The following is a 57,671-nucleotide window of genomic DNA, read 5'->3' as shown; positions in this document are numbered from 1 at the left end:
CATAATTTCACCCTCCTATCTTCTCTTTTAAGTTTTTAGCAAATCCAGCATCCTGGATACCTAATGCAACACGATTATTTTTACCAACCGCTTTAGAAAGTTCATTAATATTACTAGCAATAACATAATCAATATTATAACTAGTACATTTATCAGTAAGTTTCTTTTTTGTATTATCGCTTGCATCAGTTGCAATAATAACAAAATATACTTCATTAGATCGAATTTTATTAATTAATGTTTCCCCAGTAACAATTTTGCGAGCACGACTAGCCAGACCAAGTGTATTTAAAAAATTATTCATTAGCAAATTTTTCCAATTCTTCAAAAATCTGGTCAGGAATCTCAACTTGCAAAGCACGAGCTAAAACTTTTTTCTTCTTTGCAATTTCAAATGCTTTCTTATCCCTTTTCAAATAAGCTCCCCGTCCATTCATCTTACCAGTTGGATCAACATGCACTTCGCCCTCTTTATTACGAACGACTCTAATCAGTTCCTTTTTTGGCAATTGTTCACCGGTAGCTAAACATTTCCTTAATGGTATTTTACGCAAGATCATCACTCCTTAATCAGCATCATAATATTTATCATATTCATCATAATCGATTTCTTCATCATATTTACTATATTCATCATCCAAATCTTCAAAATCTTCATATTCAATCACTTTTTTAACTGGTGCAGTTTCTACAACTTCTTCAATGATTTCTTCTTCGATAATTTCTTCTTCAGTATCATCAATAACTTCATCTGAAGTTTTTTCTAACATTTCTTGTGCAAATTCTTCTTCAAAATTAGAATCAACAGGCGAATTATCTTCTGGAATAGTTATATCTTCTAAAGTAATCAATCCAAGCTCTAAAGCTTCACTAACTGATTTGATATCAATTTTCCATCCCGTAAGTCTTACAGCTAAACGAGCATTTTGCCCACGTTTACCAATTGCTAAAGATAACTGGTCATCAGGTACCACAACTAACGCACTATGATCATTTTCATTAATTGCAACATGTTTAACTTCTGAAGGACTTAAAGCATTTGAAATAAATACAACTGGATCACTACTCCAAATAATAATATCAATCATTTCACCATTTAATTCATCAACTACATTTTTAACACGGCTGCCTTTAGGCCCCACGCAAGATCCAATTGGATCAACACTTTCATTACTTGTATAAACAGCTACTTTACTTCTTTCCCCTGGTTCACGAGAAACAGCTTTAATTTCAACTGTTCCATCATATACCTCAGGCACCTCTAATTCAAATAATCTTTTAACAAAGTTTGGCTCAGTTCTACTAACAACAATATGAGTACCTTTTGTTCCCCGATCAACATCACTAACATACACTTTTAAATGTTGTCCTTCTTTGATCCTTTCACCAGGAATTTGTTGGTTTATAGCTAAAAAGGCTCCAGTTTTACCAATATTAACGATTGCAAATTTATCTTCAACACGATCAACAATACCAGTAATGATATCATCTTTTTTATCTGCAAATTCATTATAAAGTGTTTCTTTTTCAGTTTCTCGAATTTTTTGTCTAAATAATTGCTTTGTCTGTATTGCTGCTAAACGACCAATATGTTCAACATCAGCTTCTGTTTCCACAACATCTCCAATTTTATGAAAAGGATTAATAGCTTGAGCTTCTTCTAACGATAATTCAATATCTTCATCATCAAGATCATCAACAACCGTTCTGATTTCAAATAATCTAAACTTCCCAGTTTTTTCATTAATTTCAACACGGACATTAGCATCAGGATTTAAATAATTTTTCTTATATGCTTTTGCAATAGACTCTTTTAACATTTCTAAGAAAACATCTTTTTCAATTCCTTTTTCTTCAATCAACAAATTTAATGCGTCCATGAATTTTTTACTTGCCACTTTTATATCCTCCTAAAATTTCACAGCTAGTCTAATAAATTTAATATTGTTATAATCGATTTCAATCTTTTTCTTAATATTCTTAACTAAATATTCAAATTCAATCGTTTCATCTTCAATTGTTTTAATAAAACCTTCAATTTCATCTAAACCTGCTACAGGATTATAGAATTTAGCATAAACATATTTTCCAAGAGAAGATTTGACTTGTTCAAATGTTTTCAATGGTTTCTCTACACCAGGCGAAGAAACTTCCAAATAATATTCTCCTTTAATCGGATCTTCCTCATCCATTTTTTGGCTAATTGCTTCACTTACTGCAACACAAGTATCCATATCTAAGAAACCATCATTTTTTTCAACAAAGATCCTAAGATACCATTCTCCATGATCTTGAACATACTCAAGATCATCAAGATAAACATTATTATTTTTTAAAATTGGTTCGATCATTATTTTAATTTTATCTAAAAGTTCCATTATTTCACCTCTATTCAATAATAAAGAGTGGGTTACCCCACTCGCTTCTCTATGAAACTACTTGTATAATAACACATCTCAATTATAATTGCAACCTTTTAAAAAAGTGATAACTGATTTCTTTCCTGCATACCATTAAAAACACCCATTTTAGTTAATGTTTTGATATGTGAATTATTCAATTTAGTTCGTTTAATTACATCCTCCTTTGATAAAAACGGTCCATCTTTACGAGCTTCCACTACAGTTGAAGCAACTGCCTCTCCTAAGGCATCAATTGCGCTAAATGGAGGAATTAATGCATATTCATCATTTGGATCTAAAATAAACTTACTTGATTGTGAATATTCTAAACTAATTGGACTAAAATGAAATCCACGTTCAATCATCTCCAAAGCAATTTCAAAAACATCCCACAATCCTTCATCTTTATTTGAAGAACTTCTCTCAGATCTAAGTTGGGTGATTTCCTCACGTCTTGCCATGATAGCATCTTTTCCTTGAATCAAAGTCTCAATTTCATAAAAATCACAACGAGTTGAAAAATAAACAGCATAATATTCACGTGGATAATAAACTTTCCACCATGCAACTCGAATAGCTGAAAGAACATAAGCTACAGCATGAGCTTTAGGGAACATATATTTAATTTTTTTACAAGAATCAATATACCATTGTGGTACATTATATTTTTTCATTAATTCTTCATATTTTTTTTCTGGGAAAACAGCAGGTGATTTCCCCTTACGAACACATTCCATAATATCAAATGCATCTTTGTTCGGTAAACCTTTCTCAATTAAATAAACCATGATATCATCACGACACCCAATTACCTCAGAAAGAGTACAAGTACCTGATTTAATCAAACTTTCAGCATTTCCTAAATAAACATCTGTACCATGAGATAACCCCGAAATAATAACCAAATCACTAAAGGATTTAGGTTTTGTCTGGTCTAGCATGCCTCGAACAAAGGTAGTACCAAATTCCGGTAGCCCTAAAGCACCATTTTTACACCCAATAAAATCCAAATTACATCCTAATGCCTCACTACTTGTAAAAAGTGACATGACTTTTTTATCATTAGTAGGAATTGTTTTAGGATCAATTCCCGTTAAATCTTGCAACGCTCTAGTAACAGTTGGATCTACATGTCCTAAAATATCAAATTTCAACACATTATCATGAATTGCATGGAAATCAAAATGGGTAGTTTTCCATGTTGCTGATAAATCATCAGCTGGATATTGATAAGGTGTAAAATCAAATACATCCATATCTCCAGGAATTACAATAATCCCCCCTGGATGTTGACCAGTAGTTCTTTTTACCCCACCACAACCAGCAGCAATTCTTTCTAACTCAGCACTCCTGATTGTCTGATCAATTCCCATTAATTCAGCATATCCTTTAGCGTAACCATAAGCTGTTTTTTCCGCTACAGTAGAAATAGTCCCCGCTCTAAAAACATGATCTTCACCAAAAATTTCCTTCGTAAAAGCATGTGCATTAGCTTGATACTCCCCAGAAAAGTTAAGATCGATATCTGGAACTTTATCGGCATTAAAACCCAAGAAAGTTTCAAATGGAATATTATGACCTTCTCCTTTCATTATTGCACCACATTTAGGACAAACCTTATCCTCCAAGTCATAACCATCAGCAATAACCCCTTCTTCTAAAAATTCACTATGTGAACATTTAAGACAAACATAATGAGGTGGCAAAGGATTAACCTCGGTTATCCCTGACATTGTCGCAACAAACGAAGAACCAACTGACCCTCGAGAACCAACCAAATAACCATCATCATTTGACTTTTTAACTAGTAAGTGAGAGATATAATAAATCACCCCGAAACCATGTTTAATAATATTACTTAATTCTTTTTCTAATCTCTTTTCAACAATTGTTGGTAATGGTTTCCCATAAGTTTTATAAGCTGTTTCATAACATAGATTTTTTAAATTATCATCAGCCCCTTCAATTTTAGGGGTAAAAAGTTTATCATGTACCGGCTTGATTTCTTCAACCATATCAGCAATTTTATTAGTGTTAGTAACTACATATTCAAAGACTTCCTCTTGAGGTAAATATGGATAACATTCTAACATTTCATTCGTAGTTCTTAAATATTGACAAGGATTTTTAGCTTTTGGATTACGACGATCACATAATGGATGGGCTTTATGACCAATTCCAATAGTTGGATTTGAGATAAAAACATCTCTAAATATTTTATCTTTCACATCAAGAAAATGAACATCACCAGTAGCTACAATCATCTTATTCAATTTCTTAGCACAATCAACGATCCGATGTAATGACTTGATCAATTCATCACGATCTTGTAATTTACCACGTTCAATTAAATGATAGTAATCTTCAATTGGCTGAATTTCAATATAATCATAAAACTTCATTGCTTGTTCAAGTTTTTCATCCGAAAGATTTAGTGCAGCTTCAAAAACATCACTATTATAACAACTGCTGCCATATAATAAACCCTCACGATAATATTCAAGCCGTTCTTTAGGAATACGTGTTCCTCCATGGAAATATTTTGTATTTGCCTCACTAACTAACTTAAACATATTTTTCAAACCTGTTTTATTTAAGGCCAGAGCAGTCATATGATAAGGATAAACAATTTTATAAATATCATCACCTGTCAACTCACATAAATCCAATAAACTATATTTGCCAGTTTGCATAATCTGATGAATCATTAAATTAAAAACTTCACCCAATACTTGGGCATCATAATCTGCCCGGTGGGCAACTTCATCATCATAATTAACCCGATATGTACGACAAACATTTCCTAAACGATATGACTTCATTGGTTTTAATATTGCCCTAGCTAAGGCAAGAGAATCGATTACAGGATTATTAATTTCTGGTAAGTTATTACGTTTTAAATTTTCATTTAAAAAACCAACATCAAAATTAGCATTATGAGCAACTAAAATACAGTCGCCAAAAAACTCCATTATTTCTGGTAAAACAACATCAATCGTTGGCTCATTTTTAACCATATCATTAGTAATACTAGTAAGATTTGTGATTCTAGAAGAAATTGTTTTACCAGGGTTAATAAATCGCTGCATTCTGTCAATCACTTCACCATTGCGAATCTTAACTGCACCAAATTCCGTTATTCCATCATGAATTACTGAAAGTCCAGTTGTTTCTAAGTCAAAAGAAACATAAGTAGCATGTTCAATCGATGTGTCAATCGGATTATATACGATATTTAAAACGGGGTCCACCATATTAAACTCAACTCCATAAATCATCTTAACCCCTGCTTTACCACTTGCCATTTGAGCTTCTGGAAAAGACTGAACATTTCCATGATCAGTTACAGCAATAGCCTTATGTCCCCATGAAGCTACAGCATTAATGTATTGAGAAATAGTACCAATTCCATCCATTGCAGACATTTTTGAATGTGTATGTAACTCAACTCTTTTAGCTTCACAAGTATCTTTTCTTGGTGCAGGACTTTTGATTACTTCAATTTCTCTTGCCATTAATACAGTTTCATGAGCAAAACTATCAAATCGTGCTTCACCACGTACCTTGATCCAAATATTTCCTTTGCCAATAACTTTCAATTCTTCAAGTGAATTATTTGAATTGTTTTCAAATCTTTTAACAATAATGGAATCAGTATAATCAGTAACCCAAAGACTTTGAATATGTTTTCCAGCCCTTGTTTTAATCATTTCTGTTTTAAAAACATATCCTTTAATAATAATATTGTTCTCCATTGTTTGATTTGTGATTTCTTCAATTTTCATATCAATAGCAGTCCCTTTAGAACGATAATTATTTTTATAATTATTTTCTTGTACTGGTGCTTTTTCTGGTTTTTGTAATAAAGACATATCAATTTCTACAGGCTCATAAGCCTCCATTTCTTCTTTAATATCTTTAAATACATCATTATTTTCATCAATATAAAAATCAATTGTTTTATTAATTCCGACACTATTAAATAATCCCTCAATTTGTAATCTTAGTTGTGACAATTGTTCTAATTGGATTTCATTACAAGTCTCGATCTTTATAATTGACCCAATTTTAAAATTATCTACAGTTAAAGTAGAACAGACAGGATAATCTAATTTTAATTTTTCTAAAAGATACCCAACATATGGTAATAATTCTTCAACATTAAAATTTGTTTCTTCATAATTAATTTGATACTTTACAGGATAGGGGAAATTTTCTCTACCTTGTAATAATAACTGATATTCAGCAAAAGGAATTAACTGTTTAAATGATAAATGAAATGTATAACTATCATCTTTTCCTACTACTACCTTAGTTATTTTTCCCTCATTTAAATTATGCACTTGTTCATTAATTTTTAAGTTCTTTAGTAATATTAATAATTTATCTTCCATTCTTTCACCCCACATTTAAACCTTAAATTCATGAATGCTATTATAGCACAAGAAAAGGGAATTTAATTCCCTTTAACCAAATATTTTAGAAATATCATTAATGGTAACGAAAATCATTAGACCAAATACCAATAACAATCCAATTACCTGAAGAGTATATTTTAATTTAGTCGGTAACTCACGACCAATTACCTTCTCTACTACAGCAAAAATCACCTGACATCCATCCAACCCAGGAATTGGTAATAAATTAAACATTCCAATATTAGTAGATAACAGTGATAATAAAATCAACAATTGACTAATCGAACCTGTCTGGGTTATTTCTGAAGTAACATTGTATATCCCTGCAGGTCCAGATAACTGACCGATTGTATTAGCAGAATCAGTAATTAATTTACCTAAAGTAGTAAATATCAATAATGCCATCGTTTTAAATTGATCTAGACCATAGTTTACTGCTTCAAAAAAACTTAAACGTCTTGTAGCTGCTTTAATCCCCATAACATAAGAATCACTGTCCTTATCATATTTAGCATTGACATTTTTAGTCATTGTTTTACCATCACGAACAATCTCAACTTTTAAAGTAAGCTGATCACTATTTAACTTCAAATTTGAATTATCTAATACTTCCTGAAGATCACTAAAAGAAGCAATAATATTCTCTTGACCATTATAAGTTACTTTAGAAATCGTATCACCTGCTTCTAACCCTGCCATCATCGCTGGACTATCATTACTAACAGTTCCAATTTCAGAAGTATTAGTCTGAACATTGATAAAACAATATACACTTATTAAAATGACTAGTGATAATATAAAATTCATAAAGACACCTGCTAAGAAAACAACACACTTTTTCCAACAACTAATTCCTTTTAACGTTCTTTCAACAGGAACATCCTTAAACTCTTCGATATCATTATCAGCTTCACCAGCCATACTGACAAAACCACCGATTGGTAATGCTCTAATTTCATATTCCGTTTCACCAATTTTCCGAGAAAATAATTTCGGACCCATTCCAATTGAAAATTCACTACAAAAAACCCCAAAAGATTTTGCTGTTAAAAAATGCCCTAACTCATGTACTAAAACAACAATTCCTAAGATTAAAATAAAAACTACTATATTTATTAATGTCTGCATTAATCTTCTCCTATCTCTTTTAACACAAAATTACGGGCCCAGGTATCAACTTCAATTAATTGCTGTAAAGTTGGGTCCTTGATAAATTGATGATTACAAAGAGCCTTTTCAACTAACTCTTCAATTTTTAAAAATTCTATCTAACCATTTCTAAATAATTCATTAGCCTGCTCGTTAGCAGCATTTAAGACACATGGTTTACTACCACCCTCACGTCCAGCTTGATAAGCTAATGATAAAGCCTTAAACCGATTAAAATCTGGTTTTTTAAAAGTTAAAGTTGCAATTTTAGCTAAATCTAAACTTTCTCCACCAAATAAAACATCACGTTGCGGATATGTCAAAGCATATTGAATTGGTAAGCGCATATCAGGATTTCCTAATTGACCAATAATTGAAGTATCAACAAACTCAACCATTGAATGAATAATACTCTCAGGATGAATTAAAACCTCTATTTGATCATAACTAACATCAAAAAGCCACTTTGCTTCAATAACTTCTAACCCTTTATTAAAAAGTGTTGCACTATCAATCGTAATTTTAGCTCCCATCGACCAATTAGGATGATTTAAAGCTTCCTGAACACTTACCCCAATAAGTTCTTCACGAGTCTTATCACGAAAACTGCCACCACTAGCTGTTAAAATAATTTTCTTTATTTGTTTTTTACTTTCGCCATTTAAAGATTGGAAAATAGCTGAATGTTCACTATCAACTGGCAAAAGAGCTACATCATATTCCTTTACAAGCTTAGTAATTATATGCCCTGCAACAACTAAAGTTTCCTTATTTGCCAAAGCAATATCTTTTTTAGCTTTAATAGCTTCAATTGTTGGTAATAAACCAGCAAATCCGACAATTGCATTTAATACGATCTCTACCTCATTCAATATTGCAATTTTAATTAGACCATCTGTTCCATGATAAATATATTTATCAGGATATTTAGCTTGCAAATAATCAGCATCTTCCTTCTTAACTACACAAATATATTTAACATCGATCATTTTTAAAATTTCTTCAACTTTATTTATATTATATCCAGCTGACATTGCAATAATTTTAAATTCATCAGGATGATTTTTAACAACATCAACAGTTTGCATTCCAATTGAACCAGTTACCCCTAATACTGTAATATTTTTCATTTTATAACCTCACCATTACTAAAAAGAAACTAAATACAATCGCATTAAATAATATACTATCAATTCGATCTAAAATACCACCGTGACCAGGTAATAAACCAGAATAATCTTTTACCCCAAAATGACGTTTTACAGCACTAAAAACCAAATCTCCAATTTGACTAGTAAAAGTTAAAACAAAACAAGCTACAATTAAAACAGGATTTGTTTCAACTAGTCCAAGATATCCTGCATAACTAACCGCCAAAATTGTACCCAAAACTATTCCACCAATAGATCCTTCAATTGTTTTTTTAGGTGAAAGTCTTGGAATCAACTTATGCTTTCCTAAAAATACTCCCGCAAAATACGCCCCTGTATCACTACCATAAGTAGCTAATGCCAGCAACAACAAATATTGAAATCCATATACATCACGAAGTGACATTAATGAATGTAAACCTGCACATACTAATACGCCCATAGTAAAAATATAACTCGTTCTTTCAATTGTTAGCGTTTCATCAAAAATTGTTGCTGCAAACAAAATAATCAAATAAACTAAAATCCCATATGAAGCCAAAAATAAATCATCTTGGTCAAATAAAAATCCATAGCTAAAAAACAAAAACACGATTGGGTAGATATAAAGTTTAATTTTAGGACGCGTACAAATATGCAACATCTCATAAACAGAAAGTGCTAAGATTACCCCAATTAGACCCTTAAAATAATATCCTCCTAAAATAACACAAGGTAAAGCTACCGCCATAAGTAAAAAAGCAGTAATAATTCTTTGTTTCATTATTTTAAACCTCCAAAGCGTCGATCACGATTTTGATACAGCCAAATTGCTTTATATAATTCCTCATCATTAAAATCCGGCCACAGTACGTCAGTAAATACAAATTCAGCATAAGCTAACTGCCATAATAAAAAATTTGATAAGCGTTGTTCCCCGCTTGTTCTCACCATCAAATCTACATCAGGAAGATCCTTAGTCATTAATTCACTACTAAATAATTGCTCATTAATATCTTCTTCTTTAATTAATCCCTCTTTTAATTTGATTGCAATATTTTTACTAGCATGAACAATTTCATCACGACCACCATATATAAAAGCAAAACATAATTTTAAACCCGTATTATTTTTAGTTTTTTCAATTGCTGTATTAATGATACTTTGGGTTTCCTGGGGAGCCATATCTAAATGACCAATCGTACAAATCTTAACATTATTTTCCATTAATTCTTTCATATATAACTCAAAAAAATCCTTTGGTAACTTAAAAATATACTGTACTTCTTTTTCAGGACGAGCAAAGTTTTCAGTTGAAAAAGCATATACGGTCATTGCTTCAACTTTTAACTCATTACATTTTAAAGCAATATCACGAATTGTTTTTGTTCCTTCATGATGACCATAAGTACGTGGCATTTTTCTTTTTTTAGCCCACCTTCCATTTCCATCCATAATAAAAGCTATGTGTTTAGGAATATTATCTAAATCAAGATCATGATAATCATTATCTTCTACTTTATCTTTTTTAAAAAACATTTGTTGACCTCCTGTTTAACTATTCGAGATTATACCATAAATTCCTCATAAAAAAAAGGCTTTCAAAATTTCTCTTATAAGCATTATAAAAAAAGATGCTAAATTTTACTTTAGCATCCCTATTATACTGTCATAATTTCTTTTTCTTTAACTTTAGCAATTTCATCAATTTCTTTAACAAATTTATCAGTTAATTTTTGCACTTTTTCTTGACCTGCTTTTATCTCATCTTCACTGCCATCAACTTTTTTAATTTCATCATTACTATCACGACGAATATTACGAATCGATACTTTTGCATTTTCAGCAAATTTCCAAACTTGTTTAGCAAACTCTTTACGTCGTTCTTCAGTTAAAGCAGGTACCATAATTCTAATAACTTCACCATCATTTTGTGGAGCCAATCCTAATTCAGCTTCATAAATACCATGTTCAATATCTTTAATACTAGATTTATCATATGGCTTAATAACTAATTGACGCCCTTCAACTACTGAAATACCAGCAATCTGATTAACTGGAGTTGGCGAACCATAATAATTGACCATCACCCGATCAAGCATTGATGGATTAGCACGACCTGTTCTAACAGTAGTTAAATCACGTTGAAAAGATTCAATCGTTTTATTCATTCTTTCAGTTGTATCTTCTAAAATCATATCTATCATTTTATTTTCCTCCTGTAATAGTTGTTCCGATTTTATCGCCATTACATGCTTTAGCAATATTTCCATCTTCAGACATATTAAATACACATAAATCAATATTATTATCTTTACATAAAGTAATAGCAGTTTGATCCATGATCTTTAAATCCTTTTGTAAAACATCAAAATATGAAATTTCTTCAAAACGTATTGCACTTGAATCTACTTTAGGATCTGCAGAATATACACCATCAACACCATTTTTTGCCATTAAGATTACATCTGCGTTTATTTCCGCTGCTCTTAGAGCGGCCGTTGTATCTGTTGTAAAAAAGGGACTTCCTGTACCAGCTCCAAATATTACGATTCTTCCTTTCTCTAAATGACGAATAGCTCTTCTTCTAATATAAGGTTCAGCTACCTGGCGCATTTCAATGGCCGAAAGAACTCGAGTAGGAACATCTATAGCTTCTAATGCATTTTGCACTGCCAAACCATTCATCACTGTCGCTAACATTCCCATATAATCGGCACTAGAACGATCCATTCCCATGTCAGCACCCGTTTTACCACGCCATAAGTTTCCACCACCACATACAATTGCAATCTCTACACCTAGATTTTTAGCATCTTTGATTTGTCGTGCAATATCAGCAACAGTTTGTGCGCTTATCCCCGTTTTATCTTCTCCAGCCAATGCCTCACCACTTAATTTCAATAATACCCGCTTGTACTTCATATTAATCTCCTTTTTATATTTTCTCAACAAAATTTATGCATATTTGTGCATTTATCATCAACAATAAAGATTACTTTTTCTCTAAAAAATTTATCATATTTTCTTCCTTTAGTCAAGGTACATTAATAGTTATGATAAATTCATTTTAATTTATTAAAACTAAAATTTCATCTTTAAAATTTTTATCTTTTTATTTAAAATTCAATATGATTCTAGTAGTAAATTCATGCTTGATTTTATCATAACGACACCTTACAGTTCCATCGTACTTATAAACTGTATTTTCAATACTTTTTAATCCATAACCACTTGAACGTAACGAAGTAAAAGAGTTAATTGGTAAAAAATCATTATCATTCTGTCTTGAGCCAATTAAATGAACCTCCTTACATGAATTTGTTAATTCAACCGCAAAAGTAGTACCAACAACTCCAATTTTTAAAATTAATTTCTTATTCTCAACTTCACGACATGATAAAATAGCATTTTCAAAACAGTTCCCTAACAAGATAGTCAAGTCTGGCGCATCAATAGGAACATCTCCACACTTTGCAATTACATTACATACAATATTTTCACTTTTCGCCCAATTAATATAATAGCAAAGTACTGTATTAATTGTAAAATTTTCACAATATTCTTGTTCATCAAAACTTTGAGTATTCTTAGTAATCTTATAAATATAGCCCAATGCCATATCACTATCTCCTTTTTCAATAAGAGTTTGTAATGTTCTCATATGATGACGTATATCATGTCGAGTTCGTTTGGCATTTTCAATTTCTTTATTAATTTTTTGATACTGAATTTCTTGAATCATCATTTGACTTTTAATCATACTTTCCTCACGAATCCTACGCATTTCATAGAATAACACCCATAAATTCAATGATAGCGCACAAATACAGATTAAAAACGAAACAGTAATTAAAATAGCAATATTATTGCCCCAAGGACCATTATATAAAATACTCATAATAATTATTAATAATCCAAAATAAAATAATGTGACAATAATTATAAATTTGAATTCCCGTTTCAAATCAAATATCGATGATTCGGCTAAGTGGGGTCTAACAATCTTTACCATAAGCAAATACGAAAACGGTAACATTATTATTGTTTCCAAAAAGAAAACCCAAAATGCAAACGGACCATACACTTCACTTACCATTAAATTAGCATTGTTTGAAACAATAGTAATTAAACAATTAGCTACAAAATATTGAATAGTTGCATAAAACAAAATAAAACATATTATTAATAATTTCTTAATCAATGCTTCATTAGAAACAAATTGAAATAAAATAAGCATGATTACTACCACAAATAACATATAAAAATTACCAAACAGTTCAGGTGTAATATTTAATTTAACTATATACTGCATTATATAAGGAAATAAAAGTGATAATATAATATTTATAAATAAGAAAAATAATATTATTCGCTTTCGACAAAAACGTAAATCATCTTCATTTAAAGATACCAAAAAGAGCAATATACATGGAAATAATTGAATAAAAAAGCCTCCACTATTTCTCAAAAAATCAATCATATTTATTTTCCTGCTGCTCTAAACATTTAAAAATATAATTTTCATAAATTTTCCGAATTATCCTTTTTTCCTTACGGCTCAGCATTATTTTCTCCCCATTTTGAAGTACACACTCTTTACTATCCATTCTGTCTATAAAACTCATATTAACAATTATCCCTCTTTGTATCCTAACAAAACATTCGTCTAATTCTTTTTCCAAGTCACTTATTTTTGAATAAACAGAAATACTTTTTGAACCTAATAAATTAATAATTGTCATATGGTTGTTACTTTGAAGATATGTAATCTGATCTAAAAACAGCAATTGATGATTACGCCCTACTTTAACTAAAATAACCGGTCTTTTCTTTTTTATTTTAGCATTATATCGTTGTAAAAGATCTTTTATCATTTCTTTTGTGACTGGTTTTACCAAATAATGAAGTGCATTTAATTCAAATGCCTTAATGGCGTGATCTAAACTTGTAGTAGTAAATACAATCTCTGCATTTGGGGATATCTCAAGTAGTTTTTTAGCAATATCTATACCACTTTCATTCTTCATGTATATATCTAAAAAAGCAATATCAAAGTTATTAGCTATTGCACTTAAAAGTAATTGTTCACCAGAGTTATAGCACTCCACTGCCCCAATTGGATTCCAGCCCTCCTTTAAAGCTAATAGCAGTTCAGCTAATTCATTTTTATCATCTTCTAACACTGCAATACGCACTTTTTTCCCTCCTTATAGAACACTTCTAATAAAAAATTATATCATTCAATTAAATTAAAATCTATGCATTTTACGTCGATAAATGATACTATTAATGTATTGTTATTACAAAATTGTAAAATCAGGTGCAATATTAGCACCTGATTTTATCTTTTTTTATTACTATAGATCTTTTTTTTATAATGAAAATTGCTAATGCTAAAACCATTAAACCAAAAACGATTAGATATAAACTATAATTTTGAACCAGCATAATAATGCTATATTGCATATCAACAGCTAAACTAGATGCTTTAGTTGCCCCATCGGCTGGTTTAAATGATTTAACATTCACTTTATCAATACCAGTAAACTCTAAATCAAAACCATCTCCTAAAACGCTACTATCATCAATATCATATTTGTTAAACATTGATGCTTTGATTATGCTAATTACATTCTTACCACCACGATCAGTTATCTTAATCTTTCCGTTTTGATAAGTTTTATATCCATCTTCTTTAATAAATGTTTTTAACTCATAAGTATCATTTCCATTACCAGAAATAATCTCTAAACCTTTTTTAGAACTATAAATTCTAAAAGAATTATTACCATTACCAGCATCGATCACTAATTTATGACTATTACCATAACTTAGATAACCTTCTGTTGTATCAGTTGCATTATCACTATTTTTAACAATAACACCTATTTTAAAAGTATCATTGCCATTTCCAGAATTGATAGTCGTTTTAGCAAAAGTATCAACAAAGATAAATTCATTTTTACCACCCTGATCAATAACTTTATAATTACTAATTTTATTAGCTTGAACTTTTCCTTCAAACTGTTCATTAGAAACACTCATCATTTTTCGATCAAAACGATAATTATCATTTTTACTGCCTAACATCATCATAACATCATGAAATGAATTAATATCAATTGCTGCTTTTCCTTTAGCATTAGCTAAATCAATTGCAACACTATCCTTACCACCTTGACTAGCAAATGACATTTTTCCTGTTATTTGATTAACTAGTACTTTAACAATATCATTACCTAATCCACCTTGGTAACTAAATAATTTTGATAGACTATTGATAATAATATTTGTATTACTATTATTATCTGGCATTTTTACAGTAACATTTCCCATCGTATCACTAATGATCAAATCATTTTCATTAGCACCATTCAAAGTAAAATCATTACTTATAATTTCACCATTAATAATAGCTTTTTCTTTACCAGTTAAGATAATTGTATTAGCCAAAAGAGCAGCTGGAATATTTAATGAATTAGCTGTTACATCAAGAAGATTATTACCTTGCAGCTTTCTATTAACATCTAAATCCCCATTAATTACTAATTTTAAATCTCCACCACTAGTAACACCATCTTTACTTTCAATAGTATCTATTTTTAAATTTTTACTATTATTGATTTCAATTCCAGTACTAGCTTGACCAGCTATTCTATTAACACTAGTATTTAAAACTGCCTGTCCTTGAATATCAAAAACCATACCATCTCCAGCAATTGCCTGTTTTGCACTATTAACATCACCAAAATTTGTTAAATCAATATTACTAGCCTGCATGCGATCAATCTGTAAACTTCCTTGATTAACTATTTTAAACTTACCACTAATAATAGCATCAAGTTTGTGAATTTTTGCTTTTAAATCAACTGAACCACAAACTAATTTAAGTGTATTAGCCACTAAATTTCCACTAAGACTTCCCGATTTAAGATCTAATAATGAATTGGCAATAAAGTTATTTGCATTAACTTTACCATTAACAACAAATGTACTATTACTAGTATTTCCACTAACTGTTAAACCTTTAAGATTATTCAATTTAACTACACTGGCATCTATTTTTAATGCATCAATATTTGTAACTAGATTCAAAACATTATTAGCTTTAATAATTAACACTGGTCCATTGATATTAGTTACACCATTTTGACCACTAACATCACCATGATTATTTAATTCAATAATACCATTAGTATTAATTATATTGATCAATAAATTACCTATGTTGGTTTGCTTTAAACTTTGTGCTGTAATTGTCTCACTTGTTAAAGAAGACTCAATGATTAAATTACTTCCTGTATAAACAAATAAATCATTACCACTAACTTTATTTAATTCTAAAACAGGAGAATTAATCTTAATATTCATAGCTGCTACGATCGTATCAATTTTGGAATCAGCACCCTGAATATCAACACTGCCAGCCTTGATATTAGCAATATTTAATATATTACCACCAATTTTAGCTTCATTACCAGCAATTATATCTCGTGCCTTAAGTTTATCACCAGTAAGTTTTAAGCTATTACCAGTCTTTAAATAATTTATAGTTGCATTTTTAAAATTAAATTTACTATCTTGACCAACTAACCATTTATTTATGGTGATATCTGTTGCTTGATCATTATTTATATAGGCATTTGCTGCAGCTAATGTAAGTTCTTCAACATCCATTTTCAATGGGGTTTTATCACTAGCAATATTACCAGCAATATCCGCTTTTAAGCTCTTAGTAGATAAATTATTAGTATTACTATTATTTACTTCAAGATTACCAGATAAGTTAAGAACAATTTGTTTGTTTCCAACCATCTTAGTTAAAATAAGATCATTACCATCTAATAATAAATTTGCTGTTTGTAAATTATAAATCTCTACATTTCCAACTACTAATTGAATTAACTCATTACTAATTATTTCTTTAATTAATAAATCAAGGTTCTTATCATTACTCAAACAAATTTCCTTATTAGCAATTACTTGCATTACTTTAACCGCTGAATTAACTACATTATCTTGTTCACCGATATTTTCACTAACTGTTAAATCAAGGATATCTGCTGTTAAATTAGCATCATCAACAGTGTTTACAATAAGATTTCCATTAATTTCCATTTTAGCAAGCTCTGCTATAATTTTAGTAAGAAGCATTTCTTTACTTACTAAATCTAGTTGTTTAGTTGTTAAACTTGTAATTTCCACATTTCCCATAACAACTGCCATTATTTCATTACTAGCTAAATTTTCAATTAATAAATCTAAAGTTACATCATTAGTTAAATAAACATTATCACCAGCTGTAATATTCATTATCTTAACAGCACCATAAAGTGGTAAATCAATTTCTGCAATATTTCCACTTGAACTGATTTCCAAACGATTAGCGATAATATTAAATTTATCACCAAGAATATTCTTTGAATCCAATTCTTGTCGAACTGTTAAATTACCAGATAATTGCATTCTCACTGTTTCTTTAACAATAATTTGATCAAGAATCAAATTATTTGCGCTCAATATTAAATCAGTAGTTTCTAAATTAACAATTTCCACATTTCCTGTAATTAAGACGATTAATTGATTACTGCTCATTTTTTCAACTAATAAATCAAGACCATCATCATTACTAAGATAAATATTATCCCCTGCAATCACATTCATTTCGCTAATCGAAGCTAATACAGGCACATCTTCACTACCCAGATTACCACTAAGCGTTAATTCTAATCGTTTAGCACTAAAATTATGATCATTTCCTGTAATTACTCCAATATCACCATCTACATCTAGTTTTGCTAATTCATTTATTTGCATCTCTTTGATTATTAGATCATTGCTTATTAAGTTGAGGTTATTTGTTGCCAAATAATTAATCGTTGCCTTACCAATAATCAAATCAATAATCTGATTACTTGTCATATTTTCAATTAATAAATCTTTTTCTAAATCATTGGTTATATAGATATTATCCCCTGCAATGATCGATAATTCATTTATCTGGAAACGAACCGGCATTTCCCCAGTTCCAAAGTCTCCCCCTACTCTTGCATCTACGCGATTGGCAGCCAAAGAATAGTCTTCATTATCAAGAGCACTAACATCTCCTGTGATCTCCAAGATAACCTGATCAAAAATTGTTAAACTTCCTAATACCAGACTTTCATTAGAAGTAATTCCTAAATTCCTTGAATATAAGTCAAGAATCTTAATCTCACCGCTGTTAATATCGATCCAGCCGTTTAAAGCTTCGGCTTTTTCAACTAATAAGTCACGTTTAATATTTTGATTTAAATAAATATTTTTATCAGCTTCAATTACTAATGTATCAATATCGGTATTAATGAAATGATCCTGTTTACCAAAATCTCCCTCTACATCAGCTACTAGTTTAGCTGTTTTAATATTAGTCTGATCATTTAAACCGGTAATATCGCCTGCTGCTGTTAGTTTAGCCACTGCTGCCTCTAAATAAGCAACTGCCATTGTTTTTGCTCTGATCTCTAAATCATCAGTGACTAGATTCATAACTGTTAAATTACCAGTTATCAACCTAATTTCTTGATTGCTTGTCATATTTTCAATTAATAAATCTTTTTCTAAATCATTGGTTATATAGATATTATCCCCTGCAATGATCGATAATTCATTTATCTGGAAACGAACCGGCATTTCCCCAGTTCCAAAGTCTCCCCCTACTCTTGCATCTACGCGATTGGCAGCCAAAGAATAGTCTTCATTATCAAGAGCACTAACATCTCCTGTGATCTCCAAGATAACCTGATCAAAAATTGTTAAACTTCCTAATACCAGACTTTCATTAGAAGTAATTCCTAAATTCCTTGAATATAAGTCAAGAATCTTAATCTCACCGCTGTTAATATCGATCCAGCCGTTTAAAGCTTCGGCTTTTTCAACTAATAAGTCACGTTTAATATTTTGATTTAAATAAATATTTTTATCAGCTTCAATTACTAATGTATCAATATCGGTATTAATGAAATGATCCTGTTTACCAAAATCTCCCTCTACATCAGCTACTAGTTTAGCTGTTTTAATATTAGTCTGATCATTTAAACCGGTAATATCGCCTGCTGCTGTTAGTTTAGCCACTGCTGCCTCTAAATAAGCAACTGCCATTGTTTTTGCTCTGATCTCTAAATCATCAGTGACTAGATTCATAACTGTTAAATTACCAGTTATCAACCCAATTTCTTGATTGCTTGTCATATTTTCAATTAATAAATCTTTTTCTGAATCATTGGTTATATAGATACTATCTCCTGCAATGATTAATAAAGTATTTACAGAGGTTTTCAACACCTCATCAAATTCTGCTACATCACCACTGATAATAATTTGCAAACGATTAGCAACTATATTAACTTCATCACTACTTGCGATAATATTTCCACTTACATTTAAATCAACATTACCATTAGCAGCTAACGAACCAATTGCAGCATTGCCTATAGTCATCACAACATCATTTCCAGCTATGATACTTTCTATTGTTAAATCTTTAGTTAGATCATTAACTAGATAAATATCATCTTGTACTGTTATCTTTATCTTTTCTACTAACATTTTGATTGGCGCTAAACTACTTGCAATACTTCCTGCTACATTCATTTCTAGACGTTTAGCTTCGATATTGTTTTGTCTATCATCGCTTACCTGGATATTTCCAGATGCCATAATAATTTCATTTCTAGCTATGATACTTTCTATTATTAAATCTTTAGTTAGATTATTGTTTAAATAAATCGATCCACTAACATTAAGCTTTATCTTATCAACATTTGTTTTAATGACTTTTTCTATCTTACCAAAATTACCAGAAATCTTAGCAATTAGATAATTTCCCGAAATTTCATTAATTCCTGTAAGATTACCTGCCATTAAACAAATTACATCATTAACATTCATTTTAATAACTTGTAAATCATTTTCTAAAGCATTACTAAAGTATGCATTAGAACTTGTTAAATCAATTGTTTCAATATCCAAACTAATTACTTGGAGCGCTGTTCCTAAATCCCCAGTAATATCAATAACTAAATTTTTACCAATAATTTTACCATTATCGATTTGACTAATATTACCCGTTCCTTTTAAGAAGACAGTATCTTTTGCAGTTATTTTTTTGATTATTAAATCACTTAAAATCTCAAGATAAACATCTTTTCCTGATATTAGATCAGCTGTTCCATCAATATCGATCACTAAGAAATTATCCGTATTACCTATCATATTTGCCTGAATCGTAATATTAATTGCTTTGACATTTGTTACATCACTCTTAGCTGTAAGCTTACCATTGACCTCTAAATCAAGATTGCCTGCAGTATAAATATGATTAACAACCAAATCTACATCCGTTACTAATATAATATCTTTTAAAGTATCAATACTTACATTTTTAATAGTTCCATTAACACTAACTTTATCAGTTGCATTAACAATCAGATAGTCAATACTGCTATTTTGTAAATTAACTGCTTTAGCAGTAATTTTAGCAGTTACACCATTAACAAGACCACTTAAATCTTTATTGTTAATGATATCAATACTATCAAATCCTCTTATTTCAATTTCATCAACACTCATAAATAACTTATTAATAACATTATTTCCCGTATTAATAATTGTTAATTTATCAGTTGTAATATCTACCCCTGAAGTCTTTGTTGTATTAATTACACCACCAATAATAATATTTACACCATCATTACTGTTTAAACTTCCTTCCATGAAAATCAAATTAGTATTTCCAGCCTTCAAATCAAAACTATTAACTACAATATTACCCTTAATATTTAAATTACTAACAACACTCATTGTTGTAATATCACTAGTACTGCTTGAAATAACTTCACGATAATCAATAATTACTTCAACTTCTTCAGTAACGATCTCATATTGATAATAAATATTTCCATCTTCATCAACAACATATAGTTCATTACCTTCTTCATCTTTAGCAATTATTTTATTACCATTAGCATCTAATACATATTCATAAAGAATATTACCTTCTTCATCAACTGTATATTTAGCTTTAATTTGTTTTTCATAAATCGGTTCTAAAGTAACATTAGTATTTATTGTCGCTTTATTAGTCGTAATAATTCCATCAGCTAATGATAATGATAAATTACCAGCAGCTACTAATTTATTGATTTCTAATACTAATTGCTTATTTTGATAATCAGCTAAATTTCCATCTACGACCTCTTCTAAGACAATTCTTAAATAAGCTTCTACAACACTCATTTCAAAAGTTGAATTAAAATCGCCACCACCAAAATAAACTAAGAAATAATTATCTTTAGTACCTAAATTAATTAATTTATTAATTTTTAAATTACCTATAAATAATTCACTTTTGCCAGTTGTATAACAACTTCCTGCAATATCCATTACTAACATAAATCCTGGTAGATAGAGATCTCCCGTTAAATAAACATTAGCCTTAGAATCTGTTGAAGTAATTGTGGCTTTCAATTCATCAATATTTTGACTATTTTTATAGGTTTCTGTGATTTTATAATTTGATGAACGAATTATATTGCCATTACTATCATAAAGATTATCCATACATTGAATAATATAATCAGCATCTTCAGCACTGTTATTTGATAAATCTAAAGTTCCAATATATAAATCATAACTTGAATTATTAGTGATCTTAATATCACTTAATAATGAATTACGAACTATTGTCATCGCTCCATGAAGAGTTCCTGTTGCTGAGACTATCTTACATGAACCTATTCCTAAACTTCCAAAGCTATCAATTATAATCTTATTGCCTTCACGATGCCATTTTGTTCCTGTTGGTGCTTGAACATTACCATTAGCATCAACAACAATCGTTAAACCAGCACTCATTCCATAATTGATCGTTCCATCAATTATAATTTTTGAAGAATTATAATCATCAAAATATCCATCAGTATCTTTTTTAACATCACTGCCTAAAATAACTTCAACAACTACATCAACTACCACTTCAATGAATTTAACAACCGTTTTAACGATCCATTTCACTAGTTTATTAAGTGGCCAAGGTAACCAGCCACAAATTTTTTCTGTAACTGTTTCAACAACTCTAAGAACTTTTTTTATTGTTTGATGAACATAATTAACTACTGTTTTAGCCTCACAATGAGCTTCTTGATTTTGAATCTTATCATCCTGAGTTGGTGTTTGGGCATAGATACTTACATCCTTACCCGTATAATCTCCATTACCTGTTAAAGTAATATTAGAGTCAATTCTAATATTTACATTAGAAGTAGCATAAACTTTACCAGTTACCCCGCCACCTATTTCAGCAAACGCATACGTATGACAACTTAGATCATCACTTGTTAAAACTTGAATTTCTAAAGTCTTACCTGCTTTTAAAGTTGCATTAGATCCATTGATTGCTAAAAGAATATTTTTCAAGTTAATATAAGATTTAGCATGTGAATAAGATCCTGCTGCATAAACTTTTGAATAAGCTTTAGCATATAAATCTAATTTTGTAATAATAACTCTTAAAGTAAGATCACCACTCGCTTGAATATTTGCTTGATTTGCTAAATCAATCTTACCATTAGTATAAACATTGATTGTCGTCGTTGCATAGTTAGCAGTTACTGCACTATATTTATCAGGAATTACAGTCTCTACATGAGCTGTAACATTACCAATATTGGCAATAATAGCAACATCACCATCACTGTTTATAACTAAATTATTTCCAAATGTTACATAAGCACCGGAATTGATTGTTAATGTTGATTTCGTTGTATCACCAGAAATAAGTGAGATAGGACAACCACCATAATTTAACACTTTAATCCCTTCAATATTAATAGTTGCTTCTATTGCTAGATCACCTGTTGTTTGAATTGTAACATTTGTACCAAAGTTATTTTTTGCATCACCAGCAAAAGTAATATCTAATTCACTTTTACCACTGCCAATAATCCCAGCTTGATTACAATCATTGGTTATATTAGCACTATTAAGAGCCCGAACTGCCTGAATAGCAACTGTTTGTCCTTTAATTACTACATTGTTTTCAAATTGATTTAAGATATTTGTAGTTTCTCTAAATTTCGTTTTTGTACTATCAATTCCAATAAGATTTCCTGATGAGGTCTTAGCTGTCAAAGTAATATCCCCGCTATAGAAAGCTTGAATACTTAAACTACGATAAGAATTGATTTCACTTTTATCTTTAAAAATATTACTAACATTGATAGTTGTACTATAGTCAATATTAGAAACTCCAACGTTAACCCCGGATAAAGATTTACCCTCAACAGTTCCCTGGATTTTCAAATATCCAAGAGCATAAATTGCAATTGCACCAGCATCAACAGTAGCATCAGTGAAATTTTGATTAATAATAAAATTACTAATGTTATTATTTGTTAACCATGATTGTAAACTTTCTTTATCTAAAGTCATCAATTTACCGCTGCTATCAAATTGGTTTTTAATATTAAACGTACCTGTAACATCAATTTCATTACCATTGCCACCTGCAATTCCAGCACTTGATTGAATTGTTGTAACCTTAATATCTCCACAATTAATAGCAAAGATAACGATGGCATGACTAATGATTTGAGCATTTTCATGAACTTCATTCAAGATAATTCCACTAACATCAACAGTAACTAAATTGGCACCTATTGAAATCAATGAAAGAGTCGCTGAATTATATTCACAATTAGCATCAAAAGCACCATAACTTGCAATCTTAACAGCATTTCCAGCATATACAACTCCATTAGCATTAATATGCGTATAAATTTTACTATTATGATTTAAATAAGTCTTGGTTCCATCACCACCAATTAAGCTGCCGCCATTTGATGAAGTAATGACTTTGATTCCCGTATTGGTTAGTGATGATAAATTATCACTAATAAATAACGGTTGAACATTGTACCAGTTATATAATTCAATTTTATCTTTAGCAAAAATACTAGCACCATTACCAACATTAATTGATATTGTAGGAGTGATCTTGGCATCAACGATCGTTGTATTGACCCCAATACCAGTAATACTAACCCCGGTAATTTCAATATCCTGATAAGTTCGAATTATATTATTTAAGGTTAAATTAGTTACTTTTAATAAACTCTTGTCTCCAATATTATTAGAAATATTTGCATCGGTAGTAACTGTTATGGTTTTTACTGCCCCACTAACTAATCCCGCACTAGCTCCGCTCATCGTTAGATAAATATCTAAACGTGCTCTAATAATTGAAGATACGTTATTTGCTTCAATATTTCCAATAATTGTATTGTTAATATTTGAAGACTCCTTGATTGTTGGAATCGCTCCTGCTACCCCAACTAAACTTCCTGAACCGGTTTTGGTACTAATTGTCATTTTAGCACTCTGATTATTATTATCATCAGTATTATAATAAGTTTTTAAATTAATATCCTGACTCGCTTTAATATTTCCATAAACAAAATTATTAATATTTGATTGGCTAGTAACATTAACGACCATCATTCCACCTTGATAAGCCCCATAATTATCAGTTCTTAAACTAATCGTAACAGGCTGCTGGACATTATTAATTGCATTAATCGTTTTAATTTGACAACTATTACCGCCTACATAGACAGTACTTGAGCCCTTAGCATTGACAAGTAAAACAATTGCATCACCGGAAATAATACCACCATTTGAAGCAATACCATTAATTACTGCTGAATTAATTAGTTTACTTGAAGCATTGATAGTTCCATTGACAGCATCAATTAACACTGTATTTGTTTTACCATCACCAATCATTGCTTTTAAAGCTGCTGTAAAATTCAATGTAACAACTGTTGTTCCTGCTGCCATTAAACCACCGGCTCTAATCGAACCAACATTTAATTTAATTAACTCACTATTTTTACTTTGATAATTTGCCTTAATATCTAACATCTCAAAATTCTTAAAACTTGCCATATTACCAGCTGCTGCATTAATAATGGTACTAATATTTACAATTCCAACATTGGCACCTAAACTAACAAAAATCGAACCTGAGCCAGCTACTGAAGTAATATCATAACTGTGTTCATCAGCTAAGGCATGAATCTTAATTGTATTAGTTGCATCAATATTACCATTGACTATTGCATTTACTTTATTACCAATTGTAATTACTGATACTGCAGCTCCAACTGAAGCAACTAAACCAGCTGTAGCAGCTCCTGTTAATACCGTTAAAGTTGTTTTATCATCAGCAATTATTTCCACATCATTAGCTTTAAGATATGCTCCTTGTTCAACGATGGCACTATTACTATCACTTACCTTAGCTGCATTAACTGCCTGGCCAAGATCAACTTCTAAATCACCACCAGCAACATTTTGAGCATTTGATAAATCTATTTTATTAATTGCATTTTGTATTTCTACAATCTGGTTCTGATTATTAATTTTAAGTGCTTCATTCATTTGAGAATCAACCACACTACCAATACTTAAAACAAGAACATTACCTGAAATACCAACACCGCCAACAGCTGCTGAAGCAGTTATGGCTTTAATATCCCGAGTTACTTTGGTTAAGACCTTTATTGACGTAGCATAATTGCCATTAATACCCGTAAGCAAAGCATCATGGCCAACTTGAGCATTAATTGTATTTTTAATTAATAATACATTGACTGCTGCTCCAGCTCCAATTGCTCCAACACCGGCACTACCAGCATTAGCTCCAATTATAATATCATCATCAGCTTCAACGATTATTGTATTCGCTTTGACATTTGCTTGTGCATTGATTTTAGCACTGACTATATTGTTTAAAATAATTACTAGCGCACTACCTGCTACAGCTACTCCACCAGCACTGCCGCCAATTGCCGCAATATTATCAAAATCCTCAATTCCCGCAGCCTTAACTACTAATGAATTAGCATTAACATGATTAACTGCTGCATCGATTGAACTATTCATCATAATGACGATCGTTTGTAAACCAACAGCTACTCCACCAGCATTAAAAGTTCCTGTTAAAATGCGATTTTTAACTTTATTTGCTGCTTGTACATCAACATTAACAGCGTTAATTGTACCACCATTAACATTAGATGCTACCGTATCATCGATCATTAAGACTAAAGCAATACCATTAACTGCTACTATTGAACCACCAGCACCAACTAAGATTCCCTCAAAATTACTTGAATCAAAACTATTGATATTAACATCAGCACCATTGATATCACTTAATAAATTAATTTTGCCACTCTTAGTTGAGTTAACATATAATACCCCTGGTACCACAGCAACAGTACCACTGATAGCTAAAGCCCCAATATAGGCTTTTAAATCTGTATTGTTTTCAACATTAATATTAACATCTTTGCTTGTCGTCAACGAACTCATTGCACCACTGTTAATACCAACCTTATTTTTGAGAATTAAAACAACTGCATTAGCATTTACAGCAACAGTACCTGAACCTGATGCCACTGCTAAATAAGTATAATATTCCTGATTAGCAAACGCCGAGATTTTAATTCCCGTAGCAATAATTCCATCATAGCTGGCATTTTTATTACCAGATAAATTAATAATAGTATTATCACCGATTTCGATATTGTCGTTAGAAGATACTACCATCGTAATAGCTGAAGCATTAATACCAACCGCACCAGCTCCAGCAATACCACCTAATTTTGCATCTAAATGCTGATTTTCACGAGCCATGATCAATAGACTGCCATCACCGCTAATATTACTATTCTTATTTATTTTAGCATTCACAACACTATCAAAAACAATCGTAATCACATTAGCCCCAACAGCTACTGAACCGCTTGCTGCAAAACCAACAACATAAATATCAAATTGATAATCGACATCACTAACTATTACAACATTTTCACTACCCTTAACAATAACATTTTCATCAATGATACAGCTAGCTTGACTAGATAAAGTAAGGGTTACAACACTTGCTCCAACTCCAACTGAACCAGCTGCTGATAAGGCTCCAGTACATGAAATATTGGTTATTTTATTACTTGCTAAAACACTTAAATCTCCAGCCAAATTTAATTGACTATCTTTACCAATTATAGCTAATACTTCACTATTTACTAATAATGTAAGAACAGCCCCTTCAGCAGCTACACTGCTAGCAGCCCCACCAGAGATCGAACCAACATTATAATCGTCTTCTTTAATTGCTTTAACACTAACTGATTTAGCATTAATATTACGACCGTTTAGATAAGCTTTTAATGACCCTGTAACTGTAATCGTTGTTACAGCTGCTCCAACAGCTACTTTTGAAGCATTAAGGGAACCCGCATATTCAACTAATGTTAAATTATGAAGCGTGTTAATCAATAAATCCTCACCAACTGTAATTTCTTCATCATCACCATCAAGTGATGCCTCAATTTCATTTTCAATTATCGTTACTGGTATTGAACCATTTAAGGCTACTGTTTTGCTGCCTCCAACTCCAATTACGATTGATAAAACATAGTCAGTACTATTACTACTAACTGATAGATTATACTTGGTATTGATTCGGCTAGCCCCGATTTTACTATAAATATGCTTTTTATAATTATTTGAATCACTAGCACCACCAACAGCTCCACCTTTACTAACAGTAATACCACCTAAAATACCAAGCATTCTAGTATTGCTGTCTGCATCTAAATTTAATTGTTTGACCTTTATATCACAATTATCACCAATTATGGCTTTAATTGTAGAATTAATATTTTTATAAGCAACAGTTCCCTCAACAGCAGCTGATGATGAATAACCACCACCAAAAATTACGGTCATGATATCTTCTTTAGCAACTGCTTTTACTGATAAACTGCCAGCAAAACTGTCAAGCTTATTAAATCCAGCAACTACAACACCATCTTTAATTCCTGCATAAGTATTTCCAGTAAAATCAATAAAAGAAACACTTGCTGCCATTCCAAATTTACCGCCAATAAATCCATTTAACATAATATTATCAGACTCAAATAAATTTTCAGCTAAAATTGTTAAATCTTCAACAATAAATAACTTACTATGTTCATCAACATAAGCATTTACTTGATTATTTGATAAAATCACATTTACCGCACCACCAATAGTAGCCTTTTCCGATTTACCTGCAGCAACTCCAACCATCAATGCCTCTTTATCATCTTTAGCACTGATATTTAAAGATCTAGCATTAATATTACAATTTTTACCAATAAAAGCTTCAACTATATTTTCATTTTCAACCATGATGCAATTCAATCCTACAGCTGTTGTTTCAGTAGTAGCTAATGCCCCTGTAATCATCATTAATGAAGTATCACAGTTAGCATTGATATTTAATTTCCCTATTAATTCAATAATAGCATTATCACTAATATAGCTGCGTAGTTTATCTTTAAAGAGAATTACGCCTGCTGCTCCAGAAGCATTAAAGCTGCCTTTAGAATCAGTACTACCACCTAAAACATCTACATAATAATTATGCATTGATAAAAATGCGGTTGCCTGTAGTAACTGTTCTTTTAATTTATCAATGATTTCGCTATCTAAATCAGTTAAATTTCCTAAATCAAGATCTGGAAACTCAATTTCAAATTTAAATTTATTTGAATCAACATCATATTTATTTGAAAGAATATCGAGATCACTTGCTTTAACATAAGCATTTTGATCAATATAACTTTCTAAAGCACTATTAATATTCAACATTGCAAAACCAAGGCCAATTCCATTACCTTTAGTTTCATTACTAGTACTATATGCTAAAGCTCTAATCGCATACTTAGAGAATTCTTGAGCATTTAAACTAATTTTATCTTGAGCGATAACCTTAGCACCATTACTAATATAGGCTGCTGTACGATCATTTACTTCTAAATAAACTCCAGCCCCTGCCAAAGTTAACGAACCACTATCTTCGCCTCCAATATCACTTTTAGCTTTTGCTTTATTGTAAACTGAAATAGTTAAATCATTTAAATATTTATCATCATAATTTACTCGATTAGTTGCATTAACATCGATAGTTCCATTACTTGTAACATCACCAATATATGCTGTTGTATTATTTTCACTAAAGACTACAGCAACTCCTAACGAAACAGCAGTTTTATTAGCTTTAGCATTTCCAACACTAACAATATGATAATTTGAATTATTTAAAGCTGTAACATTCAATTTACCAACCGTTAGACCACCAGTTGCAAAAGCTTTAACAGTATTTTCAAGCATCATCATTGATAAAGCTGCACTGATGGATACCTGATTCCCTTTTTGTTTTTCACCACCAGATTGATCTTTAGTGTCTGGTGTTGTTACATCTTTAGATGCTAACAGACCCGTTGATAGCGAAGTTCCTCCAGTTCCCCCAAATTTACCAGCAATTTTACTTGCCAGAGAAGATAAAGGTGTTGTTTTACCTTTAAACTGAGCTTTTAATTCAGCTTTAAAATCAATATTCAAAACTTGGGTATACTTACCAATCAATGCACCCTCAGCTGTTGCTTCAGCATACAAATCATTAAAGATATCAGCATTAGAAAGAATACTAGCTGTTTTACCCACTTTACCATCAGCATTTACACTAGCCTCTAAATCAGAACGAATCAATAAATATGAAACTGTTCCCCCATTGCTTTTACTACCGGCTGAAGCTTGAGCAGCTATTTTAGTATTCGTACTTCCAGTATAATTTGCATTTACATCTAAATCATTTGTTATATCTAAGTTAACATTATTAATTTTAGCATTAATAACTGGTTCAATTAAGTTGACTGCTACTGCCCCATCCATAGTAGATTTATTAGATGCCATTGAATTCGTTTCACCTATTTCTACTACTACTGTTGTATCAGTGGCATAGTCAGCTAATACTTTAATTCGATCAGCCTTGATAGTAACTTTTTTATTTTCATCTCCAACTATTGCTTTTACTTGTGTATCCACAAAATTAACACTGACCCCAATTCCAGTACCTTTAGATTTAGCTTTCCATCCAATCTTAACACCAAATTCAACATCAGGACTAGCTAAAGCACTAGTTAGAATTTTTTCATGAACACTGCTAATCACCTCAAATGCTCCTGATAAATCAACATTTCCAGTCACTTTAGCCTGATAATTTTGGCTAATATAAGCAACTACAACTGAACCACTCTTAGAACTATTTGCTCCACCAGTTCCAGAAACAGTTGATAAAATATACGTATTAGTATCATTGGTAGCAATTTTACTACTATCTAAATCAATAATTTTTTCAACTTCATCAGTAACTGATTTAACAGTTAGATTGGCAGCTACGATATCACCATTGACTAATGCATTATTTGCATATTTAACAATAATTCCCGCTACCGCTGCAGCTCCACCTGATTTTCCATCTTGACCTTCAACATTTGAATAAGCTAGACAGTATAAATTAACTGCTGCCTTTGCTAAAACATCTACATTGCCCTTAGCATTTACTTTAACATTTTCACCAATTATTGCATTAGCTTCACCAATTACTACATTGCCAACTACTGTTGAAGCTTTTGCTACTTCACCTTCAGTAGTATCATATTCAACTTTAAATAAGTTATCTAATAAATTAAAATCTTTGATTGAAGTTGTAATATTATCAATTGAATTACTAATTGACTTACGAACATTATCATAGATTTTTGAGGGTGCAAAATCCTTAATAGACAAATCATCTTCTTGATTAATTTCACCATCAGGTGATGCAATAACTACTAGATCACTACGAGTATTATATTTAGTCGAAATATTCAAGTTATCAATATTAACACTTCGTAATAATTTAGCATCTACTTTACCACTAATAATATTAATTCCTACCGAACTGCCTAAACCAGGCGTTCCTGCTAATAAATTACTTGTTAGATTTGAAGTTAGTGTTTTAACTGCTTCACCATAAATATTAATGTCTTTAGCATTAATAACATCCCCACTATCTAACAATACTTCTACTCTACTAACCAATACATTAACACCAAATGCTGGTGCCTTTGAAGTTCCTCCATTTCCTCCTGCCATAATATCATTTTTGATCATTGCATTAGAAACAGCTTCAATATTTAAATTACTAACTTTATTAAAAGTTATATTATTTTCTATAATACTTTTAACATTATCTAAATAAACTAATAATCCTATAGCACTGCCAAAGCTGCCACCATCACCATTAGCATCGCTAATGATTGTAATCGCTGTATCTTCCTTAGCTTTAACAACTACATCTTGTTCAAGGACTAAATTACTATCTTTACAAATGATAGCTTGATTATCAATTGTAATAAAATTACCATTAATAGCGCCACCACTACCAAATCCTTCTTTTACATAACCGCCTTTGACATTAATATCATATTTACTGTTTGCCAAACTGCTAATTGTCAGTGTATCAGCTAATGTCTTTACAGAATTTAATGAAGCTTTTTGATCAACTAAAATTATATTGAGTGTAAGAGCAACTCCAGCACCTGGTGTTTTTTGAAAATAACCAGTTTCTTTAATTGCACTACCATCAGCTACAATTGTAATAATATCATCGCGATTAGCCAAAATCTGAATATTTCCAACAATTTTTAGATTACCAGTTAGGTTTGCTTGATTAATAATATTCATATAATTAATTACCCCAGAACCTACTAGTTGTCCTAGTAATTGCATATTCAAATCACTGCTGCTACTATCTATTGAACTAATAATACTTAAAATATCAATTAAAGTATTTCTAACTAAATCTAATATCTTACTGTTACTAATTTTATCATCTACAAAATCTAAAATATCATTTAATGAATTCTTTAAACCTTCAAAATCAATATTACCATCACCAATTTTAACTTTAGTACTAAAATCAGCATGATTAGTAACATTACTTGTAATTGCAACATTACCTTTTGATCTAATATTGGCACCTATTTCACTAGATGCTTTAAGATTAATTGCTGAAATAACAACATATGCTCCACTTGATGCTTCACTTGATCCCGTTGCTTGATATTCACCATCACTAATCAACTTACCAGTAAAAATATTATCAGCACTAATAACTACATCTAAAGCACTGTCAATTTCACAATCATTTAATTGATTAATTGCCTGACTATTTAAGACTAAAGTAATTACTGATAAATTACTAGAGCCATTTCCAGTCTTAAGATCAATTATCACTTCACTATCAGACTTTAATTTGACTGCCCCAATTGTTGCAATCAATTTCATATTGTCCATAAACAATTCTACTGCATTAACAATATTTACATTAATCATTGATTTAACTTCCTGATCAACAATTTCAATCTTGTTATTTAAAGCAATATCAATATCATTAGCCTTAATCATTCCATTAGTTAATTTCAACTGACTAGATAAATCAATTCCTAATCCATATCCAGCAAGATTATCTAATGACAAGTGATGATCCATAATAACTTTGAATGCCCCACTAATTTCAAATCTAGCAAAATTAGCATTAAATTTTTTTGCAGTGCCATTAATAATTAATTCTTGAGCAGTTAATGATGTATCTTGATCAAAATTAGCATTGATCTCTTCAACATCAAATTCCAATTTAATCTTATCAGCTTGTAATTTCTTGATATCAAGGACATCATTTCCCCCATTACCAATAATTTTGATTTTACCATTTAAAAGGGTATTTACTGTTAAAATCCAATTACTATCTAAATCATTTCCATTAATGACTAAATTAAAATCATCATTTAAGATAACCGTTTCTATAATCTGACCTTCATTATCTTTAATAATTAAATTATTACCATCGATATCAATTATTCCTTTTGAAATATCTACCCTAAGATGATAATCTTTAGTTTTATCCGTGATAATACTAATATTATCACAATTCAATAAATTAACGATTCTACCATCAATTACATAGTTTCTATTTTGATTAATTCCATTTGATTCTTGATAACAAAATAATCCTGGACTACCAAAATAATCAACATCTAAGGCAACAGTAGTATTAATAACATGTAAATGCAGGTTATTTCCTGCAATTTTTATTTTATCAAGATTATTAATTACACTATCAATTGCTACTTTAACAATATTACCGTTAATTTGCATTTGCCTATCTCGATCAAAGTTTACCTTAAACATTAAACCATTTATTTTATCTATTAATTTAAGATAACCTTCATCATCTGCTACTTCAACATTAGCAATACTGATTGTCCGCGCAGATATTTCAACATTAGAAATATCTGCTAGTTTTAAAAGTACATTATTAAAATAAAGTTCATTTTTTGCAACTTTCAAACTATCACTTGAATCTTTTAGTACTAGTATTGCTTTTTTAACTGTCATTTGAGGATTAATTTGATTTAATTCAAATTTACTATTATCGTTATTTAAATTAAATGTAAGTTCTTGTCCATAACCACTTATATTACTTTTCCAAACTAAAGTTTTACTGCTGTTACCATTAAAACTATAAGCTTTTTGTTCTAGTAGATAACAAGCCTTACTTGTAGTTATATAAAGATTATTTTCATCATTACTAAATACTGCATCACTATTAATTTGTGATACGTTATTTAACTTAATCGTTTCAACATTATTAAAATAGGCATCATTTAAAACATCAATATTATCATCGATTATTCCATCATTTAAATAATTTACAAAATCATCACCACTACCTGTATCTAAATGAAAATTCTTACTTCCCTTAACGATATTAATTTTATCATCTTCATTACTTGTTACTAATGTTGATTGATTAATTGTCAGATCTGCATCAATTTTATTTTCTAAAATTATTTTACTACAATCAGATATCTGTAAACTTACTTTTTCCGGTAAATCCAAAGTTAATTCCTGAATAATCTTTGATAATACAATCACTTCACTAGCATCAGTAACTTTCAACTTTAAACCACTTGCATTATTAAGTTGTTGAATTTCTGCAACAGCATCTTCTAAAGTTATGAAGTCAAGTATTTGATTTTGTTCATTTTGAATATATGACAATTGGTATTTATAGTCTTCATTAGCCCATATACATGACATATTGGTTATCACTAATGTCAGCAGCAATGCAAATGCTACGATTTTCTTTTTCATCGTTACGCCTCCTTTCTTCTCTATTTATGAATACATAAAATATATACTCATATATATTATATAGTATATTTAAATAATCATTAAAACCACCTACGCTATAATAACTATCTTTTTACGTCATCAAAAAAACGAACTTAAAAATAAGCTCGTTTATGAAACATAATATCTTGATAAAATATCTTTTGCTTTTGTAATTAGATCTTGATCACTACTTATTGCAACTACCTTTAAAAAGCACTGTGTTGATTCTTTAAATTTAGACATATTCATATACGCTATTCCTTGATTATATTTAGAATAATCAGGTTTTATATTTAATTCATAACTATGTTCAAAATCGGTAACGGCATTTTGATACTGCTGTTTATTTAAATAAATTATTCCTCGATTATAATAACAGTTACCACTCTCTAGTTTATGATCAATTGATTTACTATAGTAAGTAATTGCTTCATCATAATTTTCGATTAAATTATAACAATTTGCTAATACAAAATACTGACTAGCATCATTTGTTTTTTCTAAATAAATTAATAAATATTTAATTGTTTGTAAATAATCATTCTGATTATAATATTCATATGCTAAATATTTGTAATAGTCATTAACAAAATTACCGTTTTCATCTAAAAATTTAGATTTAGCTAATTCTTCCCCTCTATTATTTAAATACTGATCACAACCATTAATCATTGCCAATACACTTTCATCTTGATTATTGCTTAATAATAAATACTCTTTTGCTTTTTGATAATCTTCATTTAAATAACTAGCATAGCCCATCAATAAATAAATCTCACTACTTTTTTCATTAATTAAATTATAATATTCCAAAGCCTTTGGATACTTACCCTTTTGATAATAACAATTAGCTACTATTGTTGCTAAAGCATCACTTGGTTTACTTTGATATGATTTTAAAGCATCCTTTAAAATTTCATCATATTTTTTGTTAAAGTAGCCAGCTTGTAGATAAAGTAAATAATTTTCTTCATTATTATTTAACTGATATAATTTTTGTGCCCATTGATAAGCTTTATCGTATTTTTCAATTTGCATATAAGTATTTTGTAATAATTTGATAATACTTTCTTGTTCTAATTTTAATTTTAATGAATTTTCAAAATCAGCTATCGCTTTTTCATAATTATTTTTTGATAAATATAAATTCCCCCGGTCATTAAAATAAGCAGTATCCTGATTATTTAATTTAATTAGATTTGTATAATCGTTAATCATTGCATCTATATCTATCAAGCTCTGATTGATCGTCACACGTAATTGATAATTTTTTTCATTCTTCACATAACTAATAGCTTTATCTATATACATAAGAGCTTTAGAAAACGCTTGACGCTGATATTCTATTACACTTTTTCCATAGTATTTATCACTGAGCATTTGAAGTTTGTTCTGTTTCTTTTTTTCTTCATTATGCTGATATATAAAAATTGTTGATAATATAATTGAAATAACTATCCCGTAAATTAATTTTTTTTTCAATGATATTTGGATTTTGTTCTTCATTAATCTTTCCCCTGCTTCTTATATGTACAATAAACAATCTTTACCAAAAATTATATCATTTAAATTATTTATAAGCTATTAACACTAAAACATTTTACGTATTAAAAGTACTCTTCTTACGATAACTTGCTTTCATAGTTAAACAAATGCTAAAAATTAAAATCTCATGCACTTAACATCAAACTGTTTAATACACGAAATAAATAATAATCCAGTTCATTTCCAATCTATCATTGATTTGATGCTATGTTCATAGACTAACATAACACCAATGATGATTAATATTCTTAATCTTTTAAATTGACCCCTTAAAATGATTATCTTAATCATTACTACATCATACAACATGTTCTAAAGGCCTTCCATAATAAAAATTTCTTTACACTGCTTATAGCCTTGTTATACTATTACACTTAAATATATTGTACCATCTTATCTTCTCAGATATAGTTTCTATTCGTTAAATCAGACGTTTATATCCAGCTTCATTTCATTCACACTTTAAGATATACACTTATCTTTAGCTAGTAATCAGTAGCAAGAAATCTCTACAGTTGGATTTTTACCACTTAGTTTTAAGTTTATCATTAATATAGGGCAACAAAAAAGGTTTACAGAATAAACTGTAAACCTTTTATATAAAATTAACCCTTCATTTGAGCAGCTACTTCTTCAGCAAAGTTTTCTTCTCTTTTTTCCATTCCTTCACCAACTTGGAATCTTACCATACTTAAAACTTTACCTTCACCTAAGAATTTAGCTACAGTTTCATCAGGATTTTTAATAAATTCCTGATCAACCAAACACATTTCTTTTAAGTTTTTATTTAATCTACCTTCAACCATTTTTTCAATAATATTTTCTGGTTTAGGTTTAGCAGCTTGAGCATTTTCTTCCATTGCTTGAGCTTTTAATACTGCTAATTCATGATCCAATACTTCTTGAGGAATAGCAGTTCTATCAATATATTGAGGATTTGAAGCAGCGACATGCATAGCAATATCACGAGCTTTTTCAGCAGTAGAATTAGCAACTTTAACGATAGCTGTCATTTTTCCACCCATATGAGAATAAGCACCGAATACTTCATCAGCTTCTTTAGTTAATACTTCAAATCTTCTAAGACTTAATTTTTCACCAATTTTACCGCTAGCTTCTGCAATAACTGTTTCTAAATTTTTACCATCTAGTTCAATATTTAATGCTGCAGTTAAATCAGCTGGTTTGTTAGATGCGATAGTTTCACAAATCATTTTAACTAAACCTTGGAATTCCGCGTTTTTAGCAACGAAATCTGTTTCAGAATTTACTTCAACGATTGCCGCAGTATCTCCATCTACTACAAAAGCTGATAATCCTTCTGCAGCAATACGATCAGCTTTTTTAGCAGCTTTAGCGATTCCTTTTTCTCTTAACCAGTCAAATGATTTTTCAATATCACCATCACAAGCTTCCAAAGCTTTTTTACAGTCCATCATTCCAGCACCAGTTTTTTCACGTAATTCTTTTACTAATTTTGCACTAATTGCCATTTTATTATCTCCTTTATGTATTTTTATTTAAAAAGGAAAAGCCATGCTTTCCCTTATTCTACAGAATTATTTTTCAGTTCCAGCTGTGTTATCTTTATTTGGTCTTGGAGCATTGTTTCTTCTAGGATTAGGTCTTCCACCTTTATTTCTAGGAGCTCTTCTTTGATTGTTTTCAACTGAAGTGATTGCATCATTCATAGACACTTCTTTATCATCTTCATCTTTAATATACGCTACAGTTAAAGGTTCATTTTTAGCTTCACAGATTGCATCAGCCATTGCAGCAACAATTAATTTAACAGCTCTGATTGCATCATCATTAGCTGGGATAACATAATCAACTTCATCAGGATCACAGTTAGTATCAACGATACCAAATACAGGAATTCCTAAGATTCTTGCTTCAGCAACTGCATTATGTTCAGCTTTTGGATCAACAACGAATAAAGCATTAGGTAATCTTCTCATTTCTTTGATACCACCTAAGTTCTTTTCTAACTTAGCTGCTTCTTTTTTAAGTAAAATAACTTCTTTTTTAGGCAATACTTCAAAAGTACCATCAGCTTCCATTTTTTCTAATTCAATTAATCTTCTAATTCTTTTTTGAATTGTTTTAAAGTTTGTTAAAGTTCCCCCTAACCAGCGAGAATTAACATAGAAACTTTCTGAACGGATTGCTTCTTCTTTTACAGCTTCTTGAGCTTGTTTTTTAGTACCAACAAATAATACTTTTCCACCCTTAGCAGCGATTTCATTCATTGCTTTATAAGCTTCATCAATTTTTTTAGATGATTTTTGTAAATCAATAATGTAAATTCCATTTCTTGCTGTAAAGATGTATGGAGCCATTTTAGGATTCCATCTTTTTGTTTGATGTCCAAAATGAACACCTACTTCTAATAATTTTTTCATTGAAATTACTGACATTGTAACTTCCTCCTTTTTGTTTTTCCTCCATTATTTCGAACACTTATCACCCAAGCAGGCACTAGATAAGTGAATTCATAATGTGTGTATTTTTCATACCTGACATATTTTATCATAAAAAAGCGAGCTATACAAGCATTTTTTTGATTTTCATACTTTTTCTTTACTTCGTGGATGCGCATTCAAATACACCTCTTTTAAATGATCTTTTGTAATATGAGTATATATTTGTGTTGTAGCTAAATTTTCATGTCCTAAAAGTTCCTGCACCGTTCTAATATCAGCTCCTGCATTTAATAAATGCGTTGCAAAAGAATGACGAATAGTATGAGGATGTATCTTTTTAGTTGAATCATATTGTCGAGTTACCCGATCAACGATATCTTCAACTCCACGATTTGTTAGGGGATTACCAAATTTATTAACAAAAACAAAACTGTGACCCTCATTTTTAATCATTAAATTTGTACGAGCATCTTCAATATACCTTATCAGCCAATCACGAGCATATTCATGAAATGGAACATAACGATCTTTATTTCCTTTTCCATGAATCAATAAAATCATTTGATCAAGGTCAATATTAGATATTTGCAGATTAACAACTTCTGAACATCGCAACCCTGAAGCATACATCAATTCTAACATTGCTTTATTGCGAATACCTAAATCATCTTTGGTTTCAATGCTTTCCAATAAATCAATCATCTCTTCTAAAAAAAGAAAATCGGGATTACGCTGAATTGTTTTTTGGGACTCAATCAATAAAAATGGATTATCCGCAATTAATTCTTCTTTTAACAGATAGTTAAAAAAACTACGTAAAGCACTCAATTTATGATTGATTGATGTTTTAGCTAAATTTTCTTCATATAATTTTGTTAAATAACCTCGTAACATCAAATAACTAACATCATTATAATCCTCAATTGCTTCTTGATTTAAAAAACAAATAAAATGCTTGATTTGACGATTATATGATTCAATTGTTTTAATTGAATAATGTCGTTGATATTGAAGATATTCAAGATATTGATTGGCTAGTTTATCCAAGTTCATTTTCATTCACAAATTTTTTCATTGTATCTAATGCCCGAGTAGCGTAAGCTTCTTTCCGTTCTTTCTTTTTTATACGAACCGGAAAATCGGGTAAAATTCCAAAATTTGCTTTCATTGGCTGAAAATTATCACTAGAAGCATTTGTAATATATTTAGCTAAAGAACCCATAACTGTCTCATCAGGAAAAACCAGCATCTCTTTATCTTCTAACATCCTTACCATATTCATCCCTGCTACCATTCCACTTTGGGCAGATTCCACATATCCTTCAACACCAGTAATTTGACCAGCCATAAATATATCTGGATAAGTCTTTAGCTGATATGTATTCAATAAATGTTTAGGTGAACATATAAAACTATTTCGATGCATTACTCCATAACGAACAAAACTTGCATTTTCAAGTCCTGGAATCATTTGAATGATTCTTTTTTGTTCTGGCCAGGTAAGATGGGTTTGAAAACCGACAATATTATATAAACTCGCTTGAACATTATCTTGGCGTAATTGTACTACAGCATATGGTCGTGTTCCATCAGGAGCGGTTAATCCAACAGGTTTCATTGGGCCAAATAATAAAGTCTGTTTCCCTCGTCTAGCCATTTCTTCAAAAGGCATGCAGCCTTCAAAAAATTTTTCTTCAAAATCTTTTGATTTTACTACTTTTGCATTAATCAATGCATCATAAAAAATTTCAAACTGTTCTTCATTCATTGGACAATTTATGTATTCGTTATCCCCCTTATCATAACGCGATTTATAATAAGCAATATCAAAGTTAATACTTTCTTTGGTAACGATTGGCGCTGCAGCATCAAAAAAGTAAAAATAATCTTCACCCAATTTATCCTTTATTGCATTAGATAAGCTATCACTAGTTAAAGGCCCAGAAGCAATAATCGTCTTACCCTCCGGAAATTCTGTCACTTCTTCGTGAATTACCTCTACTAGGGGATGATTAACAATATAATCTGTTATCGCCTTTGAAAAATTATCACGATCTACTGCTAATGCTCCTCCAGCTGGAACTTGGTGCATTCTTGCAAATTTAATAACGATACTATCCATCATCTCCATTTCTGCTTTTAAAACTCCTACAGCATTACCTGTTCCATCAGCTCGTAAAGAGTTTGAACAAACTAATTCAGCAAAATTTTCACTATGGTGTGCTGGTGTCATTTTTTTAGGACGCATTTCATATAAACGCACTTTATATCCTCTTTTTACTAATTGATGACAAGCTTCTACACCAGCTAATCCTGCCCCAATTATATTTACTATTTTTTCCATTTTTTATCACCTTCTATAGTTTATCATTTCTAATTTGAAAACAAAAGTAGAACTTTACGTTCTACTTAATTATTGTTTTACATTTTGGATAATTCGAACAGGCCTTAAATTCACCCCAACGTCCCTGCTTAATTACAACTGGCGCTCCACAATTAGGACATGTTTCATCAGTCATAACAGGTTCCTTTTTCTTTGAATTTTTAATATATTTACATTCTGGATAATTCGAACATGCTTCAAAGCGTCCAAAACGACCATTTTTAAAGACCATCTTACTGCCACATTTAGGACAATCTTCACCAGTATACTCAATCTCTACAGGATCTTTTTTTACATATTTGCATTCTGGATAATTTTCACAAGCTACAAAAGTTCCATAACGTCCTTTGCGCTCAACTAGATCATGGCCACATTCAGGACACTGCTCACCTGTTTTCTTTGGAGCAATGACCTCCATCTTATCATAAGCATTATCTAACAATGGTTGAAAGATATCCATAAAACTTTGCAAAGCACTAACATAATCATCTTCACCTTCAGCAATATCATCTAATTCATGCTCCATTTTAGCAGTATATTCAACATTGATAATATCATTAAAGTATTGAGTCAAACGATCACTTGTTAAAATACCCGATTCAGTTGGTTTAAAGGCTTTTTCAATCAATTCGACATATCCTCTAGTTTGAATCGTATCAATAATCATTGCATACGTACTTGGACGCCCAATTCCCAATTCTTCCATTTCTTTTATCAATTTAGCTTCACTATATCGAGCTGGCGGTTTAGTAAAATGTTGACTCTTTTCAATTTTCTTACTTTCCAGCATTTCTTTTTCCGAAAGCATTGGTAATAATTCATTACTTTGCTTTTCATAATCACCATAGATCCTTAGATATCCATCAAATTTAATTACTGAACCACTAGTCTTGAATTCATAACCATTATTCATCATAGAAACAGAAGTTGCATCAAATTTAGCAGGTGCCATTAATGAAGCCATAGCCCGAGCATAGATTAAAGCATACAATTTATACTCTTCCGGCTTTAAAAATTCTTTCACACTTTCTGGTGTTCTTAATGCACTTGTAGGACGAATCCCTTCATGAGCATCTTGAACATTTTCAGTCTTTTTACTAACTTTTACTTTACCAACATAATCTTTACCATATTTTTCATTAATGTATTCTTGAGCACTACTTACAAATGAATCAGATAACCTTGTTGAATCTGTACGCATATACGTAATCAAACCAACAGTTTCATCCTCTAATGTTATCCCTTCATAAAGTTTTTGAGCAATTGACATCGTTCTTCTTGCCTTATAACCAAGTTTAGATGAAGCTTCTTGCTGTAATGTAGATGTAATAAAAGGAGGTTTTGATTCTCTTTTCTTAGTAGTCTTTTTTACATTTGTAATTTCAAATTCTTTATTTAAAGATTCATAAATCGCACTTGCTTCTTCGCCATTTTTAATTTCTAATTTCTTATTATTATATTTAGCAAGCTCACCAGTAAATTCAATTTCGTCTTTTTCAAACTCAGCTTTGATCTTCCAATATTCTTGAGGAACAAAAGCTTCAATCTCACGTTCTTTTTCAACAATCAAACGCAAAGCAACAGACTGAACACGTCCAGCACTTTTAGATTTAATCTTTTTTTGTAATAATTTTGATAATTTAAATCCAATGATTCGATCAAGAACTCTTCTTGTTTCCTGTGATTTAACTAAATTTTGATCAATTTTACGAGGATGACTCAAGGCATCAACTACTGCATCTTTAGTTACCTCATTAAAAACGACCCGATTTTCTTTATCCATATCAACATTTAACACTTGTGCTAAATGCCATGATATCGCTTCGCCCTCACGATCAGGGTCAGTTGCTAAATATATATCGTCCGACTCTTTTACTAATTGTTTTAATTCTTTAACAACATCGCGTTTATCTTTATTTATTACATACTTAGGTGTAAATTTATTTTCAACATCTACTCCTAATCCCTCTTTTCCAGAGGTAGCCAAATCCCTAACATGACCTTTTGAGGAAGTAACAATATAATCACTTCCTAAATATTTTTCAATTGTTTTGGATTTTGATGGCGATTCGACAATAACTATTTTTTTGCTCATTTCATTTCCTCCACACGAATAACACAATTATTAGTGTTTTTTATTCTTTTGTCAATAAAAATTTAAAAAAAGTATTTAATCATCAATAATATCATTTATATTCATAACCAATTTTGCACCTTGCTGAATCAAATGGTTACACCCCAAAGCATCATCTATTCTACCAGGAATACAATAAATATCTTTTCCTTGCTCTAAAGCATGGCCAACTGTAATCATTGTTCCGCTATGTTTATTTGCTTCGGTTACTAATATAGATTCACTCAACCCTGAAATTATGCGGTTTCTTCGAGGAAAATTAATTTTCTTTGGTACTAAATTACCAGGATATTCGCTAATAACCAACTGATTATTTTTCATTGCCTGATATACTGACTTGTTTTTTAATGGATAGCAATAATCGATCCCACTACCTAGAACTGCAATTGTTTTACCTAGATTGTTCATTGCACTTTTATGTGCGATTACATCTATTCCCAAAGCCAAACCACTTACAATTGTATAATTTTCTTTGGTTAAGCTGGCCACCATTACTTTTGTCACTTCGATTCCATAGTCGCTAGGGTGACGCATCCCTATAACACCAATACACTTAGTAGCAGTCAACGTTAAATCACCATAATAGAATAAGACAAATGGTGGACAGCTGATTTCTTTTAATGAACTAGGATAATCTTCTGATATTATGGTTGTATATTGCGATTTTAAACTTTTTAATAACTTTTCCTTTAATAAATTATCTACTTTTTCTTTTCGCTCCAAAGCTTGATATATTTTATCAAAGTCTCCTTGATATTTTAACGAAAAATATAATAGAATTTCCTCCATTACTTATCACCTCATTATCTTTTACCTCAACAAATCCGTGATTACTGCAAAAAAATAAACAAATGTCATTTTTATAAATCAAATGACATTTGTTTATTAAGAATTCTTTGAACAGGTGCAAAAGATTTACGATGAATTGGGCAAACTCCATATTTTTCAATCGCTTCTTTATGCATCTTGGTAACATAGCCCTTGTGCTTATCAAAACCATATTCAGGATATATCTTTGCATATTCCTTCATTAATTTATCTCTTGTTACTTTAGCTAAGATACTTGCTGCACCAATTGAAATACTTTTGGCATCACCTTTAATAATTGCTTCATGATGTATATAATTTAAGGGCATGGCATCACTTAACGCAAACATATTTTCACGTTTTAAATTTTCTAAACATCTTTCCATTCCCTGCTTACTTGCTTGATATACATTAAGTTCATCAACATCCTCAACACTTATGATTTCTATATCATAAGCTAAAGCATTATCAATCACTAGAGTATATAATTCCTCGCGTTTTTTCTCCGAAAGCTGTTTAGAATCATTGATTCTTTCATCATAAAAACCTTTTGGAAAAATAACGCCTGCAACTACCAGCTCACCAGCCATTGGTCCCCGACCCGCTTCATCTAAACCAATTATATAATCATAACCTTCTTGATAATATTTAGCCTCATATTCATAGCGTTTCATCTGGTCTCTCCCATGTTATCTCTCCCATACTGCCATCAAAAATATCATTAAAAAAAACTTCCATTACACGGTCATAATCAGTATAACCACGAACCGGTTTTATTTTACGATTTTTAGCAATATCATCATAGGCTTTTTCTACCCAATTATCATTAAAATCAATCTCAATTTCATAACGATCAGTCACTTTTTTTGGATAGACTGTTTCTAAATATTTAACCGCATATATAAATAGCTCATCTAATGGTAAAATATCTTGTTTAATCGATCCAATCAAAGCAATATTTCGAGCTATCTTGATATCTTCAAACCGTGGCCATAATACTCCTGGTGTGTCAAATAATTCAAAATCTTTATCAACACGAATAATTTGCTGTGCCTTAGTTACACCAGGACGATTACCTGTAACTGTTGCTTTACGCTTAGCTAAACGATTAATAAATGTGGATTTTCCAACATTTGGAATTCCTAACACCATCGCCCGCATCGCCCGTGGTTTTAATCCCCGTTTAGCTTCTCGTTCCATCTTTTCTTTTAAAATTTCTTTGCATACATTAATAACTAACTGATACTCATTAAAATTCTTCAAATTAACACATATTGCATCTATATTTTTCTTTTTAAAATATTCTATCCATCTAGCTGTTATTCTTTCATCAGCTAAATCCTTTTTAGTCATTACAATTAATCTTGGCTTGTTATTACAAATCTGATCAAACATTGGATTTTTAGAAGAAAGCGGTGCTCTTGCATCCACCAGTTCAATAACAATATCAATCAATTTTATCTTTTCACTAATTTCTCTTCGTGCTTTGGCCATGTGTCCAGGAAACCATTGAATCTGTTTTGACATACTTTACCTCCCTAACTAATAAACTTCATATTACTAAACGGATATATTATAATCCCTTTTTTACCAATAATATCGCTATATTTGAATGTTCCAAGTGTTCTTGAATCAGCGGAACGAAGTCGATTATCTCCAAGCACAAAAATTTCATCATCTTCTAAAGTAATTTCAAAATCATTAGTAAATAATTCTGTGCTATATCTTTCCTTTGCTTCTTCAATATATTTTTTATCTAGATAGTCCTCTGAATAATATGTACCATTGATATATAATTTATCATCTTTAAAAACAACTGTATCTCCTGGTAAACCAATTACTCGTTTAACAATATCTTTATCTAATTTATCACATCTTAAAACAATAATATCAAATCTTTTTATATCACTTTTACTTAAATATAAGGCATTTACAATAGCAGTATCTTTATCATGTAAAGTAGGATACATACTTTCCCCATCAACACGTACAGGAATTACAATTTTAGTAAAAACCACAGCAGCAATAGCTATAACCGCTATCATTTCAAGTGAAAACTTGATTAGTTCCTTATTCTTTGCCATTACAAAGCCTCCTACAAAGTTATTATCGAAATAGAAAAAGATATACCATCCAGTTCAACCTAATTAAAAAATTTTTCCATTACTAAAATAATATCTGCTTTTTTAATATTTGTAAACAGTTTTATTTTTATATTTATTATATTACAACCATAAAAACATCAATTTTTTATGGTTATAATACAAGATTTAAACATCAGCAAATATGATAATATAGACTTTTTAACTAAATATTTTTATAAATAATAATCATTAGTTTAATAAGATTAATGTCGTTTAAAAAATTATATCTATATATTTTTAATAAAAAAGAAACGGGTATCCGTTTCTTATTTTCTAATTTCTTTAATTCTAGCAGCTTTACCAGATAAACCACGTAAATAGTGAAGTTTAGCACGACGTACTTTACCAACTTTAACTACTTCAATATGATCAATAATTGGTGTATGTATAGGGAAAGTTCTTTCAACACCAACTTGATATGAGATTTTTCTTACTGTAAATGTTTCAGAAATACCGCTACCTTTTCTTGCAATACAAACCCCTTCAAATAACTGAATACGGAATTTGTCACCTTCTTTAATTTTTACAAATACTTTTAATGTGTCCCCAGCTTTAAATTGAGGAATATCATTTCTTAATTGTTTTTTAGTAATTTGTTCTACTAATTGTAAATTCATTTTTATTCTCCTTTAGCAAATTTGTCTTAAATGTTCATTCGATTAACCAGCGGAACATCTGCAGTCTCGCGACTTTTTTATTATAAAGAAATATATTGTAAAAATCAATCATTTTCTTTGATTTTTTTCATCATTTCTAAACTTTCTTTATCAAATTGATATGATCGTAATAAATCAGGTCTTTTTAAATAGGTTTTTTTCAATGACTGATACTTTCGCCATTTACGAATATTTTCATGATGTCCACTTAACAATACTTCTGGTACCGCATTTCCATCATAACATTGTGGACGAGTATATTGCGGATATTCTAATAATCCATGACTAAAAGAATCATCCTGATGACTATCCTCTTTTATTGCACCTTCAAGTAAACGAATAATAGCATCACTAACAACCATACTGCCTAATTCTCCACCTGTCAGCACATAATCACCAATCGATACTTCCATATCAACGTAATCTCTAATTCTTTCATCAAACCCTTCATAATGTCCACATATGATAATTAAATGCTTCTTATAAGATAACTCAACTGCTAAACCATGATTCAACGTTAAACCTTGAGGGGACATTAAAATGACAATACTATCATCAGTAATAAGAGTCTTTAAACATTCTATAATTGGTTCGCACATCAATACCATGCCCTGTCCACCACCATAAGGATAATCATCTACATGTTTATGCTTATCTTTAGAAAACTCTCTAAAATCATGTAATTTAACTTCAACAAGTTCCTTATCAATCGCTCTTTTTATGATTGAGGTATTTAAAAAACCAGTAAACATTTCTGGGAATAATGTTAAAATATCAATCTTCATCAATTAGCCCCTTAATCAATTCTACAGTGATTATCTTATTATCCATATCAACACTTTTAATAAAAGCATCTACATAAGGAATAGCAACATTTTTACCATTATGATCAATATTTAAGATATCATGGCGTCCATTATCATAAATTGATGTAACAGCTCCAATCATTTTACCATCTGTACTACTAACCTCTAATCCAATTAAATCATCATAAAAGTATTCATCATCATCCAACAACTCTTTATCCTTAAAACCATAAACAAAAGATCCAATAAACTTTTCAACTAAATTAATATCTTGATTATCTTTAAAAGAAATCAAATAATTACTCTTGTGAACTCTAGAAGAAACAATCTCTAACTCAATATCATTTTCTTGATATCTAACAATTAAAAAATTCCCTTTTTTAAATCTTTCCTCACTAAAATCACTACTAGACCTAATTTTAACTTCACCTTTTAAACCATGTGTTCCCACAATTTTACCAATCTTAATTTTATCCATTTTTCCTCCAAAAAAATAGATGTGCTATGCACATCTATCATTATTCATACGATTCAAACTTAATATCTAGTTTCTTATTAGTCTTACGACCAGCTACTGACATTAATTGTCTAATTGAATTAGCCATCATTCCTTTGCGACCAATTAATCTAGCAATATCAGATTGAGCCGAATACACATGCAAAACAACCACATTATCTTCTAAAGAAGGCATTTCACGCACTTCTAAATGCTCTTTGTCTTCAACTAATTCAATTGCGATATCTTTAAGAATCTTAGCATAATCCATAATTATTTACCTAATTTTGAATCAGCAAACTTTTTCATAATTCCTTGTTTAGATAATAAGTTTTTAACTGTATCTGATGGTTGTGCACCATTGTTTAACCATTTTAATACTTCTTCTTCTTTGATTGTAACTTGTGCAGGATTAGTACAAGGATTATAAGTTCCTAACATTTCGATAAAACGTCCATCTCTTGGAGCTCTAGAATCTGCTGCTACAATTCTATAGAAAGGAGCTTTCTTAGCACCCATTCTGATTAATCTTAATTTTACTGCCATTTATATTTCCTCCTAATTAATTTACTTGTACACTTTAACATATCATTTTAAAGGTGTCAAGTTTTTTTACTTGACACCTCAATTTATTTAAATATTAAATTTGTAATTACTAAAATCGACCTTGTTATTAAAACCATTATCCGTTTTTTAATAACCAAAAGATTAAACATTAATATCTAATCAGACAAAATAATGAATTAATAAGTTTATTTTTATCAGATTTACTTTACTGCCAATAAAAAAATTATAATTCAATAATCATTGAAAATACTTTATTATCATCTTTAATTTTAATCGACTTAATTGGTAATTTTGTTTCTTGCATATTATCATTTATCTTATAAAAATTAATCTTTCTATCTTTGCTCTTTACGGCTGCCAAAAAATTCCCTTTACTATTTAAATGACTAAAAATAATCTCATTTTTCTCTTCAATCTTATTTTTAACAACATAATTATCCTTATCAATTGTTAAATACCATATATTATCAATCATATCAATACTTACATTTTCAACATCATCAAGCAGCTTTATAATTTCTTCAGGAAAAGTATATATCTTCTGATTATTTATATCTTTTATTCCCTGATTACATAAATAATAAATATTATCATTTTCTATTAAAGAAACATGAGCTTCATAAGGATTTTCAAATGTCTCTACCGTTAATTCTTTACCACTTTCCTTATCTAAAATATGTGCCCTATGTATAGGAGCCATCTCATTTAAGCCATCAGTAAACAAAACAACGATATTCGAAGTCATCTTTGCATCAACTATTTGTTCCTCTACATCTAACATATCATAATGTTGTAATTCCTGATGTTTACGATCATATAAAATTGCCTCTAAATCATAAGATAACTTAGTTTCATCATGATAGCCTAAATTTCGGTGAATCAAATAATCATTTTCACATAGATTTAATTGCTCAATATTAGCTATACTTGTCTTAGCTATAGAAAAATCTTTTTTATCCTTATTATAAATTAAAATATCTTTATGATCCCCATACAAAAATATTTCTTTATCATCTTCTTGAATTCGTTGAATATAATTTTGATATTCTTGATTGCTAATAAGTTTTCCATCTTGGTCATATAAATCCATATACGCTTTAGGCTCATCTGTTTTTAAATTATGAGCATCATTATATATGATTATATATTTTGCTTCTTTATCATTGCTGCTACTTATACAACCAGTAATAAAAATAGCTGTAAGTATTAACAACAGTAATAATTTCTTCATAACTATTCCTCACTTATTAATTTTAAAACATATATTATTTACATTCTACCACAAAAACAGAAAAGATATCAGATATATACTGATATCTCAAATTTATTTTTTCTTTTTCTTTTTATGACGGACTTTTTTACGGTTTGGATCAAACATTTTAGTATTTTTAGGTTTTTGTGTTGGCATTCCTGTTTCAGGATCAAAATTCCCTAACATTTTCATCATTTTTTTAGATTCTTCAAATTGTTTTAATAAGCGATTAATTGCAGCAATGTCTTTTCCACATCCCTTTGCAATTCTTTCTTTTCGAGCTAGATTAATTACGCTAGGGTCACGTCGTTCTTCTTTTGTCATTGAAAAGATAATTGATTCAGTTTCTTTTAACTTACGATCTGAATCCTCATCATTAAGTTTAGGAATTTTAGGCATTCCAGGAATCATTTTTAACACTCCAGAAAGAGGTCCTAATTTTCTTATCTGCTGCATTTGTGAAAGCATATCATCAAGACCAAATTGCCCCGATTGCATTCGCTTATAAGTTCTCATCGTATCTTTTTCATCATAGACATCTTGAACTTTTTCTACTAAAGATACAACATCTCCCATTCCAAGAATACGATCAGCCATACGATCTGGATAAAATAAATCAATAGCATCTAATTTTTCACCAGTCCCAATAAATTTAATTGGTACATGGGTAATATGTCGAATAGATAAAGCTCCTCCACCACGAGAGTCCCCATCTAATTTTGTTAAAACTGCCCCTGTAATACTTAATTGTTCATTAAATGAACTTGCAACATTAACAATATCTTGTCCTGTAAGAGCATCTACTACCAAAAGGATTTCATGTGGATGTGCAATTTGTTTAATATTTGATAACTCTTTCATCAAAGGTTCATCAATATGTAAACGACCTGCAGTATCAATAATGATTACATCATTATTGTTTTCGCGGGCAAAACGCATTGCTTCTTCAACAATTGATTCAGCTGATTGAGAAGTTCCTTTTTCATAAACTGGAACATTTAACTGTTCACCTAATGTTTTCAACTGATCAACTGCAGCAGGACGATAAATATCAGCTGCTACCAGCAATGGTTTTTTCGCATGCTTTTTACTAATTAAATTAGCAATCTTACCAGCTGTAGTAGTTTTACCTGACCCTTGTAAACCAACCATCATAATAACAGTAGGTTTTTTATCGTAGTCAATTGTAGCAACACTAGTTCCTAATAATTCAACTAATTCATCATGAACTATCTTTACTACTACCTGTCCTGGTTTTAATGACCCTAAGACATCTTGTCCTAAAGCCTTTTCTTTAGTTGAAGCAATAAACTCTTTTACAACTTGAAAGTTTACATCCGCTTCTAATAATGCTAAACGAATCTCACTTAGCATTTCTTCCATATTTTTTTCTGTTAAACGCCCTTGTCCAGAGACTTTCTTTAATGTCCCCTGCAGACGTTCTGATAATGAATCAAAAGCCATAATTACCCCTTCCTATATCTTCCTTAGTAAATCTAAGTATTCTTCTATTTCTTTATGTTCACTAGATATATCTTCTTCAATTCTTTGAATTAAGTCAAGTCTTTCTTGATGTTTTTTCATTAATTCTAACTTTTCTTCATAATTTTCTAATAAATGCACCGCTTTTTTCAAATTATCAAAAACCGCATTACGACTAACATCTAATATTTCTGCAATTTCCGAAAGTGAATAATCATTATGATAATAATAATCTAAATATATCTGCTGTTTTTCTGTCAATAAATCACCATAACAATCCATCAATAAGTTTACTCTCTGTTTCTTTTCCAAACTAGATTCCATGTTACTCCTCTACTAAATTCTTACATAAACCATAAATATATTGATCTAAATCAAATTCTTGTAAATCATCAACCTTTTCACCTAGTCCAATAAATTTAACTGGTAAATTTAATTGATCTTTAATTGACAATACTATTCCACCTTTTGCAGTTCCATCCATTTTTGTTAAAACTAAGCCTGTTACATCAGTGATTTTTGAAAATTCAACTGCTTGACTAACACCATTTTGGCCCGTTGTCGCATCAATAACTAATAAAGTTTCATGAGGCGCATCAGGTACTTCACGTTTAATGATACGATTCATTTTTTCTAATTCCTTCATTAAATTGACTTTATTTTGTAAACGTCCAGCTGTATCACAAATCAAAACATCAACATTCTTTTCTTTAGCCTGCTTTAAAGCATCAAAGACTACTGCTGAAGGATCGCCACCTTCACGACCTTTAACAATTTCAACACCAACTCTTCCTGCCCAAACAGCTAATTGGTCAATTGCTCCTGCCCTAAAAGTATCTCCAGCTGCCACCATAACTTTCTTGCCTTCATCTTTGGTAATACGATTAGCTAATTTACCGATTGTAGTCGTTTTACCAGCACCATTTACTCCAACCATTAAAATTACTGTCAACCCTTCATCTGCATAATTTATTTTAGTTGTCATGACACTATCGTTTGCATAAATTACAAACATTTTATCAACAATTATTTCATTAATTTCTTTAGGACTGGTAATATTTTGTAAACGTACTTCATTTTTAATTTCATCAACGATCTTCATTACCATTGAAACTCCAACATCAGACATAATTAAAATATTTTCTAATTCTTCAAAATACTCATCATTGATTTCTCTAAATCTAGCTGCTAGTTCATTGATTCGATCAGAAAAAGTAGCATTTGAGCGATCTAGTCCTGCTACATACTTATCATTTTGCTTAGCTGACTTACCAACAAACTTCTCTTTAACCTTACTAAAAAATCCCATCTAAAATTCCTCCTAACTTGGATCAGTTAAATCAATTGCCTCTTCTAATTTAACGCTTACTAATTTAGTAACCCCTTTTTGTTGCATTGTTGCTCCATAAAGCAAATCACATTCCTCCATTGTTCCTTCACGATGCGTAACTACAATAAATTGGGTCGTTCCTGAAAACTCTTTTAGATACTTAGCAAACCTTTCAACATTTGCGATATCTAAAGCTGCTTCAACCTCATCTAAAATACACATTGGAATCGGTCTAACCCTTAATATTGCAAATAAGCATGATATAGCAATCAATGCCTTTTCACCACCAGAAAATAAAGTTATATTTTGCACTGCTTTACCTGGTGGCTGAACATCAATATCAATACCTGTCTCTAAAATATTTGCTGGATCAGTATACTTTATTTTAGCCTTTCCACCACCAAATAAACTCCTAAATACTGTATTAAATTCCAAATTTATTTTTTCAAAAGTATCAGAGAAACGCTCAACCATGATTTCATCCATTTCCCTAATTGCTTCTAAAATACTGTCTTGGGCTTGAATTAAATCAATTCGCTGACGATTCATATTTTCAAATCTTTCACTAACTGTTTTATATTCTTCAATAGCATCAATATTAACATTTCCCAATCTTGTTATTTTAGTTCGTAATTCATAAACTTCTAACTTAGCCTGTTCAACATTGATTTCTTCTTGATATTGTTCCACAGCATATTCATAAGTCATTCGATATTCATCATTTAAACGAGTTAAATGATTATTTAACATTGTTTCTAGTTTAGTTGCTTTAATAGCACTACTATTAACTTCATTTTGAACATCTTTTAAATCTTTACGATATTCTCTTAATTCTACATCTAAAGCCTCATTTTGATTAACATAAGACATCCTAAGTTCCCGTTTAGATTTAATTTCTTCAGTTAAATCATCCCGATATTTAATTGCTTCATTCAATTGATTTATTAATTTACTCTCAGTTTTACCACTTGCAAAATCCTCTAATTCTACACCTTGATCTGACAATGATTCGTATTCAGACTTCGCTTTAATTAACTCTTCTCTTTTGCCTTGTACAACAACCTCTAATTTTGCATAAGCCATCTGTTTTTGTAACAAAGCATGAGAGACTTCTTTAATTTCATTATCTAGTACATTATGCTCATTACGTTTACTTGCATATTCTTTTTCTTGCTTTTCTAAAGCAATAGCAACTTCTTCAAGTTCTCTTTTTTGAACCAAAGATGACTTACGTTTATTAAAACTACCACCAGTTAAAGAACCACCAACATTAACTACATCACCATCTAAGGAAACGATCTTATAACGAGAAAATGTTGCTTTACTGATCTCATTAGCTGCATCTATATTTTTAGCAACAATAATATTTCCTAATTGATTTAATACAATACTATTAATTTTATCATCGTAACTAACAAAATCACTAGCCACCCCAAGATAACCATCCATTGTCTTACTTACAATCAGATGTTCTTCACGAACCTCACGTGGCTTCATTGTACTAACCGGCAAAAAAGTTGCTCGACCAGCTTTATTATCACGTAAAAATTTAATTGTTTCACGTGCAGTTAAATCATCAGTTGTAACAATAAACTCTAGAGCTCCAGCTAAAGCAGAAGATATAGCCAGTTCATATCCTTCTTGAGTAGTAATCAAATCACCTAAAACACCAATAATATTCTTATTGCTTTTTGCAAGTGATAGGACTGTTTTAATTCCATGATGATAATTTGATTTATTTTCAACTGCATCGATTAGAATTTCTTTTCGTGACTTATTTTTATTAATTTCACTAGCTAAATATTCTATTTCCTCTTTTAATTTAGCCAATCGTTTATTTCTATTTCCTTGATTTTCAATTACTTCGTTTAACTCTTTTTCAGTATTTTCTAAACGTTCTACACGATCATTATACTCATTAACAATATCACTTAAAATAGCTTTCATATTAGCTATATTTTCTTGTAAATTTTCTTTACTTAGTGTTTCTAAAGCATGTTTTCTTTTTTGATCAACCTCTACTTTAGCAGTTTCTAATTTAGAAACATTAGATACAGCTTCTAATAATTTAGTTTGCAGCACATTAACTTCTTGATCTAACGAAAACATTTTTTTCTTTATTTCATCATTATTATTTTCTTTCAACTGAATATCAGTTTCCAAAGATATCTGTCGTTCATTTAAATCTTTTATTGATTTACTTAGTTCGTCAAGAGCTTTTTTAGCTTCACTTATTTCACTGATTAAAACATTAACTTCAATTGCAGTTAATTTATCTTTTAAAGCTAAATACTTCTCTGCTTTATCTTTCTGTCTTTTTAAGGGACCAACCTGTTTTTCTAACTCTACTACAATATCACCGATTCGTTCTAGATTTTCCTTAGTTCTTTCCAATTTACGAATTGACTCTAATTTACGCTTCTTATATTTAGAAACTCCCGCAGCTTCTTCAAAGATTCCTCTTCGTTCTTCTGGTTTACTATCAGCAAAACTAGAAATATTACCTTGTGAAATAATTGATAAAGAATCTCGACCTAACCCAGTATCCATAATCAAATCCACAATATCTTTCAAACGACATTGCTGTTTATTGATTAAATACTCAGCTTCATTATTCTGACGATAGAGGCGTCTTGTAATCTCTACTTCATTATAATCATATTTCATAAAACGGTCGCTATTATCAAAAACAAGTGTAACCTCGGCTAAATTTTGAGCACGACGATCTTCACTTCCTGCAAAAATGACATCAGACATATTAGCTCCACGTAACGATTTGACTGATTGTTCTCCAAGTACCCATCTAACAGCATCAGAGATATTTGATTTACCACAACCATTAGGTCCAACAATTCCTGTAATTCCTGGTTGGAATTCAACATTAACTTTATCGGCAAATGATTTAAAACCATGTAATTCAATTCTTTTTAAATACATTTATATCCCCTTTTCATTATCTTAAAATTACTGTTCCATCTTTAAAATCATCAATAATTGCTAAAGATTCAACACGATATCCTCTATTTTCAATTAGTTTCCGTCCATCTTGAAATCCCTTTTCAACTACGATTCCAACCCCGGCAACTGTGGCTTTAGCTTGATTGACAATATCGATCATTCCTAAAACAGCTTGTCCATTAGCTAAAAAATCATCTATAATTAAAATGTTATCATCTTCACTTAAATATTTTTTACTCACTATTGCATCGTAATCAATTCCTTTAGTAAATGAATGTACTTTAGAACTATAATAATGTGTACTTGTTGTTTTTGCAGTACCTTTTTTTGCGAAAACCACTGGTGCATCATCAAATTCAAAAGCTGTTGCTAAAGCAATTCCGATTCCTGAAGCTTCAATTGTTAATATTTTATTAATATTAGAATCTTTATAGCGCTCTTTAAATTCTTTGGCAATTTCACGATATAACGAGCAGTCGATTTGATGGTTCAAAAAACTATCAACTCTAAGTATATTGGGCATAATTACAATACCATCTTTTAAAATTCTTTGTTTTAATAATTCCATGTATTAATCCTTCCTATTCAATGACAATTTTTCTTTTAAATCAAAAGATTTGCGTTCATTTGGTAATTTTATAATAAAGGTTGTCCCCACATCAACTTGTGAAATAACATCAATATTTCCATGATGTAAATCAATAATAGATTTAACAATTGATAACCCCAGTCCATTGCCTTCAACTGAACGAGCTTTATCTTCACGATAAAATCGTTCAAATATATGCGAAATAACTTCTTTTGACATTCCATGTCCTGTGTCCTCTATCGAAACTTCAACTTCTCTAGAAGTTTTTTTAATTCTTATCGTAATCAATCCACCGTTATCAGTATATTTGATTGCATTTGAAATAATATTTATCCATACTTGTTCTAATCGCTGTTCATCACCGCATACCATGATATCCTTTCGAGGTTTCTCAAATTCAATCTCAATATCCTTTAAAATCGCCTGGTTTTCTTGAGTTGAAATTACCCTTGATAATTGTTCAACAATAGAAAAAGTCGTAAACTCTAATTCAACTTCCTCACGTTCTAAAAGAGTTAATTGTAACATATTTTTTGATAACGTTGACAAACGTTTAGAATGAAATAAAATAATATCAGCATATTTTTGACGTTGTTCTTTTGGTAAATCTTCCTCTTTTAAAATATTAGCAAATCCCTGAATTGCAGTTAATGGTGTTTGAAATTCATGAGAAATATCTGATATAAACTTTTGTCTAGTTTCCTCTTGCTTAGCTAACTGCTGAGCCATTTGATTAAACCCCTGATTTAACCTTGATATCTCATCATCACCAACATAATTTACTCGTACACTATAATTACCTTTAGACAGCTCCTTAGTTGCATTGGTTAGACGTGTAATTGGTTTAACAATAATATCAGCAATCGCAATAAATACTAAATTTCCTGATAAAAACACACATCCTAAAATAAGTACAGCTGAATTTGCAAAAATACTTTTTTCATAACTTGTATCTTTCTGAACATAAACATATACATCCATGTCTTTTATATTCGTCTTACTACCATATGACTGAATACTTTTCTGTTCAGCATAACAGCCATTTTTACTATCATCATAATAATATTTAACCATCGTCTCTTTAGATGGAGCATATTTATTACCACCATATGTATAATATCCATAACTTGGTGAATATAGTGTAATGTTAACTTCTGAACTAACTGCATACTGATTCATGATATCATTAATATTAGCATCCTCTAGACTATTTAAAATCCCTACAACGTATTCACTTGTCGCACTCAACTCATTCTGTGCCATATCTGCAATTTGATCATAATTACTTCTTAAAGCTACATATCCGGCAACTGAAAAGCTAAAAACTATGGTAATTAAAAAACCACAAATTAATTTACCATAAATAGATTTCATCATTCAACTTCTACCTTATATCCAAGCCCTCTTACGGTAACAACTTTAAAGCCTGGTAAATGACCTAAATTTTCACGAACTCTTTTTATATGTACATCAACGGTACGATCAAAACCATCATAATCCATTCCCCATATTTTTTCAATTAACTGTTCGCGGCTAAAAATTTGATCAGGATGTTTAGCTAACTCAAATACTAATTCAAATTGTTTTAATGGTAAATGAATTGTTTCTTCATGATAACGAATTTCATATTTTTCTCCATCAAATTCAACTTCATTTAATTTAATGATATTTGACGTATTTACACTATATCTTTTTAACACTGCTCTTACACGAGCCATCAATTCAGTAGGATCAAACGGTTTTACTACATAATCATCAGCCCCTACTGAAAAACCACGGAGTTTATCTTTACTTTCACCTTTAGCTGTCAACATGATTACAGGAACATCTTTGAACTCC

At 30.4% G+C, this 57,671-nt stretch carries 37 protein-coding genes and 1 pseudogene (2 of these 38 cut by a window edge); all 38 read right to left on the bottom strand.

Features of this window, described 5'->3' with window-relative positions; genetic code table 11:
- Positions 1-3, bottom strand: the beginning of a protein-coding gene (gene infB, locus ACLR9T_RS00430) for a translation initiation factor IF-2 (RefSeq protein WP_413107557.1). The gene continues 1,851 nt to the left of window position 1, outside the view; 3 of the gene's 1,854 nt are visible here — the first part of the coding sequence; its start codon is at positions 1-3; its stop codon lies off the left edge, out of view.
- Positions 4-7: 4 nt separating this feature from the next.
- Complete coding sequence (locus ACLR9T_RS00425) at positions 8-304, bottom strand: L7Ae/L30e/S12e/Gadd45 family ribosomal protein (protein WP_413107556.1); 297 nt, start codon at positions 302-304, stop codon at positions 8-10.
- Complete coding sequence (gene rnpM, locus ACLR9T_RS00420) at positions 297-554, bottom strand: RNase P modulator RnpM (protein WP_413107555.1); 258 nt, start codon at positions 552-554, stop codon at positions 297-299. The genes ACLR9T_RS00425 and rnpM overlap by 8 nt, the downstream gene beginning before the upstream one ends.
- Positions 555-566: 12 nt before the next feature.
- Positions 567-1,898 carry a transcription termination factor NusA gene (gene nusA / locus ACLR9T_RS00415; protein ID WP_413107554.1) on the bottom strand — a complete coding sequence of 444 codons (1,332 nt, stop codon included), beginning with the start codon at positions 1,896-1,898 and terminating at the stop codon, positions 567-569.
- A 12-nt stretch (positions 1,899-1,910) separates the two neighbouring features.
- A complete protein-coding gene (gene rimP / locus ACLR9T_RS00410) occupies positions 1,911-2,378 on the bottom strand; it encodes a ribosome maturation factor RimP (protein ID WP_413107553.1) in 468 nt (155 codons plus the stop codon).
- Positions 2,379-2,476: 98 nt separating this feature from the next.
- Entirely contained in the window at positions 2,477-6,796 is a 4,320-nt protein-coding gene (locus ACLR9T_RS00405; RefSeq protein ID WP_413107552.1) for a PolC-type DNA polymerase III, read from the bottom strand.
- Between the two features lie 72 nt (positions 6,797-6,868).
- A complete protein-coding gene (locus tag ACLR9T_RS00400) occupies positions 6,869-7,948 on the bottom strand; it encodes a M50 family metallopeptidase (RefSeq protein ID WP_413107551.1) in 1,080 nt (359 codons plus the stop codon).
- Positions 7,948-9,099: pseudogene (locus ACLR9T_RS00395) on the bottom strand (1-deoxy-D-xylulose-5-phosphate reductoisomerase). Before ACLR9T_RS00395 ends, ACLR9T_RS00400 begins: the two are co-directional and overlap by 1 nt.
- 1 nt (position 9,100) lies before the next feature.
- Positions 9,101-9,883 carry a phosphatidate cytidylyltransferase gene (locus tag ACLR9T_RS00390; protein WP_413107550.1) on the bottom strand — a complete coding sequence of 261 codons (783 nt, stop codon included), beginning with the start codon at positions 9,881-9,883 and terminating at the stop codon, positions 9,101-9,103.
- A complete protein-coding gene (locus tag ACLR9T_RS00385; RefSeq protein ID WP_413107549.1) occupies positions 9,883-10,638 on the bottom strand; it encodes an isoprenyl transferase in 756 nt (251 codons plus the stop codon). Before ACLR9T_RS00385 ends, ACLR9T_RS00390 begins: the two co-directional genes overlap by 1 nt.
- Positions 10,639-10,760: 122 nt before the next feature.
- Entirely contained in the window at positions 10,761-11,306 is a 546-nt protein-coding gene (frr, locus tag ACLR9T_RS00380) for a ribosome recycling factor (protein WP_413107548.1), read from the bottom strand.
- A 1-nt stretch (position 11,307) separates the two neighbouring features.
- Positions 11,308-12,024: a UMP kinase gene (gene pyrH / locus ACLR9T_RS00375; protein ID WP_413107547.1), complete on the bottom strand. Its 717-nt coding sequence runs from the start codon at positions 12,022-12,024 to the stop codon at positions 11,308-11,310.
- Positions 12,025-12,214: 190 nt separating this feature from the next.
- Complete coding sequence (locus tag ACLR9T_RS00370; RefSeq protein WP_413107546.1) at positions 12,215-13,414, bottom strand: GHKL domain-containing protein; 1,200 nt, start codon at positions 13,412-13,414, stop codon at positions 12,215-12,217.
- Positions 13,415-13,574: 160 nt separating this feature from the next.
- Entirely contained in the window at positions 13,575-14,297 is a 723-nt protein-coding gene (locus tag ACLR9T_RS00365) for a LytR/AlgR family response regulator transcription factor (protein WP_413107545.1), read from the bottom strand.
- 133 nt (positions 14,298-14,430) lie between these two features.
- On the bottom strand, positions 14,431-34,236 hold the full coding sequence (locus ACLR9T_RS00360) for a hypothetical protein (RefSeq protein WP_413107544.1): 19,806 nt from the start codon (positions 34,234-34,236) through the stop codon (positions 14,431-14,433).
- Positions 34,237-34,386: 150 nt separating this feature from the next.
- The gene (locus tag ACLR9T_RS00355; RefSeq protein ID WP_413107543.1) at positions 34,387-35,763 is read right to left on the bottom strand and encodes a hypothetical protein; all 1,377 of its coding nucleotides are present in this window, start codon (positions 35,761-35,763) and stop codon (positions 34,387-34,389) included.
- Positions 35,764-36,407: 644 nt separating this feature from the next.
- Positions 36,408-37,295, bottom strand: a complete 888-nt coding sequence (gene tsf, locus ACLR9T_RS00350; protein WP_413107542.1) for a translation elongation factor Ts — start codon at positions 37,293-37,295, stop codon at positions 36,408-36,410.
- Between the two features lie 66 nt (positions 37,296-37,361).
- A complete protein-coding gene (gene rpsB, locus ACLR9T_RS00345; protein ID WP_413107541.1) occupies positions 37,362-38,222 on the bottom strand; it encodes a 30S ribosomal protein S2 in 861 nt (286 codons plus the stop codon).
- A 150-nt stretch (positions 38,223-38,372) separates the two neighbouring features.
- Positions 38,373-39,287 carry a tyrosine recombinase XerC gene (gene xerC, locus ACLR9T_RS00340; protein WP_413107540.1) on the bottom strand — a complete coding sequence of 305 codons (915 nt, stop codon included), beginning with the start codon at positions 39,285-39,287 and terminating at the stop codon, positions 38,373-38,375.
- Positions 39,268-40,572: a methylenetetrahydrofolate--tRNA-(uracil(54)-C(5))-methyltransferase (FADH(2)-oxidizing) TrmFO gene (trmFO, locus tag ACLR9T_RS00335; RefSeq protein WP_413107539.1), complete on the bottom strand. Its 1,305-nt coding sequence runs from the start codon at positions 40,570-40,572 to the stop codon at positions 39,268-39,270. Before trmFO ends, xerC begins: the two co-directional genes overlap by 20 nt.
- A 61-nt stretch (positions 40,573-40,633) precedes the next feature.
- Entirely contained in the window at positions 40,634-42,706 is a 2,073-nt protein-coding gene (topA, locus tag ACLR9T_RS00330) for a type I DNA topoisomerase (protein ID WP_413107538.1), read from the bottom strand.
- Between the two features lie 75 nt (positions 42,707-42,781).
- Positions 42,782-43,534 (bottom strand): DNA-processing protein DprA, encoded by a 753-nt coding sequence (gene dprA / locus ACLR9T_RS00325; RefSeq protein WP_413107537.1) that lies wholly within the window; start codon positions 43,532-43,534, stop codon positions 42,782-42,784.
- A 71-nt stretch (positions 43,535-43,605) separates the two neighbouring features.
- Positions 43,606-44,226, bottom strand: coding sequence for a ribonuclease HII (locus ACLR9T_RS00320; protein WP_413107536.1), 621 nt, complete (start codon positions 44,224-44,226; stop codon positions 43,606-43,608).
- Positions 44,213-45,079, bottom strand: a complete 867-nt coding sequence (gene ylqF / locus ACLR9T_RS00315; RefSeq protein WP_413107535.1) for a ribosome biogenesis GTPase YlqF — start codon at positions 45,077-45,079, stop codon at positions 44,213-44,215. The genes ACLR9T_RS00320 and ylqF overlap by 14 nt, the downstream gene beginning before the upstream one ends.
- 11 nt (positions 45,080-45,090) lie before the next feature.
- Complete coding sequence (gene lepB, locus ACLR9T_RS00310; RefSeq protein ID WP_413107534.1) at positions 45,091-45,636, bottom strand: signal peptidase I; 546 nt, start codon at positions 45,634-45,636, stop codon at positions 45,091-45,093.
- 326 nt (positions 45,637-45,962) lie between these two features.
- On the bottom strand, positions 45,963-46,313 hold the full coding sequence (gene rplS, locus ACLR9T_RS00305) for a 50S ribosomal protein L19 (protein WP_413107533.1): 351 nt from the start codon (positions 46,311-46,313) through the stop codon (positions 45,963-45,965).
- A gap of 104 nt (positions 46,314-46,417) precedes the next feature.
- Entirely contained in the window at positions 46,418-47,137 is a 720-nt protein-coding gene (trmD, locus tag ACLR9T_RS00300; protein ID WP_413107532.1) for a tRNA (guanosine(37)-N1)-methyltransferase TrmD, read from the bottom strand.
- A complete protein-coding gene (rimM, locus tag ACLR9T_RS00295; RefSeq protein WP_413107531.1) occupies positions 47,127-47,636 on the bottom strand; it encodes a ribosome maturation factor RimM in 510 nt (169 codons plus the stop codon). The genes trmD and rimM overlap by 11 nt, the downstream gene beginning before the upstream one ends.
- Before the next feature lie 40 nt (positions 47,637-47,676).
- On the bottom strand, positions 47,677-47,925 hold the full coding sequence (locus ACLR9T_RS00290; RefSeq protein WP_413107530.1) for a KH domain-containing protein: 249 nt from the start codon (positions 47,923-47,925) through the stop codon (positions 47,677-47,679).
- Between the two features lie 2 nt (positions 47,926-47,927).
- Positions 47,928-48,200 (bottom strand): 30S ribosomal protein S16, encoded by a 273-nt coding sequence (gene rpsP / locus ACLR9T_RS00285; protein WP_172472670.1) that lies wholly within the window; start codon positions 48,198-48,200, stop codon positions 47,928-47,930.
- Between the two features lie 244 nt (positions 48,201-48,444).
- Entirely contained in the window at positions 48,445-49,452 is a 1,008-nt protein-coding gene (locus ACLR9T_RS00280; RefSeq protein ID WP_413107529.1) for a hypothetical protein, read from the bottom strand.
- Between the two features lie 93 nt (positions 49,453-49,545).
- On the bottom strand, positions 49,546-50,937 hold the full coding sequence (gene ffh, locus ACLR9T_RS00275; RefSeq protein ID WP_413107528.1) for a signal recognition particle protein: 1,392 nt from the start codon (positions 50,935-50,937) through the stop codon (positions 49,546-49,548).
- A gap of 12 nt (positions 50,938-50,949) precedes the next feature.
- Positions 50,950-51,279, bottom strand: coding sequence for a YlxM family DNA-binding protein (gene ylxM / locus ACLR9T_RS00270; RefSeq protein WP_413107527.1), 330 nt, complete (start codon positions 51,277-51,279; stop codon positions 50,950-50,952).
- A 1-nt stretch (position 51,280) separates the two neighbouring features.
- A complete protein-coding gene (gene ftsY, locus ACLR9T_RS00265; protein ID WP_413107526.1) occupies positions 51,281-52,264 on the bottom strand; it encodes a signal recognition particle-docking protein FtsY in 984 nt (327 codons plus the stop codon).
- A 12-nt stretch (positions 52,265-52,276) separates the two neighbouring features.
- Positions 52,277-55,222, bottom strand: a complete 2,946-nt coding sequence (locus ACLR9T_RS00260) for a chromosome segregation protein SMC (protein ID WP_413107525.1) — start codon at positions 55,220-55,222, stop codon at positions 52,277-52,279.
- 16 nt (positions 55,223-55,238) lie between these two features.
- Positions 55,239-55,811: a xanthine phosphoribosyltransferase gene (locus tag ACLR9T_RS00255; protein ID WP_413107524.1), complete on the bottom strand. Its 573-nt coding sequence runs from the start codon at positions 55,809-55,811 to the stop codon at positions 55,239-55,241.
- 3 nt (positions 55,812-55,814) lie between these two features.
- Entirely contained in the window at positions 55,815-57,209 is a 1,395-nt protein-coding gene (locus ACLR9T_RS00250) for an ATP-binding protein (protein WP_413107523.1), read from the bottom strand.
- Positions 57,206-57,671 carry the 3' portion of a response regulator transcription factor gene (locus tag ACLR9T_RS00245; protein WP_413107522.1) on the bottom strand. 206 nt of this gene lie beyond the right edge of the window, so 466 of the gene's 672 nt are visible here — the last part of the coding sequence; its start codon lies beyond the right edge, outside the window; it ends in the stop codon at positions 57,206-57,208. The genes ACLR9T_RS00250 and ACLR9T_RS00245 overlap by 4 nt, the downstream gene beginning before the upstream one ends.

Origin of the sequence: Thomasclavelia sp. (assembly GCF_047249845.1) — a bacterium.
GTDB lineage: Bacteria > Bacillota_I > Bacilli_A > Erysipelotrichales > Coprobacillaceae > Thomasclavelia.
The sequence above is the reverse complement of the archived record's forward strand: the minus strand, read 5'-3'. Positions and strand labels throughout refer to the sequence as shown.

What these genes read in the sequence shown, in the direction of transcription:
- ACLR9T_RS00320 (WP_413107536.1), bottom strand. Translation starts at nt 44,226, where the DNA reads ATGAAACGCTATGAATATGAGGCTAAATATTATCAAGAAGGTTATGAT.
- rimM (WP_413107531.1), bottom strand. Translation starts at nt 47,636, where the DNA reads ATGGATAAAATTAAGATTGGTAAAATTGTGGGAACACATGGTTTAAAA.
- trmD (WP_413107532.1), bottom strand. Translation starts at nt 47,137, where the DNA reads ATGAAGATTGATATTTTAACATTATTCCCAGAAATGTTTACTGGTTTT.
- ylqF (WP_413107535.1), bottom strand. Translation starts at nt 45,079, where the DNA reads ATGTCAAAACAGATTCAATGGTTTCCTGGACACATGGCCAAAGCACGA.
- rpsB (WP_413107541.1), bottom strand. Translation starts at nt 38,222, where the DNA reads ATGTCAGTAATTTCAATGAAAAAATTATTAGAAGTAGGTGTTCATTTT.
- dprA (WP_413107537.1), bottom strand. Translation starts at nt 43,534, where the DNA reads ATGGAGGAAATTCTATTATATTTTTCGTTAAAATATCAAGGAGACTTT.
- lepB (WP_413107534.1), bottom strand. Translation starts at nt 45,636, where the DNA reads ATGGCAAAGAATAAGGAACTAATCAAGTTTTCACTTGAAATGATAGCG.
- ACLR9T_RS00385 (WP_413107549.1), bottom strand. Translation starts at nt 10,638, where the DNA reads ATGTTTTTTAAAAAAGATAAAGTAGAAGATAATGATTATCATGATCTT.
- ACLR9T_RS00280 (WP_413107529.1), bottom strand. Translation starts at nt 49,452, where the DNA reads ATGAAGAAATTATTACTGTTGTTAATACTTACAGCTATTTTTATTACT.
- ACLR9T_RS00355 (WP_413107543.1), bottom strand. Translation starts at nt 35,763, where the DNA reads ATGAAGAACAAAATCCAAATATCATTGAAAAAAAAATTAATTTACGGG.
- rimP (WP_413107553.1), bottom strand. Translation starts at nt 2,378, where the DNA reads ATGGAACTTTTAGATAAAATTAAAATAATGATCGAACCAATTTTAAAA.
- ACLR9T_RS00290 (WP_413107530.1), bottom strand. Translation starts at nt 47,925, where the DNA reads ATGGATTATGCTAAGATTCTTAAAGATATCGCAATTGAATTAGTTGAA.
- xerC (WP_413107540.1), bottom strand. Translation starts at nt 39,287, where the DNA reads ATGAAAATGAACTTGGATAAACTAGCCAATCAATATCTTGAATATCTT.
- ACLR9T_RS00260 (WP_413107525.1), bottom strand. Translation starts at nt 55,222, where the DNA reads ATGTATTTAAAAAGAATTGAATTACATGGTTTTAAATCATTTGCCGAT.
- pyrH (WP_413107547.1), bottom strand. Translation starts at nt 12,024, where the DNA reads ATGAAGTACAAGCGGGTATTATTGAAATTAAGTGGTGAGGCATTGGCT.
- ACLR9T_RS00390 (WP_413107550.1), bottom strand. Translation starts at nt 9,883, where the DNA reads ATGAAACAAAGAATTATTACTGCTTTTTTACTTATGGCGGTAGCTTTA.
- ylxM (WP_413107527.1), bottom strand. Translation starts at nt 51,279, where the DNA reads ATGGAATCTAGTTTGGAAAAGAAACAGAGAGTAAACTTATTGATGGAT.
- rplS (WP_413107533.1), bottom strand. Translation starts at nt 46,313, where the DNA reads ATGAATTTACAATTAGTAGAACAAATTACTAAAAAACAATTAAGAAAT.
- ACLR9T_RS00400 (WP_413107551.1), bottom strand. Translation starts at nt 7,948, where the DNA reads ATGCAGACATTAATAAATATAGTAGTTTTTATTTTAATCTTAGGAATT.
- ffh (WP_413107528.1), bottom strand. Translation starts at nt 50,937, where the DNA reads ATGGCTTTTGATTCATTATCAGAACGTCTGCAGGGGACATTAAAGAAA.
- ACLR9T_RS00370 (WP_413107546.1), bottom strand. Translation starts at nt 13,414, where the DNA reads ATGCAGTATATAGTTAAATTAAATATTACACCTGAACTGTTTGGTAAT.
- ACLR9T_RS00360 (WP_413107544.1), bottom strand. Translation starts at nt 34,236, where the DNA reads ATGAAAAAGAAAATCGTAGCATTTGCATTGCTGCTGACATTAGTGATA.
- ftsY (WP_413107526.1), bottom strand. Translation starts at nt 52,264, where the DNA reads ATGGGATTTTTTAGTAAGGTTAAAGAGAAGTTTGTTGGTAAGTCAGCT.
- topA (WP_413107538.1), bottom strand. Translation starts at nt 42,706, where the DNA reads ATGAGCAAAAAAATAGTTATTGTCGAATCGCCATCAAAATCCAAAACA.
- ACLR9T_RS00255 (WP_413107524.1), bottom strand. Translation starts at nt 55,811, where the DNA reads ATGGAATTATTAAAACAAAGAATTTTAAAAGATGGTATTGTAATTATG.
- frr (WP_413107548.1), bottom strand. Translation starts at nt 11,306, where the DNA reads ATGATAGATATGATTTTAGAAGATACAACTGAAAGAATGAATAAAACG.
- trmFO (WP_413107539.1), bottom strand. Translation starts at nt 40,572, where the DNA reads ATGGAAAAAATAGTAAATATAATTGGGGCAGGATTAGCTGGTGTAGAA.
- tsf (WP_413107542.1), bottom strand. Translation starts at nt 37,295, where the DNA reads ATGGCAATTAGTGCAAAATTAGTAAAAGAATTACGTGAAAAAACTGGT.
- rpsP (WP_172472670.1), bottom strand. Translation starts at nt 48,200, where the DNA reads ATGGCAGTAAAATTAAGATTAATCAGAATGGGTGCTAAGAAAGCTCCT.
- ACLR9T_RS00250 (WP_413107523.1), bottom strand. Translation starts at nt 57,209, where the DNA reads ATGATGAAATCTATTTATGGTAAATTAATTTGTGGTTTTTTAATTACC.
- ACLR9T_RS00405 (WP_413107552.1), bottom strand. Translation starts at nt 6,796, where the DNA reads ATGGAAGATAAATTATTAATATTACTAAAGAACTTAAAAATTAATGAA.
- ACLR9T_RS00425 (WP_413107556.1), bottom strand. Translation starts at nt 304, where the DNA reads ATGAATAATTTTTTAAATACACTTGGTCTGGCTAGTCGTGCTCGCAAA.